Origin of the sequence: Hymenobacter persicinus, assembly GCF_004167665.1 — a bacterium.
GTDB lineage: Bacteria > Bacteroidota > Bacteroidia > Cytophagales > Hymenobacteraceae > Hymenobacter > Hymenobacter persicinus.
In genome coordinates, this window is sequence record NZ_SEWE01000018.1 from 1 (window position 1) to 56473 (window position 56473).

Below are 56473 nucleotides of genomic sequence, written 5' to 3' on the forward strand. Positions count from 1 at the left end.
TCCCTCGACCTCTATCGGGAGCTCCAGACGGCCACCCCGGACTCACTCCGCCCCTTGCTGCACGACCTGTTTGCGGCCAATATGTTCTGGGACCTGGCCACGGAAACTGCTACGGCCAGACAAGGTCAGCGGGGCCGCTGGCAGGTGACGCTCACGCTGCGGGCCCGGAAGCTGGTGGTGGATAGCCTCGGCGCCGAAACGCAGCTGCCGCTCCAGGACTGGGTGGAAGTTGGCGTCTTTGGTCCCGCCGCGGCCGGGCAGGAGTTCGGCAAGTTGCTTTACCGGCAAAAGCACCTGCTCAAATCCGGTCCGCAAACGATAGTAGTAACGGTACCTGGCCCGCCCGCCCGAGCCGCCCTCGACCCGCGCCATCTGCTGGTTGACTGGCAGTCAGAGGATAACTACCAAGCGGTACAGCTTATAAAGTAGCATTGTGACTTTTGGCGACAAGCTTTCGCGGTAATAGCGGCCTTGAGCCGCTGGCGGCCAACTATGCAGCGGGGCAGGGGTTAGGATTGGCGGGGCAGGCCGTGCGTTAACATCAACAGCGCCCGTTGGCTACCTATGCGCAGGTAGCCAACGGGCGCTGTACATACCGTGCGGGTCTAGCCGCAGCTCCACAGGGTGCCCGTGTAGTCGAGCCCAAACACATACGCATCATCACTGCCTGCATTGAGCGTGCCCATCGACACAGACAAGCCTCCGCTGCCCGGCTGGCCTACACTGGCCCAACGCCAGCTGGTACTGGGCTTGCAAAACCACAAGGTGCCTTTGCTGTCTTGCAGAAAGACGTACAAATCCCCCAGAAAATCCAATGGCCCCAGCGACAGGGTCAGCATCGTGCCCGCGGGCTGGCCCAGGTTGGTCCACTGCCAGGCGGCAGCGTTTTGCACGCAGCTCCACAGATTGCCCTTGGGGTCCAGCGCGAATACGTTGGCTCGACCGTTCACCAGTATTGCCCCGGCCGACTCCCCCACCTGTAAGCCGCTGGGCTGGCTCAATGTGCTCCAGACCGGTTGGCCCTGTTGGAGGGAGCAGGCCCACAGGATGCCCTGAACATCCAGCACGAAGACGGTGTTGCCGGCCGGCATGGCCACGGCCCCTACCGGCTCCAATCCCCTATCCCCCCCGGCCGGCTGGCCCAAGTTGGCCCATTGCCAGCCATTGGCGTAGGTACACTGCCAAAGGATGCTCTTTTCGTCGAGAATGTACACAGCAGCGCCGCCGTTGCTCGCCACCGTTCCAGCGCTGCGCAGCAGCCGGGCGGTGGTGGGCGGCGGCCCCACAATGGCCCACTGCTTAACGTCGTTGGATAGCCAACACGACCACAGGTTGCCCTGGCCATCGAGCGTCTGCACCACAGTAGCGCCGTCGATGTCAACCGTGCCCATGCAGTTCGTCATGGGCACGCCCGCGGGCTGGCCCAGGCTGGTCCACTGCCAGGCACTGCCATTGCGCCAGCAGCTCCACAAGCTGCCCTTGTTGTCCAGCCCCAGCACATTGGGGTTGCCGCCGTTCAGACAAGTGCCCCCCGAAGAAACTATCTGCACGCCCCCGCCGGGCGAACCCAGCTTGGTCCACTGCAACATATCCTGGTCGTGGTCCGGCCCGTCAGCAGACGGGTTGTTGGGGGCAGTAGGTTGATCTGTCATAAAAAATTGAAAATATGGAAGTTCACCGACTGCCCGCGTGGCCGCCGCGCTGGTAAACATACGCCTGTTGCCGATACTTACCGTAAATAGTTGGCTGATTGTCAGCCGCATTTGCTCCATTCCTCGCCTCACCTACCCTCATCTGCTTTGCAGCGGCTCGGGCCAGGAAAACGCCCGCAGCTACCACGAAGTGGCGGAATAACACTCCTGCAACATCCGCCGCACTTTCATTCGTGGAGTGCAACTGCACTAACGCGCACTGCTCGGTGGCGCTTCGGCAGAGGTGCTCAGCCCGTTTGGTACTTCATCCGCTCACCCGGCGGCGGGTTTTTCCAGCATTCAGCCAAGGCTCGGCGCTGCGCTTTGCGGGTGTGGTGTTGGGCAGGCTATATCGGGACTATCAGAGGCAGCGGCGAGCATCACCACTTTCACACGGCCGATGCTCAGGTCGTTGGAGTGCCCGGCGGGCCAGGTAGTATTCTAGAAGAAATGTCTACAAGTGAGGTAAAACCACCTTCACACAACTAAGCAAGGGCCAGAGGCTGGGCAAATCTTACTTCTTACGCCTTCATTCGTTTCACAACAAAAATGCCGTTATATATATCTTAAAATCAGATATATATAACGGCATTTCAGGTGGGCCCAACTGGAATCGAACCAGTGACCTGCTGATTATGAGTCAGCTGCTCTAACCGATTGAGCTATAGGCCCCGCTCAAAACCTCCGGTAGTTGGTTTCGGCAGCGCAAACTTCGAAGTTTGCGGCCGGATTTCCAATTCCAGTCCGCCGGAAGCCCGTTTGGGGCTATACTTGCGCCGGCCCATTCTCCCTTAGCGTTCCTTATGTCTGGTAAAAAGCCCAACCTGCTCTTCGATTTCGGGGGCGTCATTATCAACATCGACTACCAGCTGACGGTGGACGCCATGCGCACCCTGAGCCGGGCCGGCAGCACCATTGAATTCAACCAGCAAAGCCAGTCCGAGCTATTTGACCACCTGGAAACCGGGCGCCTGACGCCCGATGAGTTCCGGACCGGGCTGCGCCAACACTACAACCTGGAAGCTACCGACGCGCAGCTCGACGCGGCCTGGAACGCCATGCTGCTCGACGTGCCGGCCGAGCGGCTGGCCTTTATTGCCGAGTTGCGCGCCCAGGGCCACCAGACGGCCCTACTCAGCAACACCAACCAGATTCACATCGAGGAAATCAACCGGCGGCTGCGCACCCAGTACGGCTTGCAGCACGGCATTGCCGACTGCCTCGACCGGGTGTTCTACTCCCAGCAGGTGGGCCTGCGCAAGCCCGGCGACGAGATATTTGCGCACGCCCTGCGCGAAATGAACTGGGAAGCGGCCGAAACTCTTTTCATCGAGGACAGTTTTCAGCACATCGAAACGGCCCGCCGCCTGGGGCTGCACACGCTGTTTCTGGCCCCGCCGCTCACCCTCACTGCCGCCCTTCCCGCCGCCATCCGTGCCTTCCCCCCTGCTTCCTTTTCCTGACGCCGACGCCCCCGTAACTTCCGCCGACGCGGCCGCGCCCGGGGCGCCGGACTTCGGCCCCGACGAACAGCCTGCTTCCCCGCGCTGGCGTACGTACGCCCTGCACCTGCTGCTGTTTTTGCTCACGCTCGCCACCACCACCCTGGCCGGGGCGGAGTGGATGACGGGCAAGACGTTTTTCGGACCGGCAGCGGACGGCTTTTGGGGCCTGACCACCACGCTTACCAAGCCCGAAATTCTGGGCGGGCTGTGGTTTTCGCTGCCCTTTCTGGGGGTGCTGACCGTCCACGAGTTTGGGCACTATTTCACCGCCCGCCACTACCGGGTGCGGGCCACGCTGCCCTTCTACATTCCGTTTTTCACCGGCTTTTTCAACACCATCGGCACGTTTGGGGCCGTGATTCGGATTAAGGACCGGATATTCTCCCGCAAGGAGTTCTTCGATATCGGGCTGGCCGGGCCGCTGGCGGGGTTCCTGGTGGCCGTACCGGTGCTGATTTACGGCTTTACCCATCTGCCCGACCCGCTGGAGTACGTGTTCCGGATTCACCCTGAGTATCAAGTGTACGGGGCCGACTACGCCCGCCACGCCTACCGGGCCGGGGAAGGCATGACTCTGGGCCGGCCCCTGCTCTACCGCCTGCTGGAAACGACGTTTGCCGACCCCGCCCGCCTGCCCCACCCCAACGAGCTGATGCACTACCCGGTGCTGCTGGCCGGGGCGCTGGCGTTGTTTTTTACGGCCCTTAACCTGCTGCCCATTGGCCAGCTCGACGGCGGCCACATTCTCTACGGTCTGCTCGGCTTTCGGCGCTTCAACCGGCTGTCGGTGGCGCTGTTCATCGGGTTTATCTTCTACGCCGGGCTCGGGCTGTTTACTATCCACAGTTCCCTTGACACCTGGCTGTACTGGGGTGCGCCTTATTTGCTCTACCTGTTTCTGGTATTCCGGCGGGCCCTGCCCACGCCCCGCCGCGGGCTGCTGCTGGCGCTGGGTGTATTTGCCGCCCAGTTGGCCGTAGCCCAGGCCGTGCCCGGTATCGAGGGCAACCCGGGCTGGCTGGCGTTTGGACTGCTGCTGGGCCGCATCACGGGCATTTTTCACCCGCCGGCGCCCGATGAGCGGCCCCTGAGTCCGGGCCGGAAGGTGCTGGGCTGGATAATGCTGGTTATTTTTGTGCTCTGCTTCTCGCCTTCCCCCTTCGGCTAGACCGGCTTACTCGCTTTCCTCCCGTCACCGCTCATGCACTTCGAACAACGCCAGCTTACGCGCATCACCCGGCTGGCGCTGGGGCCCCACGGCCTGCACGTGCGCCAGAGCACCCGCGGGGGCCGTACGGTGCTGGAGTTTGAAATGCCCTACGAAGAAGTGCTACCCGTGCGCCTCGAACGGACCGACCTGGCTCCGGCCCTGAAAAACCTACCCTTCGTGGTGCTGTGGCTCTTGCTGGCGTCGTTGGCGCACGCGGCCCAGCAGCCGGGCGGCTTGTCGGCAACGGGCTGGAGCTGGGCGGCGGGCGCCGCGGTGCTGGTGGGCGGCTACCTACTGGGCCCGCACACGTGGTGGCGCCGGGTGAGCCTGCGCACGGCCCGGGCCACCGTCAGTCTGCCCGACCGCCGCCGTTCCCGCGAGGAGCTGACGGCCTTTGCCAACGCCCTCGACCACCACTGCAAGGCCTACCTGCGCGAGCACTACGCCGCCATCAATCCGCTGGGCCTCATTGAGCCCCAGGTGCAGCGCCTGCTCTGGCTACGGCAGCTCAACGTGGTATCGGAAGCCGAGGCCCGGGCCCTGACGACCCGCCTCACGGGACAAGTAGCCGACGCCCAGCTCACCAGCCTGGGCCTGACGCTGGAAATGCCCTACGTGAATTAGCCCTGTTGTCCACGGGTTAGCTCGTGGCAATTCAAAAGTAAAAAAGCCCCGCGGCCATTTCAGACCACGGGGCTTTTTTGAAGCGTAATGTGCGCTGCTACGCTGTTAGCGGCCTTCCAGGGCGGCCACGCCGGGCAGCTCCTTGCCTTCCATGTACTCGAGCAGGGCGCCGCCGCCGGTGCTGATGTAGCTGACCTGGTCGGAGAAGCCGAGCTGGGTGACGGCCGCGGCCGAGTCGCCGCCGCCGATGAGGCTGAAGGCGCCGTTGGCGGTGGCTTCAGCAATGGCGCGGGCCACAAACTCGGTGCCCACTGAGAAGTTACTCATTTCAAACACGCCCATCGGCCCGTTCCAGAGGATGGTTTTGGAACGGCGGATGATGTCGGCAAAGATTTCGCGCGACTCCGGCCCGATGTCGAGGCCCATCCAGCCGTCGGGAATGTGGTGGTTGGCGGCCACGTCGATGTCGGCATCGTTGGCAAACTTGTTGGCAATAACCGAGTCGCCGGGCAGCACGAGCTGCACGCCCTTGGCCTTGGCCTTTTCCAGCAGGCTGGTAGCCAGGTCAATTTTGTCGGCTTCGAGCAGGGAGTTGCCGATGCTGCCGCCCTCGGCCACCGAGAACGTGTAGGACATGCCGCCACCGATAATCAGGTAGTCGACCTTGTCGAGCAGCTGCTCGATGAGCTCAATCTTGTCCGAAATCTTGGCTCCGCCCATGATGGCCGTGAAGGGCCGCTCGGCGTTGGTGAGCACCCGGTGGGCGTTGTCCAGCTCGCTTTGCATGAGCTGGCCGGCCACCCGGTTTTCGGGGGTGAAATACTGGGCCATGACCGCCGTGGAAGCGTGGCGGCGGTGGGCGGCGCCAAAGGCGTCGTTCACGTACACGTCGCCGAGCTGGCTGAGCTTCTCGGCAAAGGCAGCGTCCCCTTTTTCCTCCTCGGGGTGAAAGCGCAGGTTGTCGAGCAGCAGAATCTCGCCGGGACGCAGACCAGCCGCGAGCTGGGCCGCCTCGGCCCCGATAACGTCGTCGGCAAACTTCACTTCCGTTCCGTACTCCTGTTGCAGGCGCGCCACGATGTTGCGCAGCGAGTTTTTCTTGTCGGGGCCGCCCTTGGGCCGGCCCATGTGCGAGAGCAGCACCACCGAGCCGCCGTCGGCCAGGATTTTCTTGATGGTGGGCGTGGCCATGCGGATGCGCGTGTCGTCGGTGATGCGCAGGTCGGCGTCGAGCGGCACGTTGAAGTCGACGCGCACCACGGCGCGCTTGCCGGCGAAGTTGTACTGGTCCAGTGTTTTCATGGGAAAGGAATGGGGTGAAGTAAGCCTTATACGGCTCGGCGGCGCGTAGTTCGGCAGATTTGCGCCCTAAAGCAAGACGCCCGCGCCCGGCCGGGCCCCGCAGCAGGCCGTCATTCGGTCTCGAAAAGCATAGTTCCCTCCATTCTGTTTTACCCCGTACCTTTGTCGTAGTTATGAAAATAGGCATCTTCTTCGGCGGCCCGTCGCGTGAGCGGGAAATCAGTTTCGCGGGTGGCCGCACCGTGTACGACAACTTGGATAAGGCCTTGTTCGAGGCCGTCCCGATCTTCGTCGACAGCCGGGGCAACTTCATCCTGCTCGACTGGCACTATATCTACAAGGGCACCATCCGCGACTTTTACCCGCCCGTGTCGGCCTTGCCCGCTTCCGAGCTCAAGGTGCAGGTGTACCTGGAAAGCCTGGGCGAGCTGAGCGCGGAGGAGCAGGACCGCATCATCGGTGAAGTCGGCCGGCGCGTGCTGCCCCACGAGCTGGCTGGGCTGATGGACTTTGCCTTTCTGGCATTGCACGGGCCCCAGGGCGAAGACGGCGCCATCCAGGGTCTGCTCGAGTGGTACGGCATTCCGTACTCGGGCTCAGGCCTGCTGCCCTCGGCCTTTGGCATTGATAAGATTGCCCAGAAAAAGCTGCTCACGGCCCTGCACCAGCCCACGCCCGCGTTTCGCACCATCACGGCCGAGGAGTGGGACACCACCGACCGCGCCGCGCTGCTGGGCTACCTGACCCGGGAGCTGGGCTTGCCGCTGGTGTTCAAGGCCCCGCGCCAGGGCTCCAGCATCGGTATCAGCATTTTGCGTGAAGCCGACGCCGACCAGTTTTTCCGGGCCGTGGAGCGCAGCCTGTTTCGCAAAACCGTGACCCGTGACGAGTGGAGCCGCCTGGGCGCCCAGGACCGCATTGCCTGGGTGCAGCACCTGACCGACATCCGCGAGGGTATCGGCCTGCCCGTCATCCTCGACGCCGACGATACGACCATCATCTACCACCCCGAGGCCCTGCTCACCCAGCTCACCGAGCGCCTGCAAACGGCCGACGCCGTGCTGCTGACCAACGTCGACGGCGAGGCTCAGGTGCTGGTCGAGTCGTTCGTGGCGGGCCGAGAGTTCAGCTGCATCGTAGTGGAAGACCCCGCCGGCAACCCGCTGGCCCTGCCCCCGACCGAGATTGTGAAGGGCGAGGAAATGTTTGATTACCGCTCGAAGTACCTGCCCGGGCTGGCCCGCAAAGTCACGCCCATCGACCTGCCCGAAGCCGAAATTCAGCGCATCCGCGAGGCCTGCGAGGAAATGTTCCGCACCTTCGGCTTCCAGGTCTACGCCCGCCTCGACGGCTTTCTGGTGGAAGGCACCCCGCCGGCGGACGCTGTCGACGCCGAGCCAGCCCTGCCGACGCTGCCGCCCTACTACCCGCCGACCCCGGCCCCGACCCCAAGCCGGATTTTCCTCAATGACCCGAACACCACCTCGGGCATGCTGCCGGCCTCGTTCTTCTTCCACCAGGCCGCCGAAATCGGGCTCAATCCGTCCCAGTTCCTGACCTACCTGATTCGCACGTCCCTGGCCGCCCGCCGGCGCGGGGGCATGAAGCCCGTGGTGTTGGGCCGCCTGCTGCGCCAGCTCGACGGGGCCGTGGCCTCGCGCCGCCAGCACGAGCAGGAGCGCACCAAGGTCGCCGTCATTATGGGGGGCTATTCGTCGGAGCGCCACATTTCGGTGGAAAGCGGCCGCAACATCTACGAGAAGCTCAGCTCGAGCATCAAGTACGAGCCCGTGCCGGTGTTTCTGACCGGCAGCAGCGAGGAATTCCGCCTCTACGTGCTGCCCATCAACGTGATGCTCAAGGACAACGCCGACGACATTCGGGAAAAGATTGAGCACGCCGAGGCCGGGCACGGCCTGCACCCGGTGCTGGAGCGCATTCGCCGCGAGGCCGACGCCATTACCAGCACCTACGCCGGGCAGCCCACCGCCCAGCCCCGCCGCATCAGCTTTGAGGAGTTGGCCCACGAGGTCGATGAGGTGTTTATTGCCCTGCACGGCCGCCCCGGCGAAGACGGTGCTTTGCAGCAGCAGCTCGAAAAGCTGGGCCTGCCCTACAACGGCTCGGGCGTGGAAAGCAGCAGCATCACCATCAACAAGTTTGAAACGAACCGCCGCCTGCGCGAGGCCGGCCTGCGCGTGGCCGAACACCGCATGGCCAGCCGCCTGGAGTGGGCCGCCGACGCCGAAAGCTTCTACCGCAGCCTGGAAACCCAGTTCCCTTACCCCTTCATTGCCAAGCCCGCCGACGACGGCTGCTCCTCAGCGGTGAAGAAAATCAAGAACCGGGCGGAACTCGAAGCCTTCAGCCAGCTCATTTTCCGCCAGCAGGAAGACTTGCTGCCCGAGCCCGCCACCGTGCTGCACCTGGGCTTCAAGGAGGAATTCCCGCAGAAGGACGCCTTCCTGGTCGAAACCCTGATTTCCCGCGACGGGGCCAAGCATTTCCTGGAAGTGACGGGCGGGCTGCTGACCCACTGGCAAACCGACGGCAGCTTGGCCATTGAGGTTTTCGAGGCCTCCGAAGCCCTGGCTACCGGTGAGGTGCTGAGCCTGGAAGAGAAGTTTCTGGCCGGCGAAGGGCAGAACATCACCCCCGCCCGCTACGCCCCCGAGCCCGCCGAGCGCCAGCGCATCTCCGACGAGGTAAAGGCCGAGCTTAAGCGCGTGGCGGAGGTGCTCAACATCCAGGGTTACGCCCGCATCGACGCCTTCGTGCGGGTGCGCGAAACGGGCGCCGTGGAGGTCATCATCATCGAGGTCAACTCCCTGCCCGGCATGACGCCCGCCACCTGCATCTTTCACCAGACGGCCCTCAACGGCTACACGCCCTACGACTTCATCGACCGGATTCTGGAATTTGGCAAGCGCAGAACCGAGATGTCAGAGCTTAGAGCTTAGATTTGTTCCCGCCCTGCTTTCCGAAGCAGGCTCCTTACCACCTTTCCAAAGCGGAGTCTCAGCTCTCAGCTCTACCTGTCTAAGCTCTCCTACATGTCCTTTCTTAAATCCGACACGCCCGCCGACCTCGTCAAGCACCTGCTGGTGATTGCCGCCATCGGGGCGGCCCTGGTGTTTGGCTTCTTCTTCGTGTACCTGCCCATGACCACCAACCACGGCGAAACCATCGTGGTACCCAAGGTGACCGGTATGCAGCAGGAGGCCCTGGAAGATTATCTCGACGAGCGCAACCTGCGCTACTTCGTCGACGACAGCAGCTACAACCCCAAGATCCGGCCCGGGCAGGTGCTCACCCAGGACCCCGCCCCCGGCGAGCGGGTGAAGGAAGACCGCAAGATCTACGTGTCGGTGAGCATGAAGAACCCGCCCATCATCAAGATGCCCAAGCTGGTGGACGGCTCCGAGAAAAACGCTCAGATGATTCTGAGCAGCTACGATTTGATTGTGGGCGACATCCGCAAGGTGCCCGACGTGCGTCAGAACCAGGTGCTGCGCCAGCTCGTGGGCGGCAAGGACATTGCGCCCGGCGCCCCCATTGCCAAAGGCACCCGCGTGGACCTGGAAGTAGCCGACGGCCTGGGCAACCAGGAATTCCCGGTGCCCAATGTGGTGAACATGCCCCAGGATGAGGCCGCTACCCTGCTCGTGGGCCAGCACCTGCAAGTGGGTGAGGTCTTCTACCAGGATGCCGAGGAAGGCCAGGAAGAAGGCACCGTGGTGAAGCAGCGGCCCGTGGCCGCCCCCGGCGCCACCATCCGCATGGGCCAGCTCGTCGACCTCTGGATTGCGGGCAAAGCCCCCTTGAAGGCCGTCGACTAACGCCGCACCTGCCTCCCGAAAACTGCCTGCCGGCCAAAGCCTCCCTGGGGTTTTGGCCGGCAGTCGGCTTTCCGGGCCCCGGTTTTGCGGCGTACTTGTGTTAAACACGAAATTTTCCCGTTGCCCTCCTCGTTGGACTTGCGTAAACTGCCGTCTATGACCCGCCCGAAATCGTTACTTACCTCCCTGCTGCTTCTTTGTGGCCTGCTGCCCCTGACCAGCCAAGCTCAGCTCGTGCAACCCCTGCCGGCCGACCCGGGCCGGGCCGCCGCCCTGGAAGCCCAGGCCCGGCCCGCCCAGCGCGCGGCCGCCCTGAGTCTGCCGTTTTTCGACGACTTTTCGATCCAGCGCGAAGGTCCGCCCAACCTGGAGCACTGGACTGCCGGCGGGGGCGTGCTCATCAACAACCGCTTTGCCCTAGCCCCGCCTTCCCGGGGCGTGGCTTCGTTCGACGGCCTCAACGGGCGGGGTCAGCCCTACGGCTCGTTTTACAGCGACACCGACACGCTCACCTCCCAGCCCATCGACCTAAGCTCCCTGACGGCCGCTGACCGGGTGTTTCTGAGCTTTTTTTACCAAGTCGGCAACATTTACTCCCAGCCCTCGACTAACAGCGGCTCCCGCCCGGTCTTTCTTTCGGTCGAGTTCAAGGACAACAACAACCGCTGGCAGCAGGTCTGGATTCTGCGCAGCCAGGGCAAGCGCACCGATTTCCGGCAGAAGCTACTCGCCGTGGACCAGGCCCGCTACCTGCACGGCACCTTCCAGTTTCGCTTCCACACCTCCGGCTACCAGACCAACGTCAACGGCAACGACAGTTGGGGCGTGGACTACGTGAAGCTGGACCGCAACCGCTCCGCCGCCGACTCCTCCTACCGCGACGTGGCCACCAGCGCCCCGCTGAAAAGCCTGCTCAAACGCTACACGGCCATGCCCGTGTGGCAGTACAACGCCAATCCTACGCCCAGCAACGAGCTCAACGACCAGACGTCGACCACGGTCAACAATCTCGACATTGGTCCCCAGCCTATTCCGATTGACTGGCGCGGCACGCTCCAAATTCTGCCCGCCGGCCCCGTGGCCACGTTCCAGACCGGCAACCAGGCCGTGGGGGCCTACGCCCGCCAGATGCCCCTGACCGGCAACGTGCGCAACTCCCCGATTCCCGTTACGCCCCAGGACAAGGTCATTCGCCACTCCATCACCCTGGCCCGGCTGGCGGGGGCCGACCCGCTGACGGTACCCAACGACACGATTTCGCGGGTGACCGAACTCAAAAATTACTACGCCTACGACGACGGCACACCCGAGGGCTCTATCGACTTTTTTCCCTTCGTGAGCGGACCGCCCCACTACTACGCCTTCCGCTACGATCTGAATGCCAACGACCAGGTGCGCAGCCTGCGTATCTACCCCGTGCTGCCCGACGCGGCCGGCCGCCTTATCACGGCCCACGTCTGGGACAGCCAGGGCTCGGGCGCCGGCCTGCGCCCCACCGACTCGCCCAAGGCCAGCCAGAGCTTTACCATTCCGGCCGCGCTGCCGGCCGGGCAGAGCTTCGTGGAAATCATCTTCCCCACGCCGGTGGCAGTCAGCGGCACCTTTTTCGTGGGCTACAGCCGGGGGCCGCTCGGCGGGCAGTACGCGCCCATGGGCCTGGACCTGAACAACGCGCCCCCGGAAAACTACTTCTTTGCCAACGAAACCGGCACCTGGCAGAACTACTCCACCGATGCCTTCAGCTCGGGCAAAACTCCGGCTGGCTCCATCATGATGCGGGCCGTGATGACCAACAACACCGTCACGGCCACCGCGGCGGACGCGGCCGTAGCCGCCGGTTTTACCTTGTATCCCAATCCCAGCTCGGGCCTGGTGCAGGTGCAGGGCCAGTTTGCCCGCGCCACCGTACTCGACGCCCTGGGCCGGCCCGTCTGGACCCAGCCCGCCGGGCAGCTGGGCCAGGCCGAGCTGAGTCTGGGCCACCTGCCCGCTGGCGTGTACCTGGTGCAGCTGGTGCTGCCCACCGGCGCCACCGTCACCAAACGGCTGGTGCTGGCCCGGTAGCCGGCGCGGCCCACGGATGTAACCGGAATTGTCTATTGTTGCAGCCGCGGCGTAGCCGTGGCCTATCGTTCACCCACCCCTTTTTCTTTGCCTTACCGTACCATGACCGACATCACTTCCACTGAACTCAAACAGCGCCAGAGCGCCGGCAACGCCCCCACCATCATCGACGTGCGCGAAACCTGGGAAAATGAGGAAGGCCGCATCGAAGGCAGCCAGAACATTCCGTTGGGCACGCTGCCCGACAAGCTCGATGAGCTCGAAGCCCTCAAAGACCAGGAGATTGTAGTCCACTGCAAGGGCGGCGGCCGCTCAGCATCGGCCAAAGCCTTTCTGGTACAGCACGGCTTTAAAAACGTGCGCAACTTGCTCGGCGGCTTCCAGGGCTACCAGCAGGCCTAGCCCGCCCGGATTGCTTTTTCACGGCGTCGGTGCCTTGCCCTCGGGTAAGGCACCGACGCTTTTTTTATTTTTTCTGAATTTATTACCCCTAATAATCAATCAATTGGCATCATTCATCAATTTTAATTGCACACAATCAAACATTGCGCAACCATTCTAGTTTATCTAGTTGAAACCTATGAGCGAACAGACTTCCTTTTCGGCTGACAATGAGTGGCAAAAGCTGGAAAACCAGCTTTGCTTTCCCATCTACGCCGTGTCGCGGCTGCTGACCAAGGCGTACCAGCCCTACCTGCAAACCCTGGACCTGACCTACCCGCAGTACCTCGTGCTGCTGGCCCTTTGGGAGCACGAGAACCTGACGGTAAAGGAACTGGGCGAAAAGCTGCTGCTCGACTCGGGCACGCTCACGCCCCTGCTCAAGCGCATGGAGCAAAAGCAGTGGCTTAGCCGCCGCCGCGACCCGCGCGACGAACGGTCCGTCATCATCACGCTGCTGCCCGCGGGGCGGGCACTGCAGCAGCAGGCCTGCCAGGTTCCCCACCAGCTGCTCGACAAAATGGGCTTGGCGCCCGCCGAATTTGAGGCCCTGCGCCTCCAGCTCCAAACGTTATTAACCCGGCTTTCCTGATTCAGGCAGGCTATTCTTTCCCTTCCCTTTTTCTTTTTTACCAATGAAAATCACCAAAGTCTTCACCGCCCAGGCCAAAGCCAAAGGTGGCCGCGACGGCCAAATCACCTCCAACGACCAAGTGCTGAACCTGGGCCTGAGCACGCCCAAGGAAATGGGTGGCCCCGGCCGGCCCAACACCACCAACCCCGAGCAGCTCTTTGCCGCCGCCTACGCTTCCTGCTTCGAGGGTGCCCTGGGCGTAGCTGCCCGCCAAGCCAAGGTGAAACTCGACGGCGTGACGGTGGAAGCTCTCATTGGCTTTGGCCAGGCCGAAGACGGCGGCTACGGCATTTCCGCCGACCTGCACGTGAACATTCCCGGCGTGGCGCAGCAGCAGGCTGAGGAGCTGGTGCAGGCCGCCCACGGCATCTGCCCTTACTCCCGCGCTACCCGCGGCAACATTGAAGTCAACCTGAACACGACTACCAACGCGTAGTTACCGTTCACTTGTCGTCCTGCGGGGCGGAAGAATCTGGCGCCCCGGGGCCCGGATACTTTCACCCCGCAGGACGCTTTTTTTCCTCCCTCCCCACTTCCTACCGCTATGAATACCCAACGCATTCTGCTGGCCAGCCGCCCCGCCGGTCTGCCCACCGCCGCCCAGTTCCAGTTCGACAGCCAGGAGCTGCCGGCCCCCGCAGCCGGGCAGGTGCTGCTCAAAACGCGCTACGTTTCCGTCGACCCCTACATGCGGGGACGCATGAGTGCCGCCAAGTCGTACGTGGCACCCTACGAGGTGGGTCAGCCCATTGCCGGCGGCGTGGTAGCGGAGGTAGTTGAAAGCCAGAATCCGGCTTTGCCGGTGGGGCAAGTGGTGGTCGGCAACCTGCCCTGGCAGCAGTACATTCTCTCCGACGGCCAGGGGCTCAACCCGGTGCCGGCCGACCAGGCGCCGCTCAGCTACTTTCTGGGCCTGCTCGGCATGCCCGGTCTGACGGCCTACTTCGGTTTGCTCGACATCTGCCAGCCCAAGCCCGGCGAAACGGTGGTTGTGTCCGGGGCGGCGGGGGCCGTGGGCATGATTGTGGGGCAGCTGGCCAAAATCCAGGGAGCCCGGGTTATCGGCACGGCCGGCTCCGACGAAAAAGTGGCTTACCTCAAGCAGCTGGGCTTCGATGAGGCCATCAACTACAAGACCGCCGACCTGCCCGCGGCCCTGGCCGCGGCGGCTCCCCAGGGCGTTGACTGCTACTTCGACAACGTGGGCGGCGCCATCACCGACGCGGTGTACGACCTGCTCAACAAGCACGCCCGCATTACGCTCTGCGGCCAGATTTCGACCTACAACGCCACCGAAACGCCCGTGGGCCCGCGGCCGGAAGGCAAGCTGCTCAAAACCAGCACCCGCCTGCAGGGGTTCATCGTGAACGACTACCTGAGCCGCTGGCCCGAGGGTGTCAAGCAGCTCACCGAATGGTACGTCCAGGGCAAGCTGCAGGGCGAGGAAACCATCACCGAGGGCTTCGACCAGATTCCGGCCGCGTTCTTGGGCTTATTCAAGGGCGAAAACACCGGCAAGGCCATCGTGAAAGTGGCTTAACTGCCTTTCTTCCCATCCTAAATTCTATTCCGGACATGGCTAATCAAGCTGAAATTTACTGCGTCGCGGCCGAGTGGCGGGTGCAGCCCGAGCATATCGACACGGTGCGCCGCCTGCTCATCGAAGCTGCCGCCGCCGTGCGCCAGCACGAGCCCGGCAACCTGCTCTACATTGCCCACGAGTCGGCCGACGAGCCCGGACGCTTCTTCATCTACGAGCAGTACGCTGACCAGGCCGCCCAGATTGCCCACCGCGCCGCCCCCCACTTCCAGGACCTGGTGCTGGGCCAGATTGTGCCCCTGCTGGCCGAACGCCACACGTCGTTCTACAAACTGCTACCCGTGGCGGGGCAGTAACCCGTCCCGCTCTTTTCCTTTTCCATTCCTTCTAATACCCCTACCATGAACATCCTGATGGTTTTGACCTCCCACGATCAGCTGGGCAACACGGGCCACAAAACCGGCTTCTGGCTGGAAGAATTTGCCGCTCCTTACTACGTTTTCAAGGATGCCGGCGCTAGCCTGACGCTGGCTTCCCCCGTCGGCGGCCAGCCGCCCCTCGACCCCAAGAGCGACGACCCCAGCGCCCAGACCGACGCCACCAAGCGGTTCAAGGCCGACGCCGACGCTCAAAAAGCCCTGGCCAGTACCGTGAAGCTGGATTCGGTGAAGGCAGCTGACTACGACGCCGTTTTCTACCCCGGCGGCCACGGCCCGCTCTGGGACCTGGCCGAGAACCAGAAGTCGATTGAACTGATTGAGAACTTCTACGCCGCCGGCAAGCCCGTAGCGGCCGTCTGCCACGCGCCCGGCGTGCTGCGCCACGTAAAGGCCGCCAACGGGGAACCCCTGGTGAAAGGCAAGTCGGTAGCGGGCTTCACCAACACCGAGGAAGAAGCCGTGCAGCTGACCAACGTGGTGCCCTTCCTGGTGGAAGATATGCTGAAGCAGAACGGCGGCGACTACTCGAAGGGCCCCGACTGGGCACCCTACGTGGTGAAGGCCGACCACCTGATTACGGGCCAGAACCCGGCCTCCTCCGAGCCGGCCGCCGAAGAGCTGCTGAAAATGCTGAAGAAGTAATTTCAGCCGCGTGCCATAGTAAGCCGCCCCGGCTGCTCCTGGTTTCGGGAGTAGCCGGGGCGGCTTTTTTGCAGCTCAGTATCCTGTTAGCGGATATTCAGCTGCCGCAGCTTATCCGGCATCTTTTCTCCAGTTGCCCCTAAATCGTCGTGGTGAGTTATGCACAGAAGCCATTTCAGCTTTTTCGAAACGACCAGCACCTCATCGATGTAGCTGGACTCGGCAATAATTTGTTGGGCAGCGCCTATTAGTCCTTCGTAAAACCAGAATTTGCCATGCTCATTAACCGTTTCGTTAAGCAGAATCCAGACATGTTCATCGGCTTCTACCAGCTTCGATAAGTATTCTGCTGGGTAATGTTCAGCGTAAGGCAGCCAAGCGGTGTCCAGTTTGAAGCGCGTCCACATCCAGGTGGGGCGGGCTGTCGGATGGTTCAAATGGCAAAATTGCTGGTATATCTTTTCCTCCAAGCCTTGCCACTCATTCAGTTTCAGAGCACGGAAGGCAGTCTCCGGAATGAGCAGCTCCGCTTTGATCTTCTCTATCTCAATTCGCAAATCAGTCCACATATTCTTTCGCCTTTTCTACCCCAGCCGCCCATCCGGCGCGTACTGCAGCTGGCCCATTTCAACCAGTTCCCGCAGTTGCTCGGTTACGGCAGTGGCTTGGCCGGGTGCGAAGTGGGTGAGGATTTCCCGGGGCGTTTGGGGCTGGGCTTTGAGCATCGTCAGGAGCTGCTGGCGCAGGTCGGTGGTGGGCGCGGGAGCTTGGCGGGCTTTCTTCTCGGCCAAGCAGAAGTCGCAGACCTTGCAAGGCGCGGCGTCCAGCTCCCCGAAGTATTCGAGTAGCAACTGCTGGCGGCAGCGCCCCCCGTCGGCGTAGTGAACCACCGACTCGGTTTTTTCCAAGGCCAGGTCGCGGGCCCGGAGCAGGCGCTTCTGGTCCAGGGGCAGCTTGTCGGCGTCGAAGCGCGGGGTGGTAAACAGCGCCTGGGGCGACTCGTGCCGGGGCTGGTACTGAATGATGCCCGAGCGGTGCAGAAACAGCAGGGTTTTGCGCACGTCGAGCACGCTCAACTTCAGGTGCTGAGCCAGGCTGTTTTCGGAAATGCGCTGAAAGCCACTAAACAGCTCCCCCCCGTTGAAGCGCAGCAGACTTTTGATAAGCTGGTCGTGCTGGGCGTTGGCCACCTGAAACCGGTACAGGTCGTGGTGGTCGATGGGAATGTGGACTTTGGCCGGCGTGTTTACGGCCTCATTGAGCTGCACAAAGCCTTCCCGGGCCAGAGTCCGCAGGCTGTTGTGGGCGTCCAGGGCCTTGATGCGGTAGGTTTCGGCGAAGTGCTGAATGTCGAAGTCGAAGGCCACTAGCTCGCCCCCACCCACGGCCGTGCGCGAGAAGTTGGCCAGCGCCTGGTACACGCGCCGCACGGTGTCGAGGGGCGGGTAGGCCTGCTGGGTGCGGCGACGCAGCTCGTCGGCATCGTTGGGGCCCTGGAGCAGCACGGCAAAGGCGTATTTCTCGTCGCGCCCGGCCCGACCGGCTTCCTGGTAGTAGGCTTCCAGGCTGTCGGGCGCTTCGAGGTGCACCACCAGCCGCACGTCGGGCTTGTCGATGCCCATCCCGAAAGCGTTGGTGGCCACAATGCAGCGGACGCGGTTTTCCATCCAGTCCTGCTGGGTACGGGCGCGCTGGTCGGCGGGCAGCCCGGCGTGGTAGGCAGCGGCCTTCACCCCGCTTTGCTGCAAATAGGCCGCCGTATCCTCGGTTTGCCGCCGGGTGCGGGCATACACGATGCTGGTTTTGTCGGCGCCCACGCCGCGCACCACCTCCAGCAGGCGGCGCAGCTTGTCCTCCGTGGCCAGGGCCGAATACGACAGATTGGGGCGGGCAAAGCTCTGCTGAAAAACCCGGCTGCCGGGCCGGAACTGCAGCTTTTCCACAATATCAAGCTTCACGTGCTCGGTGGCCGTGGCGGTGAGGGCAATGACGGGCACGCCGGGCAGCAGCTCCCGCAGAGCGGCAATTTGCAGGTAAGGCGGGCGGAAATCGTAGCCCCACTGGGAAAGGCAGTGCGCCTCGTCGACGGCCAGCAGACTCACTTTCATGCGCCCCACCCGGGCCCGGAACATGTCGGTCAGCAGCCGCTCGGGGCTCACGTACAGGAACTTCACCGGCCCGTACACGCAGTTGTCGAGGGTCTGGTCGATTTCCTGGTGGCTCATCCCCGAAAACACGGCTTCGGCCTTAATACCGCGCTTGCGCAGGTTTTCCACCTGGTCCTTCATCAAGGCAATCAGCGGCGACACCACCAGGCACAATCCCGGCCGGGCCAGGGCGGGCACCTGAAAGCAAACGGACTTGCCCCCACCGGTCGGCAGCAGGGCCAGCGTGTCCTGCCCAGCCAGCACCGAGCGGATGATGTCTTCCTGCAGGGGCCGGAAGGCGGAATGCCCCCAGTTTTCCTTCAGAACCAGCAGAATATCGTCGGTGGGCAGGGACACGGGCAGCGGGGAGAGAAATGCGAACTACGAAGGTAGCGCCGCCGCGCGGGAAACCGAAGCGTTCCGCCGCCATTCGCTTCCTCTCCGGCTGTCATCCTGGGCATGGCGAAGAACCTTGCCCGGTCAGCGCTTTTCAACGGCCATAGTCCGGCCCACACCAGCGGAAAGTGGCTTTGCTCTTTTAACCAGGCTGGTATGGGCATGAAAAAGCCCGGCACCATCCGGCACCGGGCTTTCGATATTGGCTGCAGGCTACCGCTTAGGCAGCGGCCGACTCGCCATTCTCACGGTCATCGATGGCCTTGCGGAGCTTGGCAATGGCCTGCGTAGCGCGCTCTTCGTCCAGACGGTTGATGTTGAGCAGCATCTTGGTCTTTTCCTGGCGGGTAATCACCGGGTGGTTGAGCAGCCGGATAATTTCCTCTTTCTGCCCGGCCGAGGCGTAGGCTACGGCGGCAGGAGCTTCAGCCACGACGGCGGGCTCAGCCGGCACAGCCTTCATGGCGGCGGCTACCGCGGGGGCGGCCACTACCTGTGGAGCTGGAGTGGCTTCACCCCCCTTCGCATCGGGCTGGTTGCCGCCGTACTCCATCTCCTCGGCGGGCGTAGGCTCGTAGCCCGCAGCCCGGATGATCCAGGCCAGGATGTTACGATACGCCTTGCCGATGGCGCGGGTCTGGGCCATGCTCATGATGGCAAACTCCTGGTAGAATTTCTTGCCCTGCTCCTTGTTGGAGCAGATGGCAAAGCCAGCGCCTACCGTGTGACCCGAGCGCAGGTCAAACAGCGTGACCTTGGCCTGGTATTTCAGTTCCGTGTCGGTGGAGACGTTGATAACGTGGTCGACGATGGGCACAATGCCCAGGCGCGAGCCAGCGTACTGCCAGCCTTCCACGTTCACAAACTCCTTGCCCTGCACGTTCGTGGTGAGCTTGTTTTCCTTGATGAACTTGGCCAGATCCGTGGCCAAGTGCAACGTCTCATCGGAGCGCGAGATGTCGTAGCTCTCGATTTTGGTTTTGTTTACTTGGTTTTTGGGGGTTTTGATGGCTTCGTTCATGGCGGTTTCCATAAGTGTCCGGTTACGTTCTGTTGTTCTATATAGCAAACCAAGAAGCCTGCCATTTCGTGCAAAAAATTACAAAATTTTAACCCTGATTACCAATGACTTATAAACTATTTTTCCAACCATTTTAGCCAGCCTAATTTTATTGGCTTTTTAGCTTCACTATCCATTGTATGTCAGCTTTTTACTACGACAAAATCCGAAGGAAAGATTCTGTTTCCGCCACTGAGCCAGCCGAGCCCAAACGCAAAAAGCCCCGCTGGGGGCTCCGGCGGGGCTTTTCAGGGTTCAGGTGGTTTACAGCTCCGAAATCAGGCCATCCTTCATGGTGATGGTACGGTCGGCCATTTCGGCCAGCTGGTCGTTGTGGGTCACGATGACGAAGGTCTGCCCCAGCTCCTTGCGCAGCAGAAAGAAGATCTGGTGCAGCTCCTGGGCGTTCTGGGAGTCAAGGTTGCCGCTGGGCTCGTCGGCGAAGATGATTTCGGGCGAGTTGATCAGGGCCCGGGCTACGGCCGTGCGCTGCTGCTCCCCCCCGCTCATTTCCGAGGGCTTGTGGTCGGCGCGGCGCTCCAGGTTCAGCATGCCGAGCAATTCGCGGGCCCGCACCCGGGTTTCCTTTTCCGAGCGGCCTGCCAGGTAGGCCGGCAGGCACACATTTTCGAGGGCCGTAAACTCGGGCAGCAGGTTGTGAAACTGGAAGATGAAGCCGATGTGGCGGTTGCGAAACTTGGCCAGGTTGGCCCGCCCCAGGGAGCTGACCGAGGTGCCGTCGAACAGCACTTCGCCCGAATCAGGGTTATCGAGCGTGCCCAGAATGTGCAGCAGCGTGCTTTTACCCGCGCCCGAGGAGCCGACGATGGAAACGATTTCCGACTTCTCAATCGTCAGGTCGATGCCCTTAAGCACTTCCAGCGTGTTATACTTTTTACGAACGTTGATGGCCTGCAGCAAGGGGAAACGGGATTGAATGAGCTGGTCTTACGAAACAAATCTACGCAATGTCGGCCGTTGTCGGGTTTCCTGCCCAAATTCAGTAGTTTTCCCCGCTTTACCCTGGCCGCGGAATGGTGCAGAAACCCCAAACGGCCGCCGCAATTGCCTTTTATGCTCGTACCAGAACCCGGAAAAATCAGCCCGCCGTATGCCGCTACCTTCCTGCTGCGCAGCGGGCGGGGCCGGGCTTCCCTGCTACTCATGGCCGTGGTAGCCGGCGTGGCCGCCTGGGCGTGGTGGGTTCGTACACTGCCCCGGCCTGCCCCGGCCTTCGCCAGCCGCTCGGCCGTGGCACGGGCGGCCGACAGCCGTTTTCGCGGCGTGAGCTGGGTGGCCGCCGACTCCGCTGCCTCCACCGACTTCTCGGCCCTGGTGCGCAACCACGTCACCTGGATTGCCCAAACGCCCTTCGGCTGGCAAACGGGCACCGCTGAGCCCAGCGTGCAGCTGCATACCGAGCGGCGGCCCGGCCGCTACGGCTACTGGGGCGAAAGCGACTACGGCCTGAGCCAGACGGCGCAGCAGGCCCGGCAGCTGGGTATTCGGACGCTGCTCAAACCCCACCTCTGGATCCGGGGCAACGGCGCCTGGCCCGGGGCGGTGGAGATGCAGTCGGCCGCCGGCTGGCAGGCGTGGTTTGCCAGCTACACCGCCTTTATCGTGCACTACGCCCAGCTGGCCGAATCGGAGCATCTCGAAGCCCTGTGCATCGGGACGGAGCTGGAAAAAACCGTGGGCCACGAGGCCGAGTGGCGGGCCCTGATCGGGCGGGTACGGCAGGTCTACCACGGCCCGCTGACCTATGCGGCCAACTGGAGCGGGGAGTTTGAGCAAATCCGGTTCTGGGACGCGCTGGACTTTATCGGCATTCAGGCCTACTTCCCGGTCAGCTCGAAAGCCAGCCCCACCAAAGCCGAGCTGCTGGCCGGCTGGCAGCCCCACCTACGGGCCATTGAGCGGGTACAGCGCCGGTTTGGCAAGCCCGTCGTGTTCACCGAAGCCGGCTACAAAAACACCCCGGACGCCGCCGTGGAACCCTGGAAGTGGCCCGACCGCACCGCCGCCGTCCCCGCCACTGACGAAGCCACCCAGGCCGCCTGCTACGCCGCGCTGTTCGAGACCTTCTGGCCCCGGCCCTGGTTTAAGGGCCTGTTCGTGTGGAAGTGGTACCCAGGCCTGGCAGCCGACGGCCCGGCCCGCCGCCACGCCGACTTCACGCCCCAGCACAAGCCCGCCGAGCAGGTTATGGCCAGCTGGTATGGGCGCTGAGTTCGGACGGGCAGCCTCCTTGCCACGCTGGCCTGGCGGGCTAAAAAATGTCTTTCCGGGCTTTGGACGCGACTTTTCCGGGACTTTGGCTCTGCCTCGAACGGGGCTGAATCCGGGGGCTAGGGCAGCAATGCGCGGCCCGCGCTTCCGTGCCCACCGATTATTGCCTACTTTCGTGGCCTAGAATCACCCGTCAACCCCCACTGAACTGGACCCTCTATGAACATTCACGAGTATCAGGGTAAAGAAATTCTTAAGCGCTACGGCGTCCGCGTGCAGGAAGGCATCACGGCCGACACCGCCGAAGAGGCCGTTGAAGCCGCCAAAAAGCTGAACGCCGAAACCGGCACCAGCTGGTACGTTATCAAGGCCCAGATTCACGCCGGCGGCCGCGGCAAAGGGGGCGGGGTGAAACTCGCCAAAAACCTGGAGCAGGTAAAAGACATTGCCGGCCAGATCATCGGCATGCAACTCGTGACCAAGCAAACCGGCGCCGAAGGCCGCAAGGTGCACAAGGTGCTCGTAGCCCAGGACGTGTACTACCCCGGCGAGTCGGAAACCAAGGAATTCTACATGAGCGTACTGCTGGACCGCACGTCCGGCAAGAACGTCATCGTCTATACCACCGAGGGTGGCATGGACATCGAGGAAGTGGCCGAGGCCCATCCCGAGAAAATCCACAAGGAAATCATTGACCCGCGCGTGGGTCTGCGCCCCTTCCAGGCCGCCAAGATTGCCTTCAACCTGGGCCTGACCGGCCCGGCCCAGAAGGAAATGGTGAAGTTCGTGCAGGCCCTTTACAAGGCCTACGACGAGACGGACTCCAGCATGTTCGAAATCAACCCCGTGCTGAAGACCTCGGACAACAAGATCCTGGCCGTTGACGCCAAGGTGACCCTGGACGAAAACGCCCTCTACCGCCACAAGGATTTCGTGGAGCTGCGCGACACGAACGAGGAAGATCCGCTGGAAGTGGAAGCTTCGGCCTCGAACCTGAACTACGTAAAGCTCGACGGCAACGTGGGCTGCATGGTGAACGGCGCCGGCCTGGCCATGGCCACCATGGACATTATCAAGCTCTCGGGCGGCGAGCCGGCCAACTTCCTCGACGTAGGGGGTGGAGCCAACGCCCAGACCGTAGAAGCTGGTTTCCGCATTATCCTGAAGGATCCGAACGTGAAAGCCATCCTGATCAACATTTTCGGCGGCATCGTGCGCTGCGACCGGGTGGCCAATGGCGTGGTGGAAGCCTACAAGAACATCGGCGACATCAAAGTGCCCATCATCGTGCGTCTGCAGGGTACCAACGCCGAGGAAGGCGCCCGCATCATCGACGAGTCGGGCCTGAAGGTGTACTCGGCCGTGCTGCTGAAGGATGCCGCGGAGCGCGTGAAAGAAGTGCTGGCTGCCCAGGGCGTTTAGAGCGTTACCGGGTAGCCGCAACGACGGCCGCCTGACCAACCTAAAAAAAGCCTGTCCGGTCCCGGACAGGCTTTTTTCGCTTTTTATGAACACTGACATGTTTATGTGATTCGATATAAATTGTTTAATAAACATATATTATTGAATTTTACCACCACAACCTAAGCTCCATCCTTTTCGTTTACCGGAGCTTAACTGAGCTGTTTTCCGACCTGTTGCACCGTTCCTGGCTTATGAGATTCCAAACTTTTACAAAAACTGTCACCGTCGCGCTGTTTTGCCTGCTGAGTCTGTCGCAGGTTGCCACGGCCCAGAATCGGCTTAAGCCGCTGGAATTTGACAAGTCGCCCGACCCGACCACCTACTCTTTCCAGCGTAGCACGCCCGACGAGCCCTATCTGATGAAGCTTTACTCTTCCTACGCCCTGGAAGACGTGGTAGCGGGCAAAGACACGGATCTGGCCAAGGTGCAGGCCGTTTGCACCTGGGTGCACAACCGCTGGGTGCACGACGGACGCGGCGAGGCCAAAAAAGCCGATCCGCTGTCCATTCTGCACGACGCCGACATGGGCCAGCAGTTTCAGTGCGTGGAATACAGCATCGTAGTAGTAGGTACGCTGACGGCCCTGGGCATTCCGGCCCGGCCTCTGTTTCTGAAAACGGCCGACGTGGAAACCCGGCGCGAGGGCGCGGGCCACGCGGTGGCCGAAGCCTGGCTGCGCGACCAGCAGAAGTGGGTAATGGTCGACGGGCAGTGGGACGTGGTGCCTATGCTCAACGACACTCCCCTCAACGCCGTGGAGTTGCAGGCAGCGCTGGCCAACAAGACGCCCGGGCTAAGCGTGGCTACTTCCTCCAACACCAAGGCCCGCCCGTATTTCAACTGGGTAGCCGACTACCTCTACTACTTCGACACGGTGCTCGATACGCGCTTTGGTGTGAAAACGGCTCCCAGCGGCCTGATGCTGGTACCACTGGGCGCCAAGAACCCCACCGTTTTTCAGCACGACACGCCCATCCACCGGATGCGCTACACCCACTCCATCAGCACTTTTTACCAGCCCGTTCCTTCCCTCACGGCTCTGAACTAATCTAGCACAGATGCAAAAAGGCCGCTTCCCCAGCTGGGGAAGCGGCCTTTTTTTATGCGGCTAAGCCGCGTATGCTAAGCCGAAGCTTCCTCGTTGGCGGGCGTTACGTTGGCAGCCTGCCCGGCCACCTGAAGCTCTACTTCCATGTTGCCGCGGGTACCGACCGAGTACGGGCAGATTTGATGGGCTTTGTTCACGAAATCCTGGGCTTTCTGCGGGTCCATGCCTTTCAGGTCCACGTTCAGCACGGCACTCAGCCCGTAAGCTTCCCCGTCCTGAAACAAGGTCACGGAGCACTGCACGGTGCTGGCGGGATCGAGCCGCTCGTTGGCTTTGCCAGCTACCACCAGCAGAGCCTGCTGAAAACAGGAAGCGTAGCCGGCCGCAAACAGCTGCTCGGGGTTGGTGGCCCCTTTCTTACCCCCCAGGCCTTCCGGCACCGACATATCCAGGTCAATAATGCTATCAGCGGAACGTACGTGGCCGCTACGGCCGCCGGTGGCCGTTGCCTCGGCCGTATACAGAGTCTTTTTCATGGGAAAATAATCAGTGGTTGGAGTAGAGGTTTAACTACCCTGACTACGTTAAGGTTACCATTGCAGCGAGCGGGCCAGTCAAATTCAAATAGGCAAGGCGTTTGGCCGCACATCTTTTTCTCTCTACTTTTGCCCCATATCGGTTCCGATTTGGTCGCGTCGTACAACGGATAGTATAAGAGTTTCCGAAGCTCTTGATCTAGGTTCGATTCCTAGCGCGACCACAGATTCCTTAAAAAGCCCACTTTACCCCCCGTAGAGTGGGCTTTTGTTTTCTGAAAAGCGAAATAGAACTGGTGCATAACCACTGGTTCTCGCCCATGCTGTAGCTAGTTCAGGACTGTCCTCTTCTACCACAAAAAGCCCCGACCATCCGGCCGGGGCTTTTTTTATGAAGCCTAGACTTTGCTACCGGGCCACAATAAACCGCTTGCCCGCGCTGCTGCTGCCGGCGGCCGTGACGACGCGGTACGTGTAGGCTCCGGGGCGCAGTTCGCGCGCATCGAGCAGCAGGTGGTTGAATGCGGCATTCACCTGGAAGGTTTTTACTACGCGGCCAGCCAGGTCCAGCACTTCCAGCGTGGCCAGGGTCCCGGGCTGCACCGAGTAAGGCAGCGTAATGCGCTCCGCGGCGGGGTTGGGGAAGGGGCTGGCCGTGGGCCCGTCGGTTGATTTTGCCGTTTTGAGCGGGGTGTACGTGCCCGGAGCAGCGTACACTCTGGTACCAAAGGAGCCATATACCAGCAGCTTGCTTCCCGTGGAGGTGTTGACGGCTTGCGCATAGGAGCCCGACGCAACGGTCAGCAGCTGAGCCCCGGTTTCGCTCAGCACGTAGACGCTATTCTGCTGAGTCGCGCCGTTATAAAGCGCAATTGCGCATTCGATGTCGGGCGTGAGGTTAAACAGCTTATCACTCACATCGAGTATGTCTCCATAGCTCGAGGTGGCGGGAACCGGGGGCACGGGAATTTGCCGCAATAGGGAATGGTCGGCATTGTAGACGTAGAGCTTGCTGTCCGTCTGAGAGTAGATTGCAAACTTTACCTGCCCCGTCGAGAGCTTGAAGGAATACACTGAAGCATCCTGATAGGTATGCTCCAAAGTGAGCTGGGCCTGGGCGGCCGCGGAAATCAGCAAAAACGAGGCGAGTAATACTCTTTTCATAGAAGTTAGGTTAATGAAGAATCGAGCAAATTTAAGCAATTGCCCTGCTCCTATTTCGTCTGCCTGAGCTACTTGCCGCACTTTTTTCCTGGTGAGCTGCCTGACTCGGAAAAGGTGATTCTGGCCGGGAACTTACGGCGGCACAGTTACCTGCCGGGACGCGGCCGACGGGCCTGAAAAAATTCGGACAAATGCCGGAAAATGCCCGTACTTGGCAGGTAATACCTATTTCTCACCTTCTCTTCTACCTTCTTGAAACACTCTTTACTTTTATTCCTACTGCTGCCGCTCCACGCGTTTGCCCAGTACCGCCCCACCTACACGGGCCCGACCATGCAGCAAAACCAGCAGTCCCGCCAGGATTTCAACCGCATGGTCAACCAGCGGACCCAGGATTTCCAGATGCGGCAGATGCAGAGATACCGCTCCGGGCAAGGCAGCCCGCAACTGCTCCGGGAAATGCAGCAGCAGGCCCAAGCGCATCAGCTGGAACTGGAAAAGAACGCCAACGAGAAGCTCGCTCAACTGGCCCAGCAGCAGCAGCTCAAGCGCCAGGAGCATCCGGCTGCCAATCCGCAGCAGGCCGCGGCCCAGCAGAAGGAAGATAGCCGCCAGCTGACCCTGCTCGCCGTGCGCAACTACCGTGAGGTCTTTCTGCCCGGGCAGATGACCACCGTGCTGCAGGCCGAAAAGCTCGCGCCGGAGGGCCAGCAGCAGCTGCACAACCTCAATGCAAAGCTGGCCGATAAGTCGTGGTGGAAAAAGCAGGATGCCGCGCAGCTTGCCAGCGCGCTGACGGCCTACAGCGACACGCTGACCTCGCTCACGACCAGCCTGCTGGGCTTCAACCTGGCCTCGCCCCCGGCCGTGCCCGCCCCGTTCTCGGTCAGTGCCCTCGAAACTCAGCTGGCCACGCACGTATTCGACCAGAAAGCGGCCACCCAGTTGCTGCAGGACGCGGCGCTGACGGAAAAGCTGGTTGCCGGCGACCAGCTGATCAAGGCCGTCAACGACTTCAGCAGCCTGAGCGCCGCGGCCGCCGCCGGTGGAGAGCTGCAGCGCAACCCCAAGAAAGTGCAGGAAGACGTGCTGGCCAGCCTGCACGTGGTCGGCAAGGGCATGGACCGTTACAACGCCCGGGTTCGGGCCCAGAACAACGTGTTCGACGCGGAAAAGGCCCTACTCAAATCGACCTCGGCCTACGTCGCCAAAAACCGCAAGTAAGCCGATTGGCCGCCGGTCCGGGGGCCTTAATTGCATGACGCCGGGTAGCCGGGGTATTCTGGCGCCGGCCGGGCCCCGGCTACCCGGCGTCGGCGTTGGCAGCCGCTCCGGCGGGGCCGCCCGGCGGCGAATCCGCGCGGACGCGCTACCTTTGCCCCCGATGCGTCTGCTGTCCGTGCTCTTTGCGCTTTACTTTGCCTGCCTCGCCTGCCGGAGCTGCGCCGACGCGGCCCCGGTTGGCAGCGCGCCCACGGCCACCACGGTGGCCGCCGCCACGCATTCCGACTGCCACGGCGACGCGCTGGGCGACTGGTGTTCCCCACTCTGCCAGTGCCACTGCTGCGGCACGGCCGTGATGCCCCTCCCCGCGGCGCCGGTCGTAGCCCAATCGGCAATGCTCCGCTGGTATGCCGACCCGCAGCACCCGGCCCTGGTGGCCGGTCCGCCGACATCCGCGGCCGGGGCCGTGTGGCAGCCCCCGCGGGTCTGACCCTTTCGTTTCCTGCCAACTTCTTTCGGCCCGGCCACTGGCCCGGCCCAGGTAGTTCCGAGGCGCTGGCCGGCCCTAACCAGGGCTGGCAGGCGCGCGAGCAGGCTTCACTGAAGCGTTAGACCTAACCCCAGCAACGGATGTTTGACCGGCTGATTCATTTTTCCATTCACCACAAGCTCATCATCGGGCTGCTGACCCTGGCCCTGATAGCCTGGGGTGGCTACTCGCTGAGTCGGCTGCCGATTGACGCGCTGCCCGACATTACCAGCAACCAGGTTATTGTTTATACCGTGGCGCCCTCCCTGGCCGCCCCGGAGATTGAGCGGCTCGTTTCCTTTCCTGTCGAGCAGAGTATGGCCACCATTCCGGGCCGGGTGGAGGTGCGCTCCTTCTCCCGCTTCGGCCTGTCGGTGGTCACCATCGTCTTCGACGACAACATCGACATCTACTGGGCCCGCCAGCAGGTCAGTGAGCGGCTGCGGGCCGCCGAAAGCCAGATTCCGGCCGGCTCCGGCCGCCCCGAGCTGGCCCCGGTCAGCACCGGCCTGGGTGAAATCTACCAGTACCTGGTGCGCGCCAAGCCCGGCTACGAGCAGAAATACAACGCCACCGAGCTGCGCACCATTCAGGACTGGCTGGTGCGGCGCCAGCTGCTGGGCACGCCCGGCGTGGCCGACGTGAGCTCCTTCGGCGGCCAGCTCAAGCAGTACGAGGTAGCCCTGGACCCGGAGCGCCTGCACTCTTTGGGCGTCACCATCGACGAGGTGTACCGGGCCGTGGCGCAAAACAACCAGAATGCCGGCGGGGCCTACCTCGACCAGAACCCGACGGCCGCCTTTATCCGCACCGAGGGCTTGGCTACTTCCCCCGCCGACATTGGCAACATCGTCGTGCGCAGCACCAGCACGGGCCTGCCGGTGCTGGTACGCGACGTGGCCGAGGTGCGCTACGGCGCGGCGGTGCGCTACGGGGCCATGACGCTCAACAACCAGGGCGAAGTGACGGGTGGCCTGGTGCTCATGCTCAAGGGTGCCAACGCCGCGGAAGTTATTCAGGACGTGCAAAAGCGGATGGCCACCATTCGCAAAACCCTGCCCGAGGGCGTGAGCGTGGAGCCCTTCCTGGACCGCTCCCACCTCGTCAACCGCGCCATTGGCACCGTCACGAAAAACCTGCTCGAAGGGGCGCTGATTGTGGTGTTCGTGCTGGTGCTGTTTCTGGGCAACTGGCGGGCCGGGCTGGTGGTGGCGGCGGTGATTCCGCTGGCCATGCTGTTTGCCGTGAGCATGATGCGCCTGTTCGGCGTGTCGGGCAACCTGATGAGCCTCGGCGCCATCGACTTCGGGCTCATCGTCGACGGGGCCGTCATCATCGTCGAGGCCATTGTGCACCGCCTGCACGGCGGCCACGCCCCCGGCCACGCGGCGGGCGGACGGCTAACGCAGCAGGAAATGAACGACGAGACCTACGTGGCCGCCTCCCAGATTCGTTCCTCGGCGGCCTTCGGCGAAATCATCATCCTGATTGTGTACCTGCCCCTGCTGGCCCTGGCCGGCATCGAGGGCAAGATGTTCCGGCCCATGGCCGAAACTGTGGCCTTCGCCATTTTGGGCGCCTTTATGTTGAGTCTCACTTACGTGCCGATGATGTCGGCGCTGGCCCTGAGCCGCTCCACGGACGCGCAGCCCACCTTCTCGGACCGGATGATGGGCTTTTTCACCCGGCTCTACCACCCCCTGCTCACCGGCGCGCTGCGCTACCGCACCCTGGTCCTCACGACTGCCGCGGGCCTGCTGGTGAGCGCCTGGCTGCTGTTTCGTACTCTGGGCGGCGAGTTTATTCCCCAGCTGTCCGAGGGCGACTTTGCCGTGGAGATGCGCGTGCTCACGGGCTCTTCGCTGAGCTATACCATCGAGAAAAGCCAGCAGGCGGCCGGCATTCTGAAGCAGCAGTTTCCGGAAGTGAAGGAGGTCGTGGGCAAAATCGGCTCCTCCGAGATTCCCACCGACCCGATGCCCGTGGAAGCCGGCGACCTGATGATTATTCTCAAGGATCCGAAGGACTGGACCTCGGCCCACTCCCGCGAGGAGCTGGCCGATAAGATGGCCGCGGCCCTGAGCGTCATTCCGGGGGTCACGTTCAGTTTCCAGCAGCCCATTCAGATGCGCTTCAACGAGCTGATTTCGGGAGCCAAGCAGGACGTGGTGCTTAAAATCTACGGTGAAGATTTGCAGCAGCTCGCCGACTACGCCCGGCAGGTGGGCCGGCTCGCGCGCCAGGTGCCGGGGGCCGAAGACGTGTACGTGGAGCAGGTGACCGGCCTGCCCCAGATTGTGGTGCAGCTCGACCGCAACCGCCTCGCCCAGTTCGGGCTGAACGTGGCCGACGTGAACCGCACGGTGCAGACGGCCTTCGCGGGCGAAGTAGCCGGCCAGGTGTTTGAGCAGGAGCGCCGCTTCGACCTGGTGCTGCGCCTGCGCCAGGACTTGCGCAAGGACATTACCAGCGTCCGGCGCCTGTTCGTGGCCGCCCCCGACGGCCGGCAGGTCCCGCTCGAGCAGGTGGCCAGCGTGGAACTGCGCGAAGGCCCCAACCAGATTCAGCGCGACGATGCCAAGCGCCGCATCACCGTGGCCTTCAACGTGCGCGGCCGCGACGTGGAAACCGTGGTGCGCGAGCTGCAAGGCAAGATTGACCAGCAGGTGAAACTCGCCCCGGGCTACTACCCAACCTACGGTGGGCAGTTTGAGAACCTGCGCCAGGCCACCCAGCGGCTCAGCATTGCCGTGCCGGTGGCGCTGCTGCTGATTTTTGTGCTGCTGTTTTTCACTTTCCGCTCCCTGAAGCAGTCGGCGCTGATTTTCACGGCCATTCCCCTCTCGGCCATCGGCGGGGTGGTGGCGCTGTGGGCGCGGGGCATGCCGTTTAGCATCTCGGCCGGCGTGGGCTTTATTGCCCTGTTTGGGGTGGCCGTGCTCAACGGCATCGTGCTCATCGGCTACTTCAACCAGCTCAGGGAAGAAGGCGTGACCAACCTCTACGCCCGGATTCTGCGGGGCACGGCAGTACGCCTGCGCCCGGTGCTGATGACGGCCACCGTGGCCTCGCTGGGCTTTCTGCCCATGGCCTTGGCACAGTCGGCGGGGGCTGAGGTGCAGCGGCCCCTGGCCACGGTCGTTATCGGCGGGCTGATTTCGGCCACTCTGCTCACGCTGCTGGTGCTGCCGGTGCTGTATGCGCTGTCGGAACAAGGCAAGGCGGCCAACCGGGCGCCGCGCAAGGTGGTGGCCGGTGCCGCTACCGTTCTGATTCTGCTGCTGCCGGCGCTGGTACAGGCCCAGCAGGCGCCGCTGCCCGGCACGCTCACTTCGGCCCAGGCCGTGGATCAGGCCCTGCAAACCAGTGGCTCAGTCATTGGCGCCCAGCGGGCCCTGGAGGCCCAGCAGGCCGTGCGCTGCGCCGCCTACGATGTTGGGCGCACCACCATCACGGGCAGCTACGGGCAGTACAACTCTGCCAACCGGGACAATCAGTTCACCATCACCCAGTCGGTGGCACTGCCGGGCGTGTACCGCCGCGCGGCCCAGCTGGCCGATGCCCGCATCGAGGGCCAGGAGCTTTTACTCCGGCAGGCGCGGGCCGAGCTGCGCCGGCAGGTGCGCCTGAGCTACGAGCAGGCCGTGCACGCCCGGCACCGGCTCCGCGTGCTGCGCGGCCAGGACAGCGTGTACCGCGAGTTTCTGCGCGCGGCCAACCTGCGCTTCAAAACCGGCGAGGTTGCCCGACTCGAACCCGCCACGGCGTTGGTGCAGCAGGGCGAAATCCGGACCCAGCTGCTGGCCGCCCGCACCGATTTCCGAGTGGCCCAGCGCCAGCTCCAGGCCCTGCTGCAGGTGCCCACTGCGGTGGCAGTAGCCGACAGTGTGCTGCAACGGCTGGAACCGGCAGCGCTGGCCTCCGCAGCCGCCCCGCCCGACACGGCCCTATTGCTAACGACGCCCCACACCCGGATTCTGCAGCAACAGGTGACCCAGCGCCGGGCCGAAACCCGCGTGGAGCAGGCCCGGGGGCTGCCCGAGTTTACGCTCAGTTACTTCAACCAATCCATTATCGGCTACCAGCAGCTGACGCTGGGCGTGGAAACGTACTACGGTCCGGGGGCGCGCTTTCAGGGCGTGCAGGCCGGCGTAGCCCTGCCCCTGCTGCGCGGCCCCCAGCGCGCCCGGGTGCAGGCCGCCCGCCTTCAGGAGCAGGTAGCCGAGGCCAATGTGGCGCGGTATGCAGCCGAGCTGGCTGGCCGCGTGGCGGAGCTGCAGGCCCGGCGCGCCGAGCAGCTGGAGCGCCTGCGCTACTTCGAGCAGACGGCCCTGCCTCAAGCCACGGTTATCACTAGGCTGGCCACGCGGGCCTACAAGGCCGGCGAAACCGGCTACTCGGAATACCTGCTCAACCTGGAGCGGGCCCGCCGCCTGCGCCTCGACTACCTCGACGCCTTGCTCCAGCACAACCAAACTCTTATCGACCTGGACTATCTGCTCGGCGCCAACTAGCGCGGGCAACTTCCTCACGCACGCTTTTCTATCATGAAATACTTGTCTCACTACTGCCTTCTGCTCGGCCTGCTCGCGGGTTGCGGGAACCACGAAACTGCTCCGGACCAAGCGGCGGATTCCGTCGAACCTGTTGCCCAAGCTGAAAAGGCAGAAGCTGCCATCCCCAACCTCGTTACGCTAACCCCCGCCGAGCAGCAGATGGGCGGCATCCGGCTGGGCGCGAGCACTGAGCGGCCCATGAGCGGGGGCCTCAAAGTCAATGGCGTGCTCGACGTGCCCCCGGAAAACCTGGTTTCGGTGAGTGCCCCGCTCGGGGGCTTCGTGGAGCGCACCGAGCTGCTGCAAGGCTCCCGGGTGCGGGCCGGACAGGTGCTGGCCCTCATCCGCAACCCCGATTTTGTGCAGCTTCAGCAGGATTACCTCGAAACCCGCAGCCAGCTCAAGTTTGCCAAGGCCGAATACGAGCGCCAGGCGGAGCTTTACCGGCAGGAAGTGGCGCCCCAGAAAAACTACCAGCGGGCCCAGGCCGAGTACGAGGCCTTGCAGGTGAAAACCAGCGCCCAGGCCGCCCGCCTGCGCCTGGCCGGGCTGCCCGCGGGCGGCGCCATCGTGAGCACCGCCCCGCTGCGGGCTCCGAAAGCAGGCTTCGTGAAGGCCGTCAACGTGAGCGTGGGCCAGAGCGTGACGCCCACCGACGTGCTGTTTGAAATCGTGAACCCCGAGCACCTGCACGTGGAGCTGACCGTGTTTGAGCGCGACATTCCGCAGGTGAAGCCCCAGCAGCTCGTGCGCTTCACCCTGGGCAACGACTCGGCGGGCCGGGAGCGGACGGCCCACGTGTATTTGATCAGCAAAACGATCAGCGCCGAGCGCACGGTGCGCGTGCACGCCCACCTCGACCGGGAAGATGAGCAGCTGCTGCCCGGCACCTTCGTGCGGGCCGTCATCGAAACCAACCGCCTGACGGTGCCCACGCTGCCCGAGAAAGCCGTGGTGCAGTTCGGCGCCCAGCCCTACGTATTTGTGGCCGTCGACCAGCCCGCCCGAACCGGCACGGCGGCCTACCGCCTGGTGCCCGTCACGCGGGGCGTGAGCGAGGACGGCTACACCGAGTTTCACCTGCCCGCCGCCGAGCAGGGCAAGCCGTTGCGCTTCGTGGTGGAGGGCGCCTATTCCCTGCTCGGCAAGCTCAAAAACGCCGAGGAGGAAGAGTAGCTCACGAATTACGGTGTGGCCCATCCCTGCCACCACCGACAGGCGAATCCAACAGCTGCTTCCACCCTGGACAAGCGGGTGGCAGTCCGTAAAAAAGCCCCGCCCGGAATATCTGGGCGGGGCTTTTGGGGTTTAGCAGACACGTTTGGCCGAGGACAAAGCGCTTCGGATTCTATTACCTTAGGCAGTGGCCAATTCCGATTCTGCCAGCCGGCGAAATTCAACAACCCATACCCATTCATTCCGGGCCCAGCAGTGCGAGTAGAACTGGTCAATCAGCTCCTGGAAGGCAGCAAGTACGCTCCTGGTCGGCCCAGAAGCTGACGCTGCTTCCGTTTCCCCCACGCCTTCAGCCCGGGCATCGACTTCCGTAATGGCGCGCACCCGCTCCGCCCGCACCGACAGGATGAGCAAAACCAGCTCCGGCTGCTCTATCACCCGAAGCCGGTCGCCGGCCGTGCCAAACGGGCACGGCACGTCGTGCGTGGGTCCGCCCGGGTACTCGCCCGTGAACCGTGCGTAGCCCGCGTGCTGCCCGCAATAGCGGTAGGCTGCCGGGGCGCAATTAGGGGGCAGTTCCAGCGGTAGTCGGCGCCGGGTGACGGTCTTGCGGCCGGCGTTGACGGCCCCTAGCAAACTTGGGTTAAAAGAAATCGGGCGCTCAACGGGCAGCATAGTTCAGGGGGTAAGGCGCCGGCGGTTTTGCAGCGGCGCCGTACCAGCAGCGCAAAAGTAGGACCGCGCAGCATTGCACCACCGGCTGGCCCTGGCCAGCCCAACTCTTCTCTTACCGATGAAGCAGCTTTAGATGCGCCCGGGCGTTGGTCCCCGTCAGCTGCAAATACTGGATTCCGGGCTGGTTGAGCTGCGCCGAAACGTCGAGCTCCGCCGCACCCGTACCCGACACGTGCAGCGTCCCCTTGCGCAGCGGCTGGCCCACGGCCGACAGCAGCACGTATTCTACCTCCCCCCGTAACGCTTCGGGCAGCACCAGGTGGTAGCGGCCATCCGCCGACGGATTCGGATACGCCTGGCACTGGGCACTCACCAGCGGCAGGGCGGCGGGTAAGGCCGCCGTTTCCGTTCTGGCCGCGGCGGGCTGCTGCTTCCAGAGCTCAATGCCGGAAAAGTTGGCCGTGCCGCCGCGGCTGACCAGCTGCACCGAGCCCTTGGCCGTGAGCGTCACGTCGTAGGGGCCGAGCCGGGCCCAGGTGCCGGCCAGCCCGGAGTTGTAGGTGCTGCGCACAACTTGCCCGTTGAGCGTGAGGCTGTAGGCCTCGGCGCCGTTGTCTTCCCACACGTACAGGTACACCTGGTAGATGCCCGCCGGCACCGCCGACAAGCTTACTTTCAAGCTATTGACCCGGTACACGGAGCTACGAATCATATCCGTGCGCGCGGCGTCGGTGGCCGGTACCAGCGGCGTGGTCGAGTTGGTAAAGCCCGTGCCGTTGGTCGAGTAGTTCGGGGCCGTGCTGCCGGCCCAGGCGTTGCCGTCGAGCGTCAGAGCCGGTCCGTTCAGATTGACGGCCCGGTAGAAGGTAAACGAGTTGTCGGCGGACGGTACCTGGCTGTATTTGACAGTTAGCAAATCATTCCCGGTCGACGGGTCAAAGGCAAGGCCCGTCACCAGAACGTTGCTACTCTGGTCCAGGTCCAATGCGTTTCCATTCTGGGGCTTGTTCCACACCACGGCCCCATCCGCGGCGTTGTAGCGCGTTGTCCCGCCGGAGCCCGTAGTATAGACGCCGGTTTTATCCGCACCCAGGTCTCGGGGAGTACCATCATATAGTTTATACCAGCTTCGTACTCCCCCCGCTGCATCGTAGCGCGCCAGGGTAGAATAGCTTGTATTCGTGGATCTATTGATGACATAATCCAATACGTACACGCCGCCCGCGTTGTCAACCTCCAGGCTGTTGACCGAACCACTAGATTGACTAGACCAGATTTGATTTCCCGTCGAGGCCGAAATACACAACACGGTACCGTATATATCCTTAAAAGCTTGAGTAGAGCCCCCCACGTAAACCCTGCCGCTGTTGTCCACGGCAATGGAACCAGCAGAGTTGCTTAAGCTCGTACCGTACTGATTCAGCCAGGTCCGGGCGCCCGTAGCGGCCACATATCGCATGGTCAGGTAAGTAGGAACTAAGGCGCCAGAATAAGAATACGAATAGCTCGTACCCGTCACGTACACCCCCCCGGCATTGTCGACAGCAATGTCCGTGGCATTATCAGCTTCATAGGCCGGACCATTATAGCGGCTCACCCAGCTCTGGGCACCGGTAACCGCGTCGTAGCGAATGGTAGCGTAGTCGCTTTTGGAGTTTATGCCCTCACTACGACCTGTTACGAATACGCCGCCAGCATTGTCTACTGCCAGCGCGCTAACCCAATCGATGCCGTTGGCCGGACCATTGTAGCGGCTCACCCAGGTTTGCGCCCCCGTGGCCGCATCGTAGCGCACGGTCATAAAATCAGCTCCGCCTGACGGCGCCACACCGTCCATATTACCTATCATGTAAACTCCGCCGACATTATCTACGGCAATGCTTTTGGGCGAGCCGTTGGAATTCACACTTGCCCAAAGCCGCTCTCCGGCCGGGGAATACTTAACCATGACCCACTGTGACCCGTCACTGGTGTTGGCGTAAATTCCGGCTACGTAGCTGTTGCCAGCCTGGTCCACGGTTATCGAGTAGGGTTCTTCGTCACGGTCCGCGGCCCCGTACCGAGCGGCCCAGGCCTCGGTGGCTTGCTGGGCAAATAGCGCGGAGCTGCTGCATAGGGTGCAACAACACAGGATCAGGAAGCGGGTAAAAAAGCTGCTGTAGCGAAAACGGGCGTAAAGGGTACGGTACATGAAATAGAGGAAAAGAAATAGACGAGCACAGTCAGGCAGGGGCCGGCCCGGCAATGGGCGGCGGGAAGGTGCCGGTAGAAATAGGGCGCACCAACTCCGGGAATGTTACGCTGAGGTACTTCCGCGGCGGATAATGGAAATCAGGGCCCCACGGCAATATGCCGGGGCTTGGTCAGGATAGTGGTAACCGCTTGGCGTTAGTGAATATAGCTATTGAATTCGCTATCAACTATTTTTTATTGAAATTATACAATATAAACCAATCCACAGCCTTCCCCCAGGCCTAACTCAATACTGCTGCCCAACCCGGGCAACTCATGGGCTTATAAGTGTATTTCCCAGGTATGCTGGGCCGGCTAAGGGGCCCACCACGCTGCCGGACACGATGTGAGGGAAGAACTGCACCCGGTTCAATTCTCTGGCCTGGGTGAGTTTGGCCGCTGCCACCTTACTCGCTGTGCAGCGCGGGCTGGGGCTGGCGGGCCGTGAGCGTGGCGCCCGCGCTGGCAATGACGATGAGGAGCATGGCTACCCACTGAATGAACGGCAGCTTTTCGCCCAGCAGCAGCCAGCCCGACAGTGCCGCCGCCACCGGCTCCAGACTCATCAGAATGCTGAAGGTGCGCGTCGACATCGACTTGAGGGCTTGCATTTCCAGGGTGAAGGGTAGCACGCTGGAAAACACGGCCAGCAGCGCCCCCAGCAGCAGCAAATGGGGCGTCAGGGCGGGCAGGCTGCTGCTGGTCAGGCCGAAGGGCAGCACCGGCAGCGCCGCAAACAGCATCCCGACGGCCACGGCCACCGAGCCCGGTAGCACGGCCGCCGTGCGCTGCCCCAGGGCAATGTAGATGGCCCAGCACCCACCGGCCGCCAAAGCCAGGGCCATGCCCAGCAAGTCGATGCCGCGGCCCTGCCAGGGCGCAATCAGGGCAATGCCGGCGGCGGCCAGCACCACCCACACCACGTCGACCCAACGGCGGGAGCCAGCCAAAGCCAGGGCCAGCGGGCCTACAAACTCCAGCGTGACGGCCAGGCCCAGCGGAATCCGGGCCAGGGCGCAATAAAACAAGAAGTTCATGGCACCCAGGGCCAGACCGTAGGGCACCACCACCCGCCACTGCCGGGCCTGCAGTTGCCCCAGCCGGGGCCGCACGAGCACCAGCAGCAGCAGGGCCGACAAGCCAATGCGCAGACTGGCCGTGACGGCGGGGCCCAGCACCGGAAACAGGCCCTTGGCAATAGCGGCCCCGCCCTGCACGCTCAGAATGGCGAGTAGCACGGCCGGCACTGCGGGCACCGAGTAGCGGGGAGAATCTTTCATAGGCGAAGTAGCCGGCGGCAGGCTTGCCGGCGGAAGCGGGGGCAAACTTCGGCAAATACCGCGGTCCGCCTTTGCTTTTTCGCATCGGGCGGCTGGAAAAGCGGGGCCGGACGCGAAAAGGCCCTACCAGCGCGCTGCTGATAGGGCCTTCGAGTAGTTGGAACCAGCGCGTGGGGCGCAGTTTGGCCGCTGAGCTAGTTGCAGCCGATGGCCGGGTAGGAATACGCCCCGCCGTGCTGATGAAAAAACGCGTCGACGGCCGTTTGCAGCTCCTGCGGGTCATCGGTATCGAGTTCGGCGAAGATGTGGCTCAGCGACGTGATGCGCGGCTGGGTAGTCAGCAGGTAGCCCGGCGCGTCGAGCCAAGAGTACACGTAGAGCCGGGCGCCGTCCTGGGCCTGGCAGGCGTGCACGTACCGGATTTCGCTGGCCGGAATGTAGGCCGCGGGCTGGTTGAAGGAAACGTAGGCAATTGGCTGGCTGGCGCCCAGGGGCGCAAAGCCGGCTTCGGTCAGACTGGTTTGTTTCAGGAGTGGAAGCATAAGTCAGATTGCCTGGGCCGACTACTCAGGCGGTTTGGGTTAGGGGAAGAATGGGAAGTAGGTAAAGCAACTTAAATTATACCCACTCCGAAAGGCCATTTTCCGCGCAGTTGTGACATTCAGTTTTGACGCTACTTCGGCCCTTAGTGTCCTGCTTGCGCAATGCCAACCCGCATTCCGCCCGCTGAGCCCCGTCTTTACTCGGACACATTTACCTTAAATGTGACAACTATTCTCCTTCTGCGGGTTTTCACTTATCTTAGAAGAAGTTAAGCGTTTCACTCTTTCTCCCCCACACCATGGAAAACGCCGAAGAAAAACGGGCCCGCGACTTTGTTGAGCAATGGCTCCAGACCCACCCCGACCGCATCCGCAACCGCCGCGCCCGGCCCGACACCTTCCTGAACTGGAAGCTAGCCGCCATCCGCTACGTGCGCAACGGCAACCCCAACGACAGCGACGATATTCTGACCTGGTTTGCCACCCAGGCCGAAGGCGCGGCCATGGAGGACTAAGTACCGGCGGAACCCGGCCGAGCCACATTTTTGGGCCCTGGGTAAATCTATACTTCAGCTTGCTCCGTATAGTTCGGCAGCAATATAGATTCTCACTCCTCTCACTTTTTCCCTCTCACATGAACAAGCACATCCTTTCCGCCTTTGCCCTCGCGGCCCTGTTCTCGCTCGGAACCGCCACCTCTTCTACGGCCCAAAGCATGGCAACCAAGTCGGACGCCGAAAAGTCGAAGACCAAGGAAGACGGCATGGTGTCGAAAACCAAAATGGGTGACGACGGCAAAACCAAAATGAAGGGCAAAGCCGACGACGGCAGCAAGATGAAGGCCAAAACCAAGCCGATGGCCGGCGACATGGCCATGAGCAACTCGGCCGGGGTGATGGTGGGCGGCGCCATGATGGTGCCCAGCAAGGACATCGTCGACAACGCCGTTAACTCCACCGACCACACCACCCTGGTGTCGGCCGTGAAGGCTGCCGGGCTGGTGGAAACGCTGAAAGGCGCGGGCCCCTTCACCGTATTCGCGCCCACCAACGCCGCCTTCAACAAGCTGCCCGCCGGCACGGTCAACACGCTGGTGATGCCCGAGAACAAGGCTAAGCTGACCACCATCCTGACCTACCACGTGGTGCCCGGCCGCCTCACCGCCGCCGACCTCAAGGATGGCCAGGTGCTGACGACCGTGGAAGGCGAAACGCTGACCGTGATGAAAAAGGGTGATTCCGTAATGCTGCACGACGCCAAGGGCGGCATGGCGACGGTCACCATCCCCAACATCATCGACAGCAACGGCGTGACCCACGTTATCGACACGGTGCTGATGCCCACCAAGTAACTGTCCTGGCGCCGCGGCGCCGGAACGTAGCCGAAAGCCGACCCCAGTGGGGTCGGCTTTTTTCGTTTTCGGGCCCGTGGCGCGGATTACTTTTTTATGAACAAAATGCCCGGCAGCACCTACCCTTCAAGTACATAGGCCGGCCCTAATAGACGCGTTGTGCATCTACTCAGTTATTTTCCGACCTTTAGAGGCGTTTTTCCAATTCCACCTTCACACACCCTTATGAAGAACTTTTTCTCATGGGCCTGCGCGGCTGTTTTGGGCCTCTCCACGGCCGCAACGGCCCAGGTAATGCCGCCCGCTCCCCCTTCCAACCTGCAGGGGCAGGCGCTGAAAACCTGGCTGGTCCAGAACTGGTACGACGGCAAGCGCGTCGACTTGGGCTACGACCGGGCCCGGGGCAAGATGTACAACTACGTGGACGTGTTCAACGGCCGCCTCACCTGCGTGTACTCGGGCTACTCGGTGCCCAAAACCATCGACTCGACGGCCACCAGCACCGGCAACGTGGGCAGCATCAACTGTGAGCACACCATTCCCCAGTCGTGGTTCAACGAAGTCAGCCGCATGAAGGCCGACATTCACCACCTCTACCCCACCTTCGACACCTGGAACTCCAACCGCGGCAGCGACCCGTTCGGCGAAATTCCGGACGCCACCACCCAGCTCTGGATGCGCGGCACCACCGGCCAGACCACCATTCCGACGGCCAACATCGAGGAGTACAGCGAGGACACGAACACCATGTTTGAGCCCCGCGAAGACCACAAGGGCAACCTGGCCCGCTCGGCCTTCTATTTCTACACCATGCACCAGGGCCAGACCTTCGACCCGGGCAAGGACGTTATTTCGGCCCTGGCCGACCTGAACACCCTGTATCAGTGGCACCTGGCCGACCCGGTAGATGCTCGTGAGCGGGAGCGCAACCGCCGCGCCGCCAAAAGCCAGGGCAACTTCAACCCTTACATTGCCTACCCCGACCTGGTAGCCCGCGCCTGGGGCTTTGCCGTGCAGCCTACGTTTAGCTTTGCGGCGGCCACCGGCAGCATCACCGAGGGCAACACTGGCACCAAGACCTACACGGCTACCGTCAACGTGACGCCTGCTCCTACCGCCACTCTCACGGTGCAGGTAGCCGCCGACGCCGCCAACTCCACGGCCCTCAACCCGAGCGACTACACCTTCAGCACCCAGACGCTGACCTTCGCCGCCGGCCAAACGTCGCAGACCGTGACCGTCACGGTCAACGGCGACACCACGCCCGAAGCTGATGAAACCGTGCAGCTGAACCTGCAGAACGTGAGCACCGGCGGCGCCATCGGCGGCCCGGCCAACCACGTGCTAACCATCACCAACGACGACGGCGCGGCCCCGACCATTGCCTTTGCTTCGGCGACGGGCTCCATCCTGGAAGGCAACACCGGCACGACCACCTACACGGTGAATGCCACCCTGACCGGCAGCGCGCCCACGGCCGCCGTCACCATCCCCGTGACCGTAGTGGCCTCCGGCACCACCGCCGATGCCAACGACTACGTGCTGGGCACCACTAGCCTGACCTTCGCGGCCGGCAACGCCAGCCAGAGCCTGCCCGTCACCATCACGGTGAACGGCGACGTGACGCCGGAATCCAACGAGACCGTGCGCCTGCAGCTGGGCACGCCCACCACGGGCGGCGCCGTGCTGAGTTTGAACAGCACCCACACCCTGACCATCCTCAACGACGACCAGGCCCCGGCTGGCACCAGCTGCTCCGACCTGTACTTCTCGGAATACGCCGAGTCGGCTACGGGCAACACCAAGTACGTGGAGATTTACAACCCCACGCCCGACGTTATCAACCTAGCCGGCCTGCGCGTCGATTTGTTTGCCAACGGCGTAACCTCCCCGACTTCCACGCAGGCACTGACGGGCACGCTGAACCCCGGCGCCGTGTACGTTATTGCCAACGCCAACTCGGTGGCCTCCGTGCTAGCCAAGGCCAACGTGACCTCCAACATCACCTTCTTCAACGGCGACGACGCGCTGGCTTTGTTTGACGGCACCGACACGCTCGACGTTATCGGCGTTATCGGGCAGCGGCCGGCCGCTTCGGGCTGGGTGATTCCCGGCGGCGGCACCACCACCGACAACACCTTGGTGCGCAAAGCCACCGTGGGCCACGGCAACACCCGCTGGGCGCAGGCCGCCGGCGAATGGCAGACCCTGGGCACGGACGTCTTCACCAACGTGGGCCTCTACACCAGCTCGGCCTGCCTCCCAACGGGCACCGCCAAGGCGGCTCCGCTGCGCACGGGCCTGGAAGTATTCCCCAACCCGACGGCCGGCGCCTTCCAGGTGCGCGTACCTGGTCTGCAGGGCCGCCACCAGGCCGCCATCAGCCTCTACAACTCCCTGGGCCAGCAGGTTCAGACCCTGAGCCAGCCCCTGAGCGGTGCTGAGTCGGCCACGCTCAACGTGCACGCGCTGCCCGCCGGCCTCTACTCGGTGCAGGTGGAAGTCGGCGGGGTGCGCTACGTCAGCCGCCTGGCCGTGCGCCACTAAGCTTTATACCAACTGCGCTTCGGCGTTCTGATAAAAAGCCCCGACTCCCCACGGAGTCGGGGCTTTTTGCTTTTGGCTCGGTGGACTTACGCAGCAGATTTTGTTCGAACTTTGCAGCTATGCCGAATTCGTTGCCCAAGTCCTTTTACTTCCAGAATCCCGCCATTACCATCTACCACACGGCCGGCTACCTGCGCCTCGACTGGAGCGGGGCACGCACAACGGAAGACGAGCTGCGCGGGGCTTACCAGCAGGTGTTGCTGGCCATGAAGCACTACCGCACCGGCAAAACCCTGAGCTACCACGGCCTGCGCCAGCTGATTCCGCTCCCGGTTCAGCACTGGCTCACCCAGGAATGGATTCCGCGGGCCGTGCACGAGGCCGGCTACAGCCAGTGCGCCGTGGTCGAAAGCCAGAGCGCGCTGGGCCGGCTGGCTTCCCAGGCCGTGGGGCAGCAAACTCCCGCCCAGCTCGATTTTCGCCATTTCGCCACCCTGGCCGAAGCGCACGCCTGGCTGAGCGCCTAAGCCACCCCTACTTTTTCTCCCGCAGCTCCTGGTATTCGGGGTGCTGCTCCACGAAGCCGCGCATAAACGAGCAGCTCGTGCGCACCCGCAGGTGCTGGTCGCGGGCAAAATCCAGGGCCGTTTTAGCCAGTTGCTCCCCGATGCCCTTGCCCCGCAGGTGCTCATCAACGAAGGTGTGGGTAAAGTCGATAACGTCGTCGGTGGGGCGGCTGTAGGCCAGCTCCGACTCGTAGCCCTGGAGCGTGGCGTAGAAAGTCTGTTCGTCGGAATTGTGGGTGATGGTCGGATTCATGGGAGGCAGCGTGAGCGTGACGGGTCCGGCCTACGAGGGCCGGCTCTGCCTGTTAACTGCCGGCGGCCGGCCGGGGTTGCGGGGAAAAGTCGCCTAGCGTTTTTAGCCGCCCGGCGCAGCCAATTTGCCCCGGACTGCGTACACGAAAGCACAACGGCTGTTTCCCGCCCTTTCCAATTACCCTTTCTCTCGACAACCATGGCACACAACCCCAACGACGGCAGCAACGACAACCCGGACGAGTTCAGCGAATTCCGCAAAGACAAGGATGCCACCACTGGCAACGCCAAGGCGGAAAACCACCGCGAAGGCGAAAAGCGCGCCGACGCTCCCCTGACTCCTACCCCCTCGGGCACGCCCGCCTACGGCGACTTTGGTCACGACCCCAACACCCGCTCCACGACCACCGACCAGCCCGCGGGCATGAACCCCGGCGGCGTGGCCGCGCCCAGCACGGCAGCCCCCGAACAGCGGGGCAGCGCCCCCCAGAACTTGAATCCCGACGCCGTGCGCGCCACCCAGAATGCTTCCGAGGAAGAGCGCCGCGAGGCCTACAAGCAGGACGACCCGCGTTACGGCGGTGGTACCCGCAACTGGGAATCCGAAGAGCCCGCCAACCGTACCCGCAACTCGGCCGAAGACCCCAACGACAACTTGCTCAGTTAAGCTTTTGACCTTACACCCAATGGACAAGCAGAAAAAAGACTCCGCCGCTCCCCAGCCGGACGGCGCTAAAATGAGCCCCGAGCAGCAGAAGCACCACGACGAGCTCTACAATTACAAGCGCGACGAGGAAGGCACGCTCGACACCTCCGCCCGCCTCGACGACGAAACCGCCGGCATCCCCGACGACACCGTCAGCAGCGGAGCTAACCCTGGCACTACCGGCGACCCGGTCGACAACATTATCATCGAGTCGAACAACCCCATCGACGACAATAACCGCTAGTCCTGCCCAGCAGTACGTCCAAAAGGCCGCTCCGACAACCGTTGGGGCGGCCTTTTGCGTGCTGTGTCTGCCCGACTTACCAGCGCCAGCCGAGTTGGGCGCCGCCGTAGTAGTTGCGGCCGGGGGCGGGCTGAAAGAACCGGTTGCCAAAGGCATTCAAATCGTTGCCCAGGCTGTAGCGGCGGTTGGTGGCGTTGTCGAGGCCGGCGTACAGGTCAGCTTCGAAGTGGCGCGCCAGTGTGCGGCGCCAGCCGGCCCGGGCCCCGAAAACCCAGTAACCGGCCGCGTACTCAGAGTTGGCGTCGTTCAGAGGCAGGCGGGCCTGGTGGCTCACGGTGGGGTTGGCGTAGAAGCCGGGGCCAGATGCAAAATCGAGGCCGGCGGTGAGGGTGTGGGGCGCGGTGCCGGTGAGACGGTTGCCGCTGAAATCATTACCTCCCGACTCGTAGCGAAGGAAGCGGTAGTGGTTGTAGGCGTAGCTGACAAAAGCCCGCAGGCCCCTCCCCGCCCCGGCGGCCGAGGATTCCGCAGCAGTACCAGCGGGGGCGGGTTGCCAAAGCCAGCCGCTCACGGCCGCTTCTACCCCGCGCTGCCGGGTGGTGCCGGCGTTGGCAAAGACGCTGGTTCCGGTTGCCGTAGTCCGCGTGACGATGGTGTGGCGCAGCCGGAAGTCGTAGGCGGCCAGATCGAAGCGCAGGCGGCGGTCCAGCAGCTGCCCGCGCGCGCCCACCTCGAAGCTCGTGCCCCGCTCGGCCTGCAACTCCGGGTTCAGGCTGCCGTCGGAGGGACGGATTTCCTCGTCGGTGGGCGGGGAAAAGCCCGTGCTGACGCTGGCGTAGGTTGAAATCAGCGGCGTGAGCTCCTTCAGCAGCGCCACCCGCGGCGACACCACCGGCCGAAAGTCGCGCCGCAGCTCGTAGCCCGCCGGCTTAGCCACCGCGTCCGACACTCGAGTAATGCGGTAAGCCAGACGGTTGTAGCTCGCCCCTGCCGTGGCCAGCAAGCCGGCGGGCAGCTCCAGCTCGGCCTGCCCGAAGCCAAAGCCCGTGGTGGCCCGGATTTCGTCGTCGTAGCGCAGGGGGCCGGGAGTGCCGGCGCGGTTCTGGTAGCTGCGGGCATTTTCGAAGCTGCTCTGCCATTCTCCGCCGGCACTCAGTCGTAGCACCCGCCCGGCCAGCGTGGTACGGTAAGCAAACGTCGTGCGCCCGCCCCAGCCCAGGCCGGTGTTGCGCTCCAAGTCGACCAGATAAGGCGTACGAATGGCCGTGCCGGAGGTGTAAAGCGTGGTTTTGTTGGAGAAGCGCGCCGAAAACCGGTACTCGTGCGACACGCCCAGCAAAGCCGTGCGTGAGGCGTAGGCAGCCCGTTGCGCCACGGTGCCGGGTGCGGCCGCCGTACCCGGCCGGGCCTGCCGTGGATTCTGCTCAAACTGGGCCCGGGTCAGGCCGCCGGGCAGCTGATAGTCCAGGTCGGTGTACAGCACGTGGGCCGCCACGGTGCGTTGCTCGGAGGGGCGAAATTCGCCGTCGATGGTCAGCACGTCGCGGCGCAGGGCGCTGTTTTCGCGGTAGCCATCCAGGCTCTGGCGGGTGTACTGGGCCCGCAGGGTGCTCGTGGCCGTGCCGCTTTCGGCCGCTACCGAATAGCGGCGTAGCCCGAAGCTGCCGGCCGTGAAGCCCACCTGGGCCCGGCTTTCCCCCGGTTCGGGCCGGCGGTTGCTCAGCAGCACGGCTCCGCCCGTACCGGCCCCGTACGCGCTGGCGGCCGGGCCTTTCAGCACCTCAATCCGGCCGAGGGAAGCCACGTCGAGCAAATTCAGGGCGGTGCTGCCGCCGGCATCGGTGAAGGGAATGTCGTGGTAGTACACCTTCACGTTGCGGACGCCGAACGGGGAGCGGAGCGTGCTGCCCCGCACGCTGAGCCGGTAGCTGGCCGTGGCCCGCTCCTCCAGCCGTACCCCGGGCAGGGTATTGACGGCGGCCGTGAGGGAAGTCGGGCTGAAGCGGTCCAGCGTGCGGCTGTCGATGACGCCTACGCCGGCGGCGGTGCGGCGCAGGGGCAGGTTTTGGCCGTAGCCCACCACGGTGGCTTCGGGCAGGGCCACGGCGCGGGCGGTGTCGGGCGCCGGGTTCTGAGCCAGGGCGGGCAGCCCCAGCCCGGTCAGCGCGCACCACAGCCAGGAACGGGAAAGCATACGTCGAATTCGGAGCATTCCTGACCCGAACGGGAAAGCGCGCGGGATGTTTGCAACCGGCCTGGCACCTGGCCAGCCGCCAGCTCCGACGCGGAGAGCGGGGCCAGCAGCCAAACTGGTGGGCTTCGGGACCTCAAACGGCTTTTTTGCTGTTATTGGGGCTTATTCTCTCGCCCCCATGCCCGCTCTTCCGCCCGACCTACGCAAAGCGCTGTTTAACCTGCCCCAGAAAGAAAAAGACCAGTTGCTGGCCCGCCTCGTCAGCCAGGATGCGGTGCTGGTCGAGCAGCTCGGCTTCCGCCTGCTCGAAGGCCCCGACGCGCTGGCCGACCGCCGCCAACTCCTGCGCACCCAGATTGACGACCCGGTGCGCGGCTTTCACCAAACGCCCAACGACCTGCTCGTAATTGTGCGCCAGCTTCAGTCCCGCATCGGCTACCACGCCCGGATTACCGACGACGCCTTCGGGGAGGTGGAGCTCACGCTGCGCCTGCTCAACCGCGTCTTTGAGCACCAGCCGGCCCTGGTCAGCCGGCTGCACGGCCCTACCCAGCCCCTGCTGCAGCATTTGGCCAAGCGCACCCACGAGGCATTGCGCCAAACCGAGAAGCTCCACGCCGACTACCATCTCGAGCTGGCCGAGGCCGTGAATCAGCTGCTGGGCCGGCTCTACGCCTCGGCCGCCGCGCCCCTGGCCCGGGAGCTGGGCGTACCCAAGCAGTGGGGCGACGCGGACCGGTAAAAGTCGGCAGTTATTCCAGCGCCCGAAACACGATGGGCATGGTGTAGGCCACCCGCACGGGCTGGCCCCCGATGCGGCCGGGCTTCCACCAGGGCATAATGCGCACCAGCCGCAGGGCTTCCTCATCGAGCCCGAAGCCCAGACCCTTAACCACTTTGGCGTCGAGGATTCGCCCGGTTTCATCGACCACGAAGCTCACGTGCACCTTGCCGGAAGCGCCGTGGTTGAGGGCCTCGGCGGGGTAGTTGATTTTGGCTCGCAGAAACTTGGCAAAGGCGGCCTCCCCACCGGGAAAGCTGGGCATCTCGTCGGCGGCGTGGTAAACGACGGGTGCCGGAACCGGAGCGGTAGTCGGCGCGCCGCCGGCCACGGTAGTGCTGAGGGCTACGGCCGGCGGGTTTTGCGCCGCCGCGCCGACGGCCAGCGTCATCAGGGACAAAAGCAACAGCGGGGAGCGGAGCATGGCAACGGGTGGTAGCAGTCAGACGCTCAAAGGTATGCCGCCGACCAAGCTCCGCCGTGACGGCTGCATTAAGCTTGCGTTGCCAAAAGGTTGGTAACATTGGCGGTATCCTTTCCCGGGCAAAAGCAGTACCTTAAAGCAAAGTACTCCGCCGCGGCCCCGTCGGCATGACCAAGCTTCGTTTCCCATGACCCACGTTCCGACCCCCGAAAATGTGCGCGTACCGCAGCACCTCAACGAGGAAGCAGTGCGCCAGGCCCTCGACGAACTCGACGGCAAGATCAAAACCCTGCGCAACCGCGCCCACGCCACCGCCGCCAACTCCCCCCACACCTACCATGCGCACATTGCGGCCCTGGAGGTGAAGCGCGCCAAGCTCGCTGAGTTGCTGGGCCCCCGCTCGGCGCCCGGCACGCCACCGCCTGCCCGGGAAGCCAGCGCCTGGGACGAAATCATGCGCGGCATCGACAACCTGCGCGAAGATTTGCGCCACATCCTGTAGGCTGTTGCTGCAGACGCCCATTACCGTTCTGTCTGAAAAGCCCTTTGCCCGACCCGGTGAAGGGCTTTTGCTTGCGGAGCTACCCGCTTCACCCGACTGTGCCCCGATTTTGCCATACGTTCCGGTTAATGTCCCGCGCTGCTGCAGTGGCAATTATTGCGGGCGCGGCACCAGGGAATTTAGGGCGTTGAGGCGCGCGGCCACAGTCGGCGGCACGATTTGTGACGCCCGATTTTGCCGCGGCCCGTGGTTGGGCTGTATCCTTTTAAGGCTACTTTCAGTACAAAGTCCTAGCTGACTGGCGCTAACTGGAAGGCTTTTCCTCTTTGCTTTCTCTCGTATGAAAATCCGGATCTACCTAGCTGCCTTCGGCCTGCTCCTGCTCGGGGCCTCCGCCTGTAATCACGATACCGTGACGCAGAGCCCGCGCAAGTACAACGCGGTTTCAACTCAGTCGTCCCGCCGCGCCAACGACAAGTCCCATTTCCGCAAAAACCGCGGCGACGGTCTGGGCATCGACCTCAATGCCCGTAACCCCTACAAAACCGGCACCACCAACGCGCCGCGCAAATACAAGTACAACAACAATCCGCGCTAACCTTTCCGGCCCGACTTTTTCCACCGTTCAGTTCAATACCAAACCGCCCCGACCTGCACAGGCTGGGGCGGTTTGTCGTTTATGAAGAGGGCCAATCATAATGACATTAGCCCCTTGTCCTCCTACGCCGGCTCGCGGAAGCCCACCCAGGTGAAGCGCTTGATGACGAATTCGGGGTTAGTGAAGCTGGCGTTGCCGGCGGGGTTGCCGCCCGTGACGTGGAAGTCGGAAAAGCCGGCGTTCTGGTTCACGTAGATGTTGCCGGTCAGGTTGAAGCTTACCGGCGTGCCGGCCAGGCTCATTTCGTCCATGATCTGCTCCTTGACCCGGGCGTCGGTGGTGTAGGCCCCGCAGCTGATGGCCCCGTACTCCCGGGCCAGGTGAGCCGCCAGATGAATACTTTCGGCCGTGTCCCGGGTTTTGATGATGAGCATCACGGGGCCGAACAGCTCCTGGCTGAACTGCTCGATGCGGGCAGCGTCGATTTCGTGGATGGTGGGGGAGCAGGTGCGGGCCTGCTCGTAGTGCGGGTGGGCCACCGGGCCGTGGGCCAGCACCGTGCGGCCGCCCTCGAAGGCCAGCTGCTGCACCCGCTCGTGGGTGGCCGCACTTTGTAGGGCGCCCACAATATGCGGCCCCACCTTGGGGTTGGCCACCAGTCCGCTGACGGCGTCGGCCAGGGTCTGCACTACCTGGTCGTAGGGTACGAGCTCGGCGCCTACCCGCACGCCGGCGGCGGGCACGAAGAAGTTTTGCGGGGCCGTGCACATCTGCCCCGAGTACAGGCTGACCGAAAATGCCAGGTTCTGGGCCACCTTCGCCAGGTCGTCGCAGGAGTCGAGGATGATGCTGTTGACGCCGGTTTTCTCGGTGAAAACGGTTTTGCCCCGCAGGCTCTCGATGTACTCGCCGAACTGGCTACCGCCGGTGTAGTCGATGAGCTTGACGGCCGGCGCCTCGGCCAATTCCCGGGCAATAAGCCGGTCGTCGGCATCCACGGCCAGCTGGCAGATGGTGGGACTCAGGCCGTAGGCGGACAGTACTTTCTGCACTTCCGCTACTACGAGGGCAATGGGCAGCACGGCTTTGGGGTGGGGCTTAATGATGACCGGGTTGCCCGTTACGAGGCTGGCAAACATGCCCGGCACGGTGTTCCAGGTCGGGAACGTGGAGCAGCCAATGACCAGCCCTACGCCCTTGGGCACGGCCCGCCAGGTTTTGCGCATGGTCAGGTTGTACTTGCCCATGGGCTTTTCCCAGGTGGTTTCCTCCGGAAAACGGGTCTGCTCCTCGTAGCCGGCGGCAATGGCTTCCAGGGCGCGGTCGGCGGCGTGCGGCCCGGAGGCCTGAAACGACATCGTGTACGACTGCCCGGTGGTGTGCATCGTGGCGTAGGCAATTTCGAAAAACCGGCTGCGCATGCCGTCCAGGGCTTCGGTGAGCAAAGCCGCGCGCTGGGCGGGCTTGAGCCGGCGCCACTCATCGAAGCCGGCCTGGGCCCGGGCCACGAGCGTGGCGGGGCTGAAAAACGGGTACTTCACGCCCAGCGGTTGCTGCTCGTACGGCGACTCCTCCTGTCCTACCCACTGCTCAGGGGCCGGCTGGAGCAGTTCGGTGAAGTGCTGGCCGCGCAGACTTTCAAAGGCCTCGCGGCCCAGCCGGTCGGCGTCGGCCCCGTATATTTCGGGGGAGGGGTTTTCGGGAAAAGCGGCGTAGAACGTGCGCCCGTGCAGGGCTTTGATGGCCGTATCGAGGGTGGCTTGGTGGCGTTGGATGGTTTCGAGCATGGGCAGTCGGCAACGGGGCGGAGAGGTTGGCAGGGCTTTTACGGAAGTTGGTCGAAAAGTGCGGATTGGGGCCGGCAAGTAAGCCCGGCAGCGCTTAAATTTACGTACCTACCCCGTACCCACCCAATCCGGCCGGCCATGCAGACACTGCTACGTTTTGCTCTTTTTCTCGCCCTGACGCTCGGCGCCGCCCCGGCCTTCGCCCAATCAGCGGCGGCGTCGGCCCCCGCCACGCTGCCGGGCACGCTGGTGTTCAAGCTCAAGCCCGCGTTTCGCGCCCAAGCCTCGGCCGACCACATTGCCGTGCCGGGCCTGCTGGCAGCGCTGGAGCGACTGGGCGCGACCCAGCTGCGGCAGAAATTTCCCCGCGCCCTGCCGGCCAGCTCGGAAGTGCCGGGCTCGGTGGAACTGCGCCTGATTTACCAGGTGGAGCTGGCCCCGGACGCGGCGCTGGCCAAAGCCTGCCGGGCCCTGGCGCAGACCGGTGCCGTGGAGTACGCCGAACCACTCTACTACCGCGCGCCGCTCTACCAGCCCAACGACCCGCTGGCCGACTCTACCAACGTCAACGGGCAGTTTCACCTGAAGAACATCCGCGCCTACGGGGCCTGGGACGTGACCAAGGGCGACACGAGCATGGTCATTGCCATTACCGACACGGGCACGCGCTACACCCACGAGGATTTGGTGAATCAGGTGAAGAAAAACTACGCCGACCCCATCGACGGCCTCGACAACGACCACGACGGCTACGTGGACAACTTTCGGGGCTGGGACGTGGCCGACAACGACAACGACGCGTCTTACAACATGGCCGTGTTTCAGCCCATCCACGGCATTCTGGTGTCGGGCGCGGCCGTGGCCCAGGCCGATAACGGCAAGGGCGTGGCCGGCGTGGGCTTCAAGTGCAAGTATCTGCCGCTGAAAATCTACCCCAACACGCCCACCGGCCGCTTCGCCGGCTACGAGGCCATCGTGTACGCCGCCGACCACGGCTGCCAGGTTATTAACCTGTCTTGGGGCGATGCGGCCAACCCTTCCCAGTTTGAGCAGGACGTAATTACCTACGCCGCCGTTAATCGCAACGCCGTGGTGGTGGCCGCCGCCGGCAATACCAATGCCGAGCTCGACTTCTACCCCGCCAGCTACGACCACGTCGTGTCGGTGGCCGCTCTGGCGCCCACCGACGTGAAGTCGGGACCGGCTACGTACAGCACCCACGTGTCGGTATCGGCGCCGGGCGAGGCCGTGCTGACCGTCTGGGGCGACACGAACAGTGACTACGTGGCCGTCAATGGCTCCTCCTTCGCCTCTCCGCTGGTGGCGGGGGCGGCGGCGCTGGTGCGCACCCGGTTTCCGCAACTCACCGCCGACCAAGTCGCGGCCCAACTCCGGCAGACGGCCGACGACATCTACGACCTGCCCGGCAACGCGGGGCTCCGCGGCAAGCTTGGCACGGGCCGCCTGAACGTGAGCCGGGCCGTGCGCCTGACCGACCGGCGCGAGGCCCGGGTGGTGCAGACCGTCTTCAGCCCGGCCCGCCCGGTGTACCAGCCCGGCGACACGCTGCGCCTGACGGCGGAAGTGCAAAACCTGCTCCAGCCCATCAGCGGCCTCACGCTCACCGTTACCTCCCTTTCGCCCTACCTCATTGTGCGCCAGGGCACGTTCAGCATTGGCAGCCTGGGCACGCTGGCCCGCACGAGCAATCCGACGGCCCCATTCCGACTGGCGGTGGCCGCCGCGGTGCCGCTGAATACCCGCGCCGTGCTGCGCTACCGCTTCACGGCCGACAACGGCTATCAGACCGACCAGTTCGTTTCCCTTACCCTGAACCCGGACTACGTGGTGCTCGACGCCAATGACCTGCACCTGACGCTGACCAGCCGGGGTAACCTGGGCTATGACGGCCTGGGCTCGGATCTGGGTGCTGGCGTAACCTACCGCAACGGCACCGGGCTGCTCTACGAGGGCGGCCTGATGGTAGCCACGAGCCCGACGCGGGTGTCGGACCGGGTGCGCAACGACCGGAACGTGCCCGACCAGGATTTCTACGCCCTGACCCAGCTGGCGCTGCGCCGCCACCCCCTGCGCGCCACCCAGGAAGCTGCCGGCGTGCTCCAGGATTCATTGCCCACGCTTACCCGCAACCGCACCGTGGGAGTGCGCATCCGGCAGCGGGCCTACGCCTGGTCGGATGCCCCGCACCGGGACTACGTCATTGTGGAATACCAGCTTAAAAACGTCACGGCCGACACGCTCAAGCCTTTGTACGCGGGGCTATTTATGGACTGGGACGTGGCCCCCGACCCCAACCGCAACGCCGCGCTCTGGGACTCGACCCGGGCCCTGGGCTACGTGTTTACTCCGGCCGCGCCCACCGTGTACGCGGGCGTGAAGCTGCTGGCCGGCGGCCCGGCGGCCTGCTACTCCATCGACAACAACGCTTCCGCCGCGGCGGCCGTGTATTTGCGCAACGGCTTCAGCGCGGCCGAAAAGTTTCTGACCCTGAGCAACAAGGCCCGCCAGAGCAGCGTCGGGGCCACGGCCGGCACCGACGTGTCGCAGGTAGTGGGCGCGGGCCGGGGCCGCCTCGCGCCCGGCGATTCCACGGTCGTGGCCTTTGCCGTGCTGGGTGCTCCTACCCTGCCTGCCCTGCAGGCCGCCGCTGATGCCGCCCAGAGCCGTTACAACCTGGTGCTGCCAACTCGCCCGGCCGCCAGTACTTTGCCCTGGCAGCTGTACCCCAACCCCACCTCGGGCCGGGTGCAGGTGGTCGTGCCGACCGAATTTCGCGGTCAGCAGGTTCGGCTGCTGAATGCGCTGGGGCAGGTGTTGACCACGCAGCAGCTGAATGGGTTGAGCATCAGCCTCGATGTGAGCGGGCAGCCGGCGGGAATTTACCTCGTGCAGGTGCAGGGACCCGCGGGGCTGCTCACCCGGCGTTTGGTGGTGCAGCCCTAGCCGAAAAGCGCGCGTGTCGGCGGCCCGGAACTCAGCGCACCGTCCAGAGCTGCTGCCAGCTGGTGGTGTACTGGGCCGACTTAAAAGCGGCGCGGCCGCTCCAACTCGGGGTTTTCTGGCCGGCCACCGCGTAGCGCACGGTCTGGCGGCCAAAGCGCTGGTTGAGGGCATCGAGGGCAGCCATTAGCTGTCGGCAGCGGGCCAGTTGCTCGGGCGTGGAGCCAAACAGGCGCAGCTGAGGCTGGTCGGCCGGCTCTAGGCCGCTCAGCAGCACGCCGGCGCGGTAGTAAGCCACGCCGGGTTGCCAGAGCTTTTGCAGCCCCCGCAGTGCCGCCCGGATCAGCTCGGCCGTGTCCTCGGTGGCCTCGGGCAAGCTCAGCACCGCCGTGTGCGTGCGCGAAGTCGACGTTTCGCCCGGCTGGCGGGTACCCAGCAACACCGTGAGCAAGTGAGCCGCTCCACCCTGCCGACGCAGCTTCTCGGCGGCCCGGGCCACAAACGCGGCCAGGGCCTGCTGCAACACGGCCTGCTCCTGCTGCGGCTGCCCGAAAGAGCGGGAATGGGTGATGGTGTGCCGGGCCGCGGCGGCCGATACCAGCTGCCCATCCTCGTCCCACTCGGGGTTCTCAAACTCCAGGCAGGGCTGGCCTTGCAACTCCTGCCAGAGCCGCACACCCACTACCCCGCCCAGGCGGCGGCGCACCCACGATTCGGGCAGCGCGGCCAGGTCGGCTGCCGTCCGCACGTTGCACTCCTGCAGCTTGGGGGCGTAGCGGCGTCCGATGCCCCACACGTCCCCGATGGGTGTGGCGGCCAGCGCCGCCTGCCGCTGGGCCGGGGTTTCGAGCACCAGCACCCCGCAGCGGGTCCGACGGGCCAGGCGGTTGGCGAGCTTGGCCAGGGTTTTGGTCGGGGCCACGCCCACGCAGGTCGGGATGCCCACGTACTGCAGCACCGTACTCCGGATGCGGGTAGCGTAGGCGGTCAGGTCGGGCACGGTGTAGCGCAGGCCGGCCAGGTTCAGAAAGGCTTCATCGATGGAATACACCTCTACTTCGGGCGTGAACAGCCCCAGGATTTCTACCACCCGCCGCGACATGTCGCCGTAGAGGGCGTAGTTCGAAGACCGCACCCACACCTCGTGCTCCCGCAGAAACGGCCGCACCTGGTGGTAGGGCGCGCCCATTTTCAGCCCCAGGGCCTTGGCCTCGTCGGAGCGGGAAATCAGGCAGCCGTCGTTGTTCGACAGCACCACGCCGGGCCGGCCTTCGAGAGCGGGCTGAAAAACCCGCTCGCAGGACACGTAGAAATTGTTGCAGTCGACCAGCGCGTACATGGCCTTTATGCCGAAGGGCGGGAATGCCGGCCGGGCCAGGCCGCGCCGGGGCGTTTCTTAAACAGCGGGTGAATCACGTGCGTGACTACGCCCCAGATGCGCAGGTCAGAGTCTTCGGTCAGCTCCAGGGGCGGATACCGGTCGTTGGCCGCCTCCAGCCAGGTGCGGCCCGGCTCCTGCCGCAGCCGCTTCACGGTATGCTCGCCGTCGACCACGGCCACCACCACGTGCCCGTCGACGGGGGTAATGGCGCGGTTGACCACGATAAAGTCGTCCGGGTGAATGCCGGCGCCCAGCATCGATTCCCCAGTGACCCGGGCCATAAAGGTGGAGGCGGGCTGCTTGAAGAGGTACTGGTGCAGGTCCAGCATTTCGTCAGCCTGGCCGTCGGCGGGAGACGGGAAGCCCGCCGGCACCGGGCAGGTAAACACCGGCAGCCGGGTGAGCTGGGAGGCCTTTACGGGGGGATACAATACGAGTTCAGTCATGAGCAGCCGGAGCGGATAGTAACACGCCGCTGCTATTTACTAATTATTTTAGTAAATAGCCTTCCTTGACCGCTATAATTAATTCGGCGCCTTTGGACGAACCACTTGACGTATTGACTTTTTTCTTCGTTAAATCCTAGTTCACAGAGACCTTACCCGCCAAAATTCCGGGAATTTTATTACCCAATATTTTTAGCTTTCGGATAATATCCGTATTTTTGGATATGCGCAGAACGAAAACGACCAAGCTTCCTTTTCCCCTCCCCGTACAGCAGTATGCCCGCTGCGTGGACGCCACCCGGCGCCCCGCTGACCACATCGGCGACTGGCCCGCCCAGGGTCAGGTCTACCCCATCGAATACCGCCGCAACGCCCGCACCGGCGACTCCCAGATTCACGTGCTGGGTTTCTACGCCGAGCGGCCCTACGGGGCCTTTGCAACCCGGCGCTTCGAGCCGGTGGTAGAAGTGTGGCTCAACTAGCCTAGCGCGCGGAGAGTTCTTTCGTCAACCTCTTCAGCCCGGCTGCCAGCCGCCCTCGGGGCGTCGGCAGCCGGTTTTTTTATGGCCAGTCCCGGCTTAAGACGACACTCTAGCGGCCGTACTGGTAGAAGATTCCCGAATCCATCGGGGTCCAGAGGCTGGCCTTCTGCCCACTGACTTTCAGGGCGTCGTTGGCCCAGGTGTTGCAGGTGTAAAACAGGTTGTAGGTGCGCCGGGCCTCGTAAAACGTATCGTTGAGGCCATAGTTGTGGCCTTGGATGTGCTGCACCCGGCCGGCCGCGTCGTAGTCGAAGCTACCCTTGATATAATTGATCAGCCGGGCGTATTCGGCGGCGGAAAGAAAGATTTTCACGCAGTCCGGACCTTCGTTGGGCTGGTGGTGGTAGGTGGTGTGCATGGCCGAGGTGCCGAGCCAGAACATGGCCTTGAATGCCGTGCTGGCCTTGAGTTGGGACCAGGTGGGCGTGTCGAGGTAGAAGCCCTTGTCGCCCCAGCCGAAGCCGATGTAGCGCATGGTGGTATCGGCCGCGGGCGTGTCGGCGTAGGGCACCAGCTCGCTCCAGTCGACCTGGGCCGTGCGCACGGGCAGCACAATGTCGGTATGCACCCCGTTGGAGAGAATGTACGCCTCGATGTCGTTGGGCCGGGGCCGGCTGCGGCTACCAACCGGAATACGTGACAGACCAAATGCGGCAGCTCCGTACACGGCCACCGCGCTTACCACTCCTCCTACCGCGTAGGCGGCTCCTTTGGCTATTTTTCGCAGCATAGTTTGCATAAATACCGTCGGGCTTTCCGCCCGAAACTAGCCCTCATACGGATTTTGGCAAAGAAGGCCGGCTTCGCGGCGGCTCAGCGGCCAGCCGGGGCGCAGACCGGACGACCAACTAAGCGGCTCAACTGCCCCGCTTGAGCAGCAGCCCTAGCCCCACGCCGGCCAGCAGCAGCAGCAGGGCTCCTTCGTCGATGGGCACTTCAGTGGTTTTCTCGTCCAGGTCCAGGGCGGCGTTGGCGTCGAGAACCTGCTCCTGCTTAC

General features: G+C 63.5%; 50 protein-coding genes, 2 tRNA genes and 1 pseudogene (1 of these 53 cut by a window edge). 32 read left to right on the plus strand and 21 right to left on the minus strand.

The window, feature by feature from the left end; translation table 11 throughout:
• Window positions 1-429: pseudogene (locus tag EWM57_RS21145) on the plus strand (ABC transporter permease); the annotation flags it as partial.
• A gap of 176 nt (window positions 430-605) precedes the next feature.
• Here EWM57_RS21145 and EWM57_RS10205 read toward each other — a convergent pair.
• Both EWM57_RS10205 and EWM57_RS10210 read right to left on the minus strand, forming a co-directional pair.
• Window positions 606-1652: a PQQ-binding-like beta-propeller repeat protein gene (locus tag EWM57_RS10205; RefSeq protein WP_129921045.1), complete on the minus strand. Its 1047-nt coding sequence runs from the start codon at window positions 1650-1652 to the stop codon at window positions 606-608.
• A 637-nt stretch (window positions 1653-2289) separates the two neighbouring features.
• Window positions 2290-2363, minus strand: a tRNA-Ile gene (locus EWM57_RS10210).
• Between the two features lie 131 nt (window positions 2364-2494).
• Between EWM57_RS10210 and EWM57_RS10215 the strand changes: the two genes are divergently transcribed.
• Genes EWM57_RS10215 through EWM57_RS10225 form a run of 3 tightly spaced genes read left to right on the plus strand, consistent with a single transcriptional unit; the run spans window position 2495 to window position 5030 of the window.
• Complete coding sequence (locus EWM57_RS10215) at window positions 2495-3154, plus strand: HAD family hydrolase (protein ID WP_129921046.1); 660 nt, start codon at window positions 2495-2497, stop codon at window positions 3152-3154.
• Window positions 3126-4364: a site-2 protease family protein gene (locus tag EWM57_RS10220; RefSeq protein WP_242510037.1), complete on the plus strand. Its 1239-nt coding sequence runs from the start codon at window positions 3126-3128 to the stop codon at window positions 4362-4364. Before EWM57_RS10215 ends, EWM57_RS10220 begins: the two co-directional genes overlap by 29 nt.
• Before the next feature lie 33 nt (window positions 4365-4397).
• On the plus strand, window positions 4398-5030 hold the full coding sequence (locus EWM57_RS10225; RefSeq protein ID WP_129921047.1) for a hypothetical protein: 633 nt from the start codon (window positions 4398-4400) through the stop codon (window positions 5028-5030).
• Window positions 5031-5135: 105 nt separating this feature from the next.
• Here EWM57_RS10225 and EWM57_RS10230 read toward each other — a convergent pair whose 3' ends face one another.
• Entirely contained in the window at window positions 5136-6332 is a 1197-nt protein-coding gene (locus EWM57_RS10230; protein ID WP_129921048.1) for a phosphoglycerate kinase, read from the minus strand.
• A gap of 173 nt (window positions 6333-6505) precedes the next feature.
• Here EWM57_RS10230 and EWM57_RS10235 point away from each other — a divergent pair, with 173 nt between their 5' ends.
• The 9 genes from EWM57_RS10235 to EWM57_RS10275 all read left to right on the plus strand — a co-directional run bounded on the left by EWM57_RS10235 (window position 6506) and on the right by EWM57_RS10275 (window position 15932).
• The gene (locus tag EWM57_RS10235) at window positions 6506-9292 is read left to right on the plus strand and encodes a D-alanine--D-alanine ligase family protein (protein ID WP_129921049.1); all 2787 of its coding nucleotides are present in this window, start codon (window positions 6506-6508) and stop codon (window positions 9290-9292) included.
• A gap of 93 nt (window positions 9293-9385) precedes the next feature.
• Complete coding sequence (locus tag EWM57_RS10240; RefSeq protein WP_129921050.1) at window positions 9386-10171, plus strand: PASTA domain-containing protein; 786 nt, start codon at window positions 9386-9388, stop codon at window positions 10169-10171.
• A 156-nt stretch (window positions 10172-10327) separates the two neighbouring features.
• Entirely contained in the window at window positions 10328-12235 is a 1908-nt protein-coding gene (locus EWM57_RS10245; RefSeq protein WP_129921051.1) for a T9SS type A sorting domain-containing protein, read from the plus strand.
• A gap of 102 nt (window positions 12236-12337) precedes the next feature.
• On the plus strand, window positions 12338-12637 hold the full coding sequence (locus EWM57_RS10250; RefSeq protein ID WP_129921052.1) for a rhodanese-like domain-containing protein: 300 nt from the start codon (window positions 12338-12340) through the stop codon (window positions 12635-12637).
• Window positions 12638-12815: 178 nt separating this feature from the next.
• Entirely contained in the window at window positions 12816-13268 is a 453-nt protein-coding gene (locus EWM57_RS10255) for a MarR family winged helix-turn-helix transcriptional regulator (RefSeq protein WP_129921053.1), read from the plus strand.
• Between the two features lie 43 nt (window positions 13269-13311).
• Complete coding sequence (locus EWM57_RS10260; RefSeq protein ID WP_207218295.1) at window positions 13312-13746, plus strand: organic hydroperoxide resistance protein; 435 nt, start codon at window positions 13312-13314, stop codon at window positions 13744-13746.
• A 108-nt stretch (window positions 13747-13854) separates the two neighbouring features.
• Complete coding sequence (locus EWM57_RS10265; RefSeq protein ID WP_129921054.1) at window positions 13855-14850, plus strand: NADP-dependent oxidoreductase; 996 nt, start codon at window positions 13855-13857, stop codon at window positions 14848-14850.
• 35 nt (window positions 14851-14885) lie between these two features.
• A complete protein-coding gene (locus EWM57_RS10270; RefSeq protein ID WP_129921055.1) occupies window positions 14886-15206 on the plus strand; it encodes a putative quinol monooxygenase in 321 nt (106 codons plus the stop codon).
• Between the two features lie 45 nt (window positions 15207-15251).
• Window positions 15252-15932, plus strand: coding sequence for a type 1 glutamine amidotransferase domain-containing protein (locus EWM57_RS10275; protein ID WP_129921056.1), 681 nt, complete (start codon window positions 15252-15254; stop codon window positions 15930-15932).
• Window positions 15933-16018: 86 nt separating this feature from the next.
• On the opposite strand, the gene EWM57_RS10280 is transcribed toward EWM57_RS10275, so the two are convergent.
• From EWM57_RS10280 to EWM57_RS10295, 4 genes are all read right to left on the minus strand, one after another.
• Window positions 16019-16501 carry a DUF6756 family protein gene (locus tag EWM57_RS10280; RefSeq protein WP_129921057.1) on the minus strand — a complete coding sequence of 161 codons (483 nt, stop codon included), beginning with the start codon at window positions 16499-16501 and terminating at the stop codon, window positions 16019-16021.
• Between the two features lie 15 nt (window positions 16502-16516).
• Window positions 16517-18436, minus strand: a complete 1920-nt coding sequence (locus tag EWM57_RS10285) for a RecQ family ATP-dependent DNA helicase (RefSeq protein ID WP_242510038.1) — start codon at window positions 18434-18436, stop codon at window positions 16517-16519.
• A 259-nt stretch (window positions 18437-18695) separates the two neighbouring features.
• Window positions 18696-19508 carry a hypothetical protein gene (locus tag EWM57_RS10290; RefSeq protein WP_242510039.1) on the minus strand — a complete coding sequence of 271 codons (813 nt, stop codon included), beginning with the start codon at window positions 19506-19508 and terminating at the stop codon, window positions 18696-18698.
• Window positions 19509-19799: 291 nt separating this feature from the next.
• On the minus strand, window positions 19800-20456 hold the full coding sequence (locus EWM57_RS10295) for an ABC transporter ATP-binding protein (protein WP_129921059.1): 657 nt from the start codon (window positions 20454-20456) through the stop codon (window positions 19800-19802).
• 153 nt (window positions 20457-20609) lie between these two features.
• Between EWM57_RS10295 and EWM57_RS10300 the strand changes: the two genes are divergently transcribed.
• The 3 genes from EWM57_RS10300 to EWM57_RS10310 all read left to right on the plus strand — a co-directional run bounded on the left by EWM57_RS10300 (window position 20610) and on the right by EWM57_RS10310 (window position 24280).
• Complete coding sequence (locus EWM57_RS10300; RefSeq protein WP_129921060.1) at window positions 20610-21767, plus strand: glycoside hydrolase family 113; 1158 nt, start codon at window positions 20610-20612, stop codon at window positions 21765-21767.
• A 219-nt stretch (window positions 21768-21986) separates the two neighbouring features.
• Window positions 21987-23189 carry an ADP-forming succinate--CoA ligase subunit beta gene (gene sucC / locus EWM57_RS10305; protein WP_129921061.1) on the plus strand — a complete coding sequence of 401 codons (1203 nt, stop codon included), beginning with the start codon at window positions 21987-21989 and terminating at the stop codon, window positions 23187-23189.
• A 233-nt stretch (window positions 23190-23422) separates the two neighbouring features.
• Window positions 23423-24280 carry a transglutaminase-like domain-containing protein gene (locus EWM57_RS10310; RefSeq protein WP_129921062.1) on the plus strand — a complete coding sequence of 286 codons (858 nt, stop codon included), beginning with the start codon at window positions 23423-23425 and terminating at the stop codon, window positions 24278-24280.
• A gap of 74 nt (window positions 24281-24354) precedes the next feature.
• Here EWM57_RS10310 and EWM57_RS10315 read toward each other — a convergent pair whose 3' ends face one another.
• A complete protein-coding gene (locus EWM57_RS10315; protein WP_129921063.1) occupies window positions 24355-24816 on the minus strand; it encodes an organic hydroperoxide resistance protein in 462 nt (153 codons plus the stop codon).
• A 152-nt stretch (window positions 24817-24968) separates the two neighbouring features.
• Between EWM57_RS10315 and EWM57_RS10320 the strand changes: the two genes are divergently transcribed.
• Window positions 24969-25040 (plus strand) — tRNA-Arg (locus tag EWM57_RS10320).
• Window positions 25041-25224: 184 nt separating this feature from the next.
• Here the strand turns inward: EWM57_RS10320 and EWM57_RS10325 are convergent.
• The gene (locus EWM57_RS10325) at window positions 25225-25980 is read right to left on the minus strand and encodes a T9SS type A sorting domain-containing protein (protein WP_129921064.1); all 756 of its coding nucleotides are present in this window, start codon (window positions 25978-25980) and stop codon (window positions 25225-25227) included.
• Window positions 25981-26232: 252 nt separating this feature from the next.
• On the opposite strand from EWM57_RS10325, the gene EWM57_RS10330 reads away from it, so the two are divergent.
• The 4 genes from EWM57_RS10330 (at window position 26233) to EWM57_RS10345 (ending at window position 33465) form a co-directional block, all read left to right on the plus strand.
• Window positions 26233-27204, plus strand: coding sequence for a hypothetical protein (locus tag EWM57_RS10330; RefSeq protein WP_129921065.1), 972 nt, complete (start codon window positions 26233-26235; stop codon window positions 27202-27204).
• Window positions 27205-27364: 160 nt separating this feature from the next.
• A complete protein-coding gene (locus EWM57_RS10335; protein ID WP_129921066.1) occupies window positions 27365-27694 on the plus strand; it encodes a DUF6660 family protein in 330 nt (109 codons plus the stop codon).
• 140 nt (window positions 27695-27834) lie between these two features.
• A complete protein-coding gene (locus EWM57_RS10340) occupies window positions 27835-32247 on the plus strand; it encodes a CusA/CzcA family heavy metal efflux RND transporter (protein WP_129921067.1) in 4413 nt (1470 codons plus the stop codon).
• Between the two features lie 33 nt (window positions 32248-32280).
• Complete coding sequence (locus EWM57_RS10345; RefSeq protein WP_129921068.1) at window positions 32281-33465, plus strand: efflux RND transporter periplasmic adaptor subunit; 1185 nt, start codon at window positions 32281-32283, stop codon at window positions 33463-33465.
• A 180-nt stretch (window positions 33466-33645) separates the two neighbouring features.
• Here EWM57_RS10345 and EWM57_RS10350 read toward each other — a convergent pair whose 3' ends face one another.
• From EWM57_RS10350 to EWM57_RS10365, 4 genes are all read right to left on the minus strand, one after another.
• On the minus strand, window positions 33646-34140 hold the full coding sequence (locus EWM57_RS10350) for an ASCH domain-containing protein (RefSeq protein WP_129921069.1): 495 nt from the start codon (window positions 34138-34140) through the stop codon (window positions 33646-33648).
• A 112-nt stretch (window positions 34141-34252) separates the two neighbouring features.
• Window positions 34253-36331 carry an SBBP repeat-containing protein gene (locus EWM57_RS10355; protein ID WP_129921070.1) on the minus strand — a complete coding sequence of 693 codons (2079 nt, stop codon included), beginning with the start codon at window positions 36329-36331 and terminating at the stop codon, window positions 34253-34255.
• A 448-nt stretch (window positions 36332-36779) separates the two neighbouring features.
• Window positions 36780-37652 (minus strand): EamA family transporter, encoded by an 873-nt coding sequence (locus tag EWM57_RS10360; RefSeq protein WP_129921071.1) that lies wholly within the window; start codon window positions 37650-37652, stop codon window positions 36780-36782.
• Window positions 37653-37846: 194 nt separating this feature from the next.
• Entirely contained in the window at window positions 37847-38194 is a 348-nt protein-coding gene (locus tag EWM57_RS10365; RefSeq protein ID WP_129921072.1) for a hypothetical protein, read from the minus strand.
• 299 nt (window positions 38195-38493) lie between these two features.
• On the opposite strand from EWM57_RS10365, the gene EWM57_RS10370 reads away from it, so the two are divergent.
• The 4 genes from EWM57_RS10370 (at window position 38494) to EWM57_RS10385 (ending at window position 42619) form a co-directional block, all read left to right on the plus strand.
• Complete coding sequence (locus EWM57_RS10370) at window positions 38494-38709, plus strand: hypothetical protein (RefSeq protein ID WP_129921073.1); 216 nt, start codon at window positions 38494-38496, stop codon at window positions 38707-38709.
• 320 nt (window positions 38710-39029) lie between these two features.
• The gene (locus EWM57_RS10375; RefSeq protein WP_394345414.1) at window positions 39030-39545 is read left to right on the plus strand and encodes a fasciclin domain-containing protein; all 516 of its coding nucleotides are present in this window, start codon (window positions 39030-39032) and stop codon (window positions 39543-39545) included.
• A gap of 225 nt (window positions 39546-39770) precedes the next feature.
• Window positions 39771-42092, plus strand: a complete 2322-nt coding sequence (locus tag EWM57_RS10380; protein ID WP_129921075.1) for an endonuclease — start codon at window positions 39771-39773, stop codon at window positions 42090-42092.
• Between the two features lie 119 nt (window positions 42093-42211).
• Window positions 42212-42619: a hypothetical protein gene (locus EWM57_RS10385; protein WP_129921076.1), complete on the plus strand. Its 408-nt coding sequence runs from the start codon at window positions 42212-42214 to the stop codon at window positions 42617-42619.
• Between the two features lie 7 nt (window positions 42620-42626).
• On the opposite strand, the gene EWM57_RS10390 is transcribed toward EWM57_RS10385, so the two are convergent.
• Window positions 42627-42911 (minus strand): GNAT family N-acetyltransferase, encoded by a 285-nt coding sequence (locus tag EWM57_RS10390; protein ID WP_129921077.1) that lies wholly within the window; start codon window positions 42909-42911, stop codon window positions 42627-42629.
• 198 nt (window positions 42912-43109) lie between these two features.
• Here EWM57_RS10390 and EWM57_RS10395 point away from each other — a divergent pair, with 198 nt between their 5' ends.
• Together EWM57_RS10395 and EWM57_RS10400 are read left to right on the plus strand one after the other, a co-directional pair.
• Window positions 43110-43577: a hypothetical protein gene (locus EWM57_RS10395; protein WP_129921078.1), complete on the plus strand. Its 468-nt coding sequence runs from the start codon at window positions 43110-43112 to the stop codon at window positions 43575-43577.
• Between the two features lie 4 nt (window positions 43578-43581).
• Window positions 43582-43860, plus strand: coding sequence for a hypothetical protein (locus EWM57_RS10400; protein WP_165370478.1), 279 nt, complete (start codon window positions 43582-43584; stop codon window positions 43858-43860).
• 76 nt (window positions 43861-43936) lie between these two features.
• Here EWM57_RS10400 and EWM57_RS10405 read toward each other — a convergent pair whose 3' ends face one another.
• Window positions 43937-46054, minus strand: coding sequence for a TonB-dependent receptor family protein (locus EWM57_RS10405; protein ID WP_129921080.1), 2118 nt, complete (start codon window positions 46052-46054; stop codon window positions 43937-43939).
• 178 nt (window positions 46055-46232) lie between these two features.
• Here EWM57_RS10405 and EWM57_RS10410 point away from each other — a divergent pair, with 178 nt between their 5' ends.
• Window positions 46233-46796: a hypothetical protein gene (locus EWM57_RS10410; protein WP_129921081.1), complete on the plus strand. Its 564-nt coding sequence runs from the start codon at window positions 46233-46235 to the stop codon at window positions 46794-46796.
• A gap of 10 nt (window positions 46797-46806) precedes the next feature.
• Here the strand turns inward: EWM57_RS10410 and EWM57_RS10415 are convergent, their stop codons facing one another.
• A complete protein-coding gene (locus EWM57_RS10415; protein ID WP_129921082.1) occupies window positions 46807-47259 on the minus strand; it encodes an energy transducer TonB in 453 nt (150 codons plus the stop codon).
• Window positions 47260-47446: 187 nt separating this feature from the next.
• Here EWM57_RS10415 and EWM57_RS10420 point away from each other — a divergent pair, with 187 nt between their 5' ends.
• Window positions 47447-47761 (plus strand): hypothetical protein, encoded by a 315-nt coding sequence (locus EWM57_RS10420; protein WP_129921083.1) that lies wholly within the window; start codon window positions 47447-47449, stop codon window positions 47759-47761.
• A gap of 340 nt (window positions 47762-48101) precedes the next feature.
• A complete protein-coding gene (locus tag EWM57_RS10425) occupies window positions 48102-48359 on the plus strand; it encodes a hypothetical protein (RefSeq protein ID WP_129921084.1) in 258 nt (85 codons plus the stop codon).
• 122 nt (window positions 48360-48481) lie between these two features.
• On the opposite strand, the gene paaN is transcribed toward EWM57_RS10425, so the two are convergent.
• Window positions 48482-50146 carry a phenylacetic acid degradation protein PaaN gene (gene paaN, locus EWM57_RS10430; protein WP_129921085.1) on the minus strand — a complete coding sequence of 555 codons (1665 nt, stop codon included), beginning with the start codon at window positions 50144-50146 and terminating at the stop codon, window positions 48482-48484.
• Between the two features lie 138 nt (window positions 50147-50284).
• Between paaN and EWM57_RS10435 the strand changes: the two genes are divergently transcribed.
• The gene (locus EWM57_RS10435; protein WP_129921086.1) at window positions 50285-53110 is read left to right on the plus strand and encodes a S8 family peptidase; all 2826 of its coding nucleotides are present in this window, start codon (window positions 50285-50287) and stop codon (window positions 53108-53110) included.
• 31 nt (window positions 53111-53141) lie between these two features.
• Here EWM57_RS10435 and EWM57_RS10440 read toward each other — a convergent pair whose 3' ends face one another.
• Window positions 53142-54446, minus strand: a complete 1305-nt coding sequence (locus tag EWM57_RS10440) for a Y-family DNA polymerase (protein ID WP_129921087.1) — start codon at window positions 54444-54446, stop codon at window positions 53142-53144.
• 5 nt (window positions 54447-54451) lie between these two features.
• Window positions 54452-54934 (minus strand): LexA family protein, encoded by a 483-nt coding sequence (locus tag EWM57_RS10445; RefSeq protein WP_129921088.1) that lies wholly within the window; start codon window positions 54932-54934, stop codon window positions 54452-54454.
• A gap of 224 nt (window positions 54935-55158) precedes the next feature.
• On the opposite strand from EWM57_RS10445, the gene EWM57_RS10450 reads away from it, so the two are divergent.
• On the plus strand, window positions 55159-55416 hold the full coding sequence (locus tag EWM57_RS10450) for a hypothetical protein (RefSeq protein WP_129921089.1): 258 nt from the start codon (window positions 55159-55161) through the stop codon (window positions 55414-55416).
• Between the two features lie 109 nt (window positions 55417-55525).
• Here the strand turns inward: EWM57_RS10450 and EWM57_RS10455 are convergent, their stop codons facing one another.
• Both EWM57_RS10455 and EWM57_RS10460 read right to left on the minus strand, forming a co-directional pair.
• Window positions 55526-56206 carry a TIGR02117 family protein gene (locus tag EWM57_RS10455; RefSeq protein ID WP_129921090.1) on the minus strand — a complete coding sequence of 227 codons (681 nt, stop codon included), beginning with the start codon at window positions 56204-56206 and terminating at the stop codon, window positions 55526-55528.
• Window positions 56207-56333: 127 nt separating this feature from the next.
• Window positions 56334-56473 carry the end of an MSEP-CTERM sorting domain-containing protein gene (locus EWM57_RS10460; RefSeq protein ID WP_129921091.1) on the minus strand. It continues 2692 nt past the right edge of the window, so 140 of the gene's 2832 nt are visible here — the last part of the coding sequence; the start codon falls outside the window, past its right edge; it ends in the stop codon at window positions 56334-56336.

What these genes read in the sequence shown, in the direction of transcription:
- EWM57_RS10205 (WP_129921045.1), bottom strand. Translation starts at nt 1,652, where the DNA reads ATGACAGATCAACCTACTGCCCCCAACAACCCGTCTGCTGACGGGCCG.
- EWM57_RS10215 (WP_129921046.1), top strand. Translation starts at nt 2,495, where the DNA reads ATGTCTGGTAAAAAGCCCAACCTGCTCTTCGATTTCGGGGGCGTCATT.
- EWM57_RS10225 (WP_129921047.1), top strand. Translation starts at nt 4,398, where the DNA reads ATGCACTTCGAACAACGCCAGCTTACGCGCATCACCCGGCTGGCGCTG.
- EWM57_RS10230 (WP_129921048.1), bottom strand. Translation starts at nt 6,332, where the DNA reads ATGAAAACACTGGACCAGTACAACTTCGCCGGCAAGCGCGCCGTGGTG.
- EWM57_RS10235 (WP_129921049.1), top strand. Translation starts at nt 6,506, where the DNA reads ATGAAAATAGGCATCTTCTTCGGCGGCCCGTCGCGTGAGCGGGAAATC.
- EWM57_RS10240 (WP_129921050.1), top strand. Translation starts at nt 9,386, where the DNA reads ATGTCCTTTCTTAAATCCGACACGCCCGCCGACCTCGTCAAGCACCTG.
- EWM57_RS10245 (WP_129921051.1), top strand. Translation starts at nt 10,328, where the DNA reads ATGACCCGCCCGAAATCGTTACTTACCTCCCTGCTGCTTCTTTGTGGC.
- EWM57_RS10250 (WP_129921052.1), top strand. Translation starts at nt 12,338, where the DNA reads ATGACCGACATCACTTCCACTGAACTCAAACAGCGCCAGAGCGCCGGC.
- EWM57_RS10255 (WP_129921053.1), top strand. Translation starts at nt 12,816, where the DNA reads ATGAGCGAACAGACTTCCTTTTCGGCTGACAATGAGTGGCAAAAGCTG.
- EWM57_RS10260 (WP_207218295.1), top strand. Translation starts at nt 13,312, where the DNA reads ATGAAAATCACCAAAGTCTTCACCGCCCAGGCCAAAGCCAAAGGTGGC.
- EWM57_RS10265 (WP_129921054.1), top strand. Translation starts at nt 13,855, where the DNA reads ATGAATACCCAACGCATTCTGCTGGCCAGCCGCCCCGCCGGTCTGCCC.
- EWM57_RS10270 (WP_129921055.1), top strand. Translation starts at nt 14,886, where the DNA reads ATGGCTAATCAAGCTGAAATTTACTGCGTCGCGGCCGAGTGGCGGGTG.
- EWM57_RS10275 (WP_129921056.1), top strand. Translation starts at nt 15,252, where the DNA reads ATGAACATCCTGATGGTTTTGACCTCCCACGATCAGCTGGGCAACACG.
- EWM57_RS10280 (WP_129921057.1), bottom strand. Translation starts at nt 16,501, where the DNA reads ATGTGGACTGATTTGCGAATTGAGATAGAGAAGATCAAAGCGGAGCTG.
- EWM57_RS10290 (WP_242510039.1), bottom strand. Translation starts at nt 19,508, where the DNA reads ATGGAAACCGCCATGAACGAAGCCATCAAAACCCCCAAAAACCAAGTA.
- EWM57_RS10300 (WP_129921060.1), top strand. Translation starts at nt 20,610, where the DNA reads ATGCTCGTACCAGAACCCGGAAAAATCAGCCCGCCGTATGCCGCTACC.
- sucC (WP_129921061.1), top strand. Translation starts at nt 21,987, where the DNA reads ATGAACATTCACGAGTATCAGGGTAAAGAAATTCTTAAGCGCTACGGC.
- EWM57_RS10310 (WP_129921062.1), top strand. Translation starts at nt 23,423, where the DNA reads ATGAGATTCCAAACTTTTACAAAAACTGTCACCGTCGCGCTGTTTTGC.
- EWM57_RS10315 (WP_129921063.1), bottom strand. Translation starts at nt 24,816, where the DNA reads ATGAAAAAGACTCTGTATACGGCCGAGGCAACGGCCACCGGCGGCCGT.
- EWM57_RS10325 (WP_129921064.1), bottom strand. Translation starts at nt 25,980, where the DNA reads ATGAAAAGAGTATTACTCGCCTCGTTTTTGCTGATTTCCGCGGCCGCC.
- EWM57_RS10335 (WP_129921066.1), top strand. Translation starts at nt 27,365, where the DNA reads ATGCGTCTGCTGTCCGTGCTCTTTGCGCTTTACTTTGCCTGCCTCGCC.
- EWM57_RS10340 (WP_129921067.1), top strand. Translation starts at nt 27,835, where the DNA reads ATGTTTGACCGGCTGATTCATTTTTCCATTCACCACAAGCTCATCATC.
- EWM57_RS10345 (WP_129921068.1), top strand. Translation starts at nt 32,281, where the DNA reads ATGAAATACTTGTCTCACTACTGCCTTCTGCTCGGCCTGCTCGCGGGT.
- EWM57_RS10350 (WP_129921069.1), bottom strand. Translation starts at nt 34,140, where the DNA reads ATGCTGCCCGTTGAGCGCCCGATTTCTTTTAACCCAAGTTTGCTAGGG.
- EWM57_RS10355 (WP_129921070.1), bottom strand. Translation starts at nt 36,331, where the DNA reads ATGTACCGTACCCTTTACGCCCGTTTTCGCTACAGCAGCTTTTTTACC.
- EWM57_RS10360 (WP_129921071.1), bottom strand. Translation starts at nt 37,652, where the DNA reads ATGAAAGATTCTCCCCGCTACTCGGTGCCCGCAGTGCCGGCCGTGCTA.
- EWM57_RS10365 (WP_129921072.1), bottom strand. Translation starts at nt 38,194, where the DNA reads ATGCTTCCACTCCTGAAACAAACCAGTCTGACCGAAGCCGGCTTTGCG.
- EWM57_RS10370 (WP_129921073.1), top strand. Translation starts at nt 38,494, where the DNA reads ATGGAAAACGCCGAAGAAAAACGGGCCCGCGACTTTGTTGAGCAATGG.
- EWM57_RS10375 (WP_394345414.1), top strand. Translation starts at nt 39,030, where the DNA reads ATGAAGGCCAAAACCAAGCCGATGGCCGGCGACATGGCCATGAGCAAC.
- EWM57_RS10380 (WP_129921075.1), top strand. Translation starts at nt 39,771, where the DNA reads ATGAAGAACTTTTTCTCATGGGCCTGCGCGGCTGTTTTGGGCCTCTCC.
- EWM57_RS10385 (WP_129921076.1), top strand. Translation starts at nt 42,212, where the DNA reads ATGCCGAATTCGTTGCCCAAGTCCTTTTACTTCCAGAATCCCGCCATT.
- EWM57_RS10390 (WP_129921077.1), bottom strand. Translation starts at nt 42,911, where the DNA reads ATGAATCCGACCATCACCCACAATTCCGACGAACAGACTTTCTACGCC.
- EWM57_RS10395 (WP_129921078.1), top strand. Translation starts at nt 43,110, where the DNA reads ATGGCACACAACCCCAACGACGGCAGCAACGACAACCCGGACGAGTTC.
- EWM57_RS10405 (WP_129921080.1), bottom strand. Translation starts at nt 46,054, where the DNA reads ATGCTTTCCCGTTCCTGGCTGTGGTGCGCGCTGACCGGGCTGGGGCTG.
- EWM57_RS10410 (WP_129921081.1), top strand. Translation starts at nt 46,233, where the DNA reads ATGCCCGCTCTTCCGCCCGACCTACGCAAAGCGCTGTTTAACCTGCCC.
- EWM57_RS10415 (WP_129921082.1), bottom strand. Translation starts at nt 47,259, where the DNA reads ATGCTCCGCTCCCCGCTGTTGCTTTTGTCCCTGATGACGCTGGCCGTC.
- EWM57_RS10420 (WP_129921083.1), top strand. Translation starts at nt 47,447, where the DNA reads ATGACCCACGTTCCGACCCCCGAAAATGTGCGCGTACCGCAGCACCTC.
- EWM57_RS10425 (WP_129921084.1), top strand. Translation starts at nt 48,102, where the DNA reads ATGAAAATCCGGATCTACCTAGCTGCCTTCGGCCTGCTCCTGCTCGGG.
- paaN (WP_129921085.1), bottom strand. Translation starts at nt 50,146, where the DNA reads ATGCTCGAAACCATCCAACGCCACCAAGCCACCCTCGATACGGCCATC.
- EWM57_RS10435 (WP_129921086.1), top strand. Translation starts at nt 50,285, where the DNA reads ATGCAGACACTGCTACGTTTTGCTCTTTTTCTCGCCCTGACGCTCGGC.
- EWM57_RS10440 (WP_129921087.1), bottom strand. Translation starts at nt 54,446, where the DNA reads ATGTACGCGCTGGTCGACTGCAACAATTTCTACGTGTCCTGCGAGCGG.
- EWM57_RS10445 (WP_129921088.1), bottom strand. Translation starts at nt 54,934, where the DNA reads ATGACTGAACTCGTATTGTATCCCCCCGTAAAGGCCTCCCAGCTCACC.
- EWM57_RS10450 (WP_129921089.1), top strand. Translation starts at nt 55,159, where the DNA reads ATGCGCAGAACGAAAACGACCAAGCTTCCTTTTCCCCTCCCCGTACAG.
- EWM57_RS10455 (WP_129921090.1), bottom strand. Translation starts at nt 56,206, where the DNA reads ATGCTGCGAAAAATAGCCAAAGGAGCCGCCTACGCGGTAGGAGGAGTG.